The sequence below is a fragment of the Gardnerella sp. KA01001 genome, from assembly GCF_049244025.1.
Taxonomy (GTDB): Bacteria; Actinomycetota; Actinomycetes; order Actinomycetales; family Bifidobacteriaceae; genus Bifidobacterium; species Bifidobacterium swidsinskii.
In genome coordinates this window covers 1613602-1671272 of sequence record NZ_CP058366.1, presented here as the reverse complement: position 1 = coordinate 1671272, position 57671 = coordinate 1613602, and the positions used below count along the sequence as shown (strand labels likewise).

The 57671-nt window shown below is 42.9% G+C and carries 37 protein-coding genes, 5 tRNA genes and 1 pseudogene (2 of these 43 only partly in view); 32 read left to right on the top strand and 11 right to left on the bottom strand.

The features are described from left to right. From HXT59_RS06860 to ileS, 12 genes and pseudogenes are all read left to right on the top strand, one after another. Nucleotides 1-1068: the 3' portion of a SpaH/EbpB family LPXTG-anchored major pilin gene (locus tag HXT59_RS06860; protein ID WP_421784324.1), read on the top strand. The gene continues 564 nt to the left of window position 1, outside the view; only the last 1068 of its 1632 coding nucleotides appear in the window; the start codon falls outside the window, past its left edge; it ends in the stop codon at nucleotides 1066-1068. A 668-nt stretch (nucleotides 1069-1736) separates the two neighbouring features. Then, nucleotides 1737-2882: a class C sortase gene (locus HXT59_RS06855; protein WP_421784323.1), complete on the top strand. Its 1146-nt coding sequence runs from the start codon at nucleotides 1737-1739 to the stop codon at nucleotides 2880-2882. Between the two features lie 1055 nt (nucleotides 2883-3937). Beyond that, the gene (locus HXT59_RS06850; RefSeq protein WP_421784322.1) at nucleotides 3938-10024 is read left to right on the top strand and encodes a S8 family serine peptidase; all 6087 of its coding nucleotides are present in this window, start codon (nucleotides 3938-3940) and stop codon (nucleotides 10022-10024) included. Nucleotides 10025-10465: 441 nt separating this feature from the next. Further along, a complete protein-coding gene (locus HXT59_RS06845; protein WP_102155368.1) occupies nucleotides 10466-11224 on the top strand; it encodes an Abi family protein in 759 nt (252 codons plus the stop codon). Nucleotides 11225-11944: 720 nt separating this feature from the next. Next, complete coding sequence (locus tag HXT59_RS06840) at nucleotides 11945-17572, top strand: S8 family serine peptidase (RefSeq protein ID WP_421784321.1); 5628 nt, start codon at nucleotides 11945-11947, stop codon at nucleotides 17570-17572. A gap of 122 nt (nucleotides 17573-17694) precedes the next feature. Beyond that, nucleotides 17695-18807 (top strand): annotated as a pseudogene (locus HXT59_RS06835) (class C sortase). Nucleotides 18808-18895: 88 nt separating this feature from the next. Further along, a tRNA-Lys gene (locus tag HXT59_RS06830) sits at nucleotides 18896-18969 on the top strand. A 120-nt stretch (nucleotides 18970-19089) separates the two neighbouring features. Next, complete coding sequence (gene xseA / locus HXT59_RS06825; RefSeq protein ID WP_041160555.1) at nucleotides 19090-20505, top strand: exodeoxyribonuclease VII large subunit; 1416 nt, start codon at nucleotides 19090-19092, stop codon at nucleotides 20503-20505. Between the two features lie 48 nt (nucleotides 20506-20553). Then, nucleotides 20554-20874: an exodeoxyribonuclease VII small subunit gene (locus tag HXT59_RS06820; protein ID WP_004110585.1), complete on the top strand. Its 321-nt coding sequence runs from the start codon at nucleotides 20554-20556 to the stop codon at nucleotides 20872-20874. 43 nt (nucleotides 20875-20917) lie between these two features. After that, a tRNA-Arg gene (locus HXT59_RS06815) sits at nucleotides 20918-20990 on the top strand. Nucleotides 20991-21150: 160 nt separating this feature from the next. After that, complete coding sequence (locus HXT59_RS06810; protein WP_219705410.1) at nucleotides 21151-22275, top strand: Abi family protein; 1125 nt, start codon at nucleotides 21151-21153, stop codon at nucleotides 22273-22275. A gap of 346 nt (nucleotides 22276-22621) precedes the next feature. Beyond that, nucleotides 22622-26032, top strand: a complete 3411-nt coding sequence (gene ileS, locus HXT59_RS06805) for a mupirocin-resistant isoleucine--tRNA ligase (protein WP_064622013.1) — start codon at nucleotides 22622-22624, stop codon at nucleotides 26030-26032. Nucleotides 26033-26121: 89 nt separating this feature from the next. Here ileS and HXT59_RS06800 read toward each other — a convergent pair whose 3' ends face one another. After that, nucleotides 26122-26325 carry a hypothetical protein gene (locus HXT59_RS06800; RefSeq protein ID WP_033888599.1) on the bottom strand — a complete coding sequence of 68 codons (204 nt, stop codon included), beginning with the start codon at nucleotides 26323-26325 and terminating at the stop codon, nucleotides 26122-26124. Then, the gene (locus tag HXT59_RS06795) at nucleotides 26303-26578 is read right to left on the bottom strand and encodes a BrnT family toxin (RefSeq protein WP_004110572.1); all 276 of its coding nucleotides are present in this window, start codon (nucleotides 26576-26578) and stop codon (nucleotides 26303-26305) included. Before HXT59_RS06795 ends, HXT59_RS06800 begins: the two co-directional genes overlap by 23 nt. Before the next feature lie 512 nt (nucleotides 26579-27090). Here HXT59_RS06795 and HXT59_RS06790 point away from each other — a divergent pair. The 5 genes from HXT59_RS06790 to murI all read left to right on the top strand — a co-directional run bounded on the left by HXT59_RS06790 (nucleotide 27091) and on the right by murI (nucleotide 33597). Next, nucleotides 27091-28020, top strand: coding sequence for an ABC transporter permease (locus HXT59_RS06790; protein WP_004110570.1), 930 nt, complete (start codon nucleotides 27091-27093; stop codon nucleotides 28018-28020). Further along, nucleotides 28017-29213 (top strand): ABC transporter permease, encoded by a 1197-nt coding sequence (locus tag HXT59_RS06785; RefSeq protein WP_012913938.1) that lies wholly within the window; start codon nucleotides 28017-28019, stop codon nucleotides 29211-29213. The genes HXT59_RS06790 and HXT59_RS06785 overlap by 4 nt, the downstream gene beginning before the upstream one ends. Before the next feature lie 173 nt (nucleotides 29214-29386). Continuing rightward, nucleotides 29387-31096, top strand: coding sequence for an ABC transporter substrate-binding protein (locus HXT59_RS06780; RefSeq protein WP_421784320.1), 1710 nt, complete (start codon nucleotides 29387-29389; stop codon nucleotides 31094-31096). A gap of 6 nt (nucleotides 31097-31102) precedes the next feature. After that, entirely contained in the window at nucleotides 31103-32764 is a 1662-nt protein-coding gene (gene nikE / locus HXT59_RS06775; protein ID WP_102703406.1) for a nickel ABC transporter ATP-binding protein NikE, read from the top strand. 62 nt (nucleotides 32765-32826) lie between these two features. After that, entirely contained in the window at nucleotides 32827-33597 is a 771-nt protein-coding gene (gene murI / locus HXT59_RS06770; RefSeq protein WP_012913941.1) for a glutamate racemase, read from the top strand. 40 nt (nucleotides 33598-33637) lie between these two features. On the opposite strand, the gene HXT59_RS06765 is transcribed toward murI, so the two are convergent. Beyond that, entirely contained in the window at nucleotides 33638-34288 is a 651-nt protein-coding gene (locus HXT59_RS06765) for a vitamin K epoxide reductase family protein (RefSeq protein WP_004110557.1), read from the bottom strand. A 175-nt stretch (nucleotides 34289-34463) separates the two neighbouring features. Between HXT59_RS06765 and HXT59_RS06760 the strand changes: the two genes are divergently transcribed. Then, on the top strand, nucleotides 34464-35321 hold the full coding sequence (locus HXT59_RS06760; protein ID WP_102703408.1) for a PHP domain-containing protein: 858 nt from the start codon (nucleotides 34464-34466) through the stop codon (nucleotides 35319-35321). Nucleotides 35322-35482: 161 nt separating this feature from the next. Here the strand turns inward: HXT59_RS06760 and HXT59_RS06755 are convergent, their stop codons facing one another. Together HXT59_RS06755 and HXT59_RS06750 are read right to left on the bottom strand one after the other, a co-directional pair. Then, the gene (locus tag HXT59_RS06755) at nucleotides 35483-35701 is read right to left on the bottom strand and encodes a DUF3107 domain-containing protein (RefSeq protein WP_004105154.1); all 219 of its coding nucleotides are present in this window, start codon (nucleotides 35699-35701) and stop codon (nucleotides 35483-35485) included. A gap of 63 nt (nucleotides 35702-35764) precedes the next feature. Beyond that, nucleotides 35765-37495: a phosphotransferase gene (locus tag HXT59_RS06750; protein WP_421784343.1), complete on the bottom strand. Its 1731-nt coding sequence runs from the start codon at nucleotides 37493-37495 to the stop codon at nucleotides 35765-35767. A gap of 155 nt (nucleotides 37496-37650) precedes the next feature. Here HXT59_RS06750 and HXT59_RS06745 point away from each other — a divergent pair, with 155 nt between their 5' ends. After that, on the top strand, nucleotides 37651-39198 hold the full coding sequence (locus HXT59_RS06745; RefSeq protein ID WP_421784319.1) for an ATP-dependent helicase: 1548 nt from the start codon (nucleotides 37651-37653) through the stop codon (nucleotides 39196-39198). A gap of 154 nt (nucleotides 39199-39352) precedes the next feature. Here HXT59_RS06745 and HXT59_RS06740 read toward each other — a convergent pair whose 3' ends face one another. Beyond that, nucleotides 39353-41113, bottom strand: coding sequence for a zinc-dependent metalloprotease (locus tag HXT59_RS06740; RefSeq protein WP_288231274.1), 1761 nt, complete (start codon nucleotides 41111-41113; stop codon nucleotides 39353-39355). A 260-nt stretch (nucleotides 41114-41373) separates the two neighbouring features. Here HXT59_RS06740 and HXT59_RS06735 point away from each other — a divergent pair, with 260 nt between their 5' ends. Then, nucleotides 41374-42261: a YlbL family protein gene (locus HXT59_RS06735; RefSeq protein WP_248893177.1), complete on the top strand. Its 888-nt coding sequence runs from the start codon at nucleotides 41374-41376 to the stop codon at nucleotides 42259-42261. Between the two features lie 44 nt (nucleotides 42262-42305). Here HXT59_RS06735 and HXT59_RS06730 read toward each other — a convergent pair. Next, nucleotides 42306-42379: transfer RNA gene (locus HXT59_RS06730), tRNA-Val, on the bottom strand. Nucleotides 42380-42497: 118 nt separating this feature from the next. Here HXT59_RS06730 and HXT59_RS06725 point away from each other — a divergent pair. From HXT59_RS06725 to HXT59_RS06715, 3 genes are read left to right on the top strand one after another with little or no spacing between them, the layout of a single operon-like run. Further along, nucleotides 42498-44021 carry a DivIVA domain-containing protein gene (locus tag HXT59_RS06725; RefSeq protein ID WP_248893179.1) on the top strand — a complete coding sequence of 508 codons (1524 nt, stop codon included), beginning with the start codon at nucleotides 42498-42500 and terminating at the stop codon, nucleotides 44019-44021. Between the two features lie 31 nt (nucleotides 44022-44052). Beyond that, nucleotides 44053-44799 carry a DNA repair protein RecO gene (gene recO / locus HXT59_RS06720; RefSeq protein WP_004110538.1) on the top strand — a complete coding sequence of 249 codons (747 nt, stop codon included), beginning with the start codon at nucleotides 44053-44055 and terminating at the stop codon, nucleotides 44797-44799. A gap of 2 nt (nucleotides 44800-44801) precedes the next feature. Then, nucleotides 44802-45596 carry an isoprenyl transferase gene (locus HXT59_RS06715; protein WP_116431863.1) on the top strand — a complete coding sequence of 265 codons (795 nt, stop codon included), beginning with the start codon at nucleotides 44802-44804 and terminating at the stop codon, nucleotides 45594-45596. 17 nt (nucleotides 45597-45613) lie between these two features. Here the strand turns inward: HXT59_RS06715 and HXT59_RS06710 are convergent, their stop codons facing one another. Next, a complete protein-coding gene (locus tag HXT59_RS06710) occupies nucleotides 45614-46846 on the bottom strand; it encodes a M20 family metallopeptidase (protein WP_076002689.1) in 1233 nt (410 codons plus the stop codon). A gap of 74 nt (nucleotides 46847-46920) precedes the next feature. Beyond that, entirely contained in the window at nucleotides 46921-47286 is a 366-nt protein-coding gene (locus tag HXT59_RS06705) for an MTH1187 family thiamine-binding protein (RefSeq protein WP_012913950.1), read from the bottom strand. Between the two features lie 180 nt (nucleotides 47287-47466). On the opposite strand from HXT59_RS06705, the gene HXT59_RS06700 reads away from it, so the two are divergent. From HXT59_RS06700 to HXT59_RS06665, 8 genes are all read left to right on the top strand, one after another. Continuing rightward, complete coding sequence (locus HXT59_RS06700) at nucleotides 47467-48987, top strand: glycine--tRNA ligase (protein ID WP_004105144.1); 1521 nt, start codon at nucleotides 47467-47469, stop codon at nucleotides 48985-48987. A gap of 84 nt (nucleotides 48988-49071) precedes the next feature. Then, entirely contained in the window at nucleotides 49072-50226 is a 1155-nt protein-coding gene (gene dusB, locus HXT59_RS06695) for a tRNA dihydrouridine synthase DusB (RefSeq protein ID WP_012913951.1), read from the top strand. Nucleotides 50227-50428: 202 nt separating this feature from the next. Next, a complete protein-coding gene (ftsZ, locus tag HXT59_RS06690; RefSeq protein ID WP_012913952.1) occupies nucleotides 50429-51643 on the top strand; it encodes a cell division protein FtsZ in 1215 nt (404 codons plus the stop codon). A gap of 24 nt (nucleotides 51644-51667) precedes the next feature. Next, on the top strand, nucleotides 51668-52126 hold the full coding sequence (locus HXT59_RS06685) for a cell division protein SepF (protein WP_004105139.1): 459 nt from the start codon (nucleotides 51668-51670) through the stop codon (nucleotides 52124-52126). A gap of 158 nt (nucleotides 52127-52284) precedes the next feature. Next, nucleotides 52285-53103 carry a tRNA (guanosine(46)-N7)-methyltransferase TrmB gene (gene trmB, locus HXT59_RS06680; protein ID WP_421784318.1) on the top strand — a complete coding sequence of 273 codons (819 nt, stop codon included), beginning with the start codon at nucleotides 52285-52287 and terminating at the stop codon, nucleotides 53101-53103. A gap of 107 nt (nucleotides 53104-53210) precedes the next feature. After that, a tRNA-Glu gene (locus tag HXT59_RS06675) sits at nucleotides 53211-53282 on the top strand. A gap of 296 nt (nucleotides 53283-53578) precedes the next feature. After that, a complete protein-coding gene (locus tag HXT59_RS06670; protein WP_064621671.1) occupies nucleotides 53579-54259 on the top strand; it encodes an ECF transporter S component in 681 nt (226 codons plus the stop codon). Nucleotides 54260-54372: 113 nt separating this feature from the next. After that, a tRNA-Ile gene (locus HXT59_RS06665) sits at nucleotides 54373-54446 on the top strand. Between the two features lie 80 nt (nucleotides 54447-54526). On the opposite strand, the gene HXT59_RS06660 is transcribed toward HXT59_RS06665, so the two are convergent. Further along, nucleotides 54527-55429, bottom strand: coding sequence for a carbohydrate kinase family protein (locus HXT59_RS06660; protein ID WP_076002691.1), 903 nt, complete (start codon nucleotides 55427-55429; stop codon nucleotides 54527-54529). Nucleotides 55430-55714: 285 nt separating this feature from the next. Continuing rightward, nucleotides 55715-57310 carry an aminopeptidase P family protein gene (locus HXT59_RS06655; protein WP_076002692.1) on the bottom strand — a complete coding sequence of 532 codons (1596 nt, stop codon included), beginning with the start codon at nucleotides 57308-57310 and terminating at the stop codon, nucleotides 55715-55717. A 278-nt stretch (nucleotides 57311-57588) separates the two neighbouring features. Between HXT59_RS06655 and HXT59_RS06650 the strand changes: the two genes are divergently transcribed. Beyond that, nucleotides 57589-57671, top strand: partial view of a bifunctional folylpolyglutamate synthase/dihydrofolate synthase gene (locus tag HXT59_RS06650; RefSeq protein WP_012913956.1) — the 5' portion only. The gene runs 1375 nt beyond the window's last position; the window shows 83 of its 1458 coding nt (coding positions 1-83); it begins with the start codon at nucleotides 57589-57591; its stop codon lies off the right edge, out of view.

Below are 57671 nucleotides of genomic sequence, written 5' to 3'. Positions count from 1 at the left end.
ACTGCAAAACCGAAGAACCAGAGCCTTGCTGGTAAGATTAAGAAGACTCTTGTTCATGGAGACAATGAAACATCATTCGTGGGTAATGGCGATACCATGACCTACAAGATTTCTGCTGCTGTGACTAGTAATACCGATACAGAACGTTCGAAGTGGACTAAGGATGATTTGAAGGGATACACTGTATTCGATCAGGCTCCTAAGAATGTATTCACTAGCTATGAACCTTCGACAGTTGTTAAGTCTGTAAAAGTGATTTACAAAGTTGGTGAGCAGAATAAATCTGATGATTTGCTTGCTAACTCCGTTAAAGAAGTTGATGCAAAGGACCAACAGCGTATTAAGGTTTCTTTCAATGAACCTGGATTAACAACAATCGCAAATGCAGCTAAAGCTGATCCTGATGCAAAAGTAGAAATTGAATTTGCGTTCACTATTAAGGATCCTACGAAAGTCGATGAAACGAGTTTCACCAATAAGTCTGGTTTTATTCCGGGACAGGGCAAGAATAAGCCAGTTCCAACTCCAGAAGTTCCAGACGATCCAGGCTCTAAAGTTGATTCTAAATATGGATTCTTACAAGTAAACAAGTACGATGGTACTGATTCCAGTAAGAATACGAAGGTTAAAGACGCCAAGTTCAAGCTTTTCGCTAAGAAGAATGATGCTGATAAGTGTGCTGCCGATACTAAAGCAACAGAATGTGCGAATGCTTCAAAGGTTGGTGAACTCACTACTATTGAAGGTGGTAAGTTTGCCAATCCTGTAAAAGTTGTTATCGATGATTCAACTCATCCATTCTACCTCGTGGAAACTGAAGCACCAGCTAATTATGAGCGTGACCGTCAAGTTCACATAGTCAAAGTTTCCGAATCATCTACAAGTACTGCCCCTACAACTATTGATGTTGCTAACGTCCCGACTAAGGATCACAACTGGTTCAACCTTCCAAAGACCGGTGCTGCAGGCGTGATCATCTTCGCGTTGGCTGGCATGTGCTTGGTTGCTGTTGGTATGTTCATCTTCTTGCGCAACCGCAAGAAGGATGAAGAGCAGCAGGCTGCCTGATTTGGGTTTTGATGCTCGCTGTTAGGTGAGTGTCTTGTGGGGTGCAGGGATTTATACTTCCTGCGCCCCACCCAATTAATAGCTAAAAATAACTAAATAATAAACTAATTCATTAGAGTTCTGCCGACGTTGTTTCTGTAGCTTTGCAGTATTGCTTTGCAAACGGCGATTACTTATTGCTTAGTGAACTTTAGCAGTATTGCTCTGCAGACGTTGAGTATTTATTGCTTAAAGAACACTAGCGTCATTGCTGCTGCACACACTACACCAGAAACCTCAACCTACGAACCCACCCGCAGCTTAATTTCGATACTCTAGTTGCACTTAGTAAACCACGCACTTTACGTAACAAACTTAACGAGTCTATGAGTTTTGTGTTGTGGTCTAATGTGGTAGAGTCTCAAAAGTTTTCGGGCAGAGCAATAAAAGAGGACTGAGGAAGCAACATTCTTTTAAGAACAAAGCAGACAGTAAAACCTTTAACAGTTAAAGCGACGAAGGACGGGAGTTGCGATGCTGAAAACTTTCGAGGCTCATTAGTCCGTTTGCAGAAAACACCAGTCAAAACTCATAGACGATACGTAAGAATATCGCAAACAAAATCGCAAATAAACTAAACCACATAACTTAACCAATTTAAGCCTATTAAACTCACGAAACGAGGAAGCATGAAATTAAACGATGCTGTTGCTAAAGTATATGCTTTCCTCAACAAAATCTCCCTGAATATCCCCATCGTAAGTAAGCTTCTCAAAAACCAAACAAACGCAACCCAAACTAACGAAACCAACTTAACCGAATCAAACGCAACCGAAAATAACGCAATCGAAAATAACGCAACTCAAACCCACGCAACCGAAGCAAAATCCGCCGAAAGTAATCAAAAATCTAAGCAAAAAACCAATCAAAAATCTAAGCTCCGCCGCATCGTCGAGCCAATCGCATTCGTGTTGGCAGGCATTTTGTGTTTCAGTTACCCTGTTGTTTCAACGCTTTGGAATAATCGCGTGTCGAAGGAGATTTCTAACGCGTACGACAAGTATAACCACGATCAGGCTGGTGACGTGCGCCGCGCTCACATTCGCGCCGCGAAGCTTTACAATAAAACTCGCAAAAATATGCTTACCACGGATCCGTATGGTCCGGATGGGCAAAAAGACATAACTAACACGCCTGAATACAAGCGTTATCTTAAGGCGCTTGAGGAGCCTATGGGCATTATCGGCATCGTAAAAATTCCGAAAATTGGTGTAAAACTTCCTATTTATCACGGCAGTTCGCAGGAAGTTTTAGCGCACGGCGCTGGTCATTTGTACGGCACAGATTTGCCGGTTGGTGGCAAGAACCGCCACACAGTTATTACCGCGCACACGGGTCTTGCGGATGCAACCATGTTCGATGATTTGGTGAATTTAAAGAAGGGCGACTACTTCTACCTCGACGTGCAAGGCGAAACTTTACGATACAAAGTGTTCCGCATCAGCGTGGTTGAGCCACACGATATTAGTTTGTTGCAGCGCGAAAAGGGGCGCGACTTGGCGACTCTGCTAACGTGTACCCCGTATGGTGTGAACTCGCATAGGCTTTTGGTGACGGGGTATCGTGTGCTGCCGGACCCTGTGAAGCCGCCGGATGACCACGTGCAATGGCCGCTTTGGATGACGCTATTCGTGGTTGCAATGGCGTTCTCATTGATTGTTTTGTCCATGATGATTGCTGCTGCAACGTCTAAGCGAGGGCGACAGCTCGACATTCGCGGCAAGCATTTGCTGATTCTTTCGCGCAAAATGCTGCGTAAGTTGCGTCGCGAGTAACGCGACGACTGTGCGGTGAGCGTTGTGACTGCGCGCGCTAAATCGCAGCGCTAAAGCAGGTCGTTACTAACGCAGTCACTAATCTGTACCAGTAACAAAAAACGGCAGAAACTTTACGCGCGTGTAAAGAAAAAGTCGGTTACGCGCGAAAAAACGGCAGAAACTTTACAACCGCGCGCAGTTTATGCTGCTTCCCAACTAGATTCCGGCAGAAACTTTACGCGCGCGCTGTGCTGCGCTCAAGCAGGTCGTCAGCGCACACCAGTCACAACCTAGTTTCTAAAGCACAGCCATACTAACCTGCCCTGCCTTCGTCAATCGAGACGAAGGCAGACCTCGCTTGCGTTGAAAGCATACTGTGCTTTCAACTCTGAGCAAGCTCGGCGCTCCGAGTTGCTTTCGCGCGCTAAATCGCAGCGCTCAAGCATGTCGTCGCGCCTGCGTTTGGAGAGCAAAAGTAGCGCCAACCCTCCAAACGTGAGATAACACTCGCGCGAGCGTAAAATTTAGGTCATTTACACCTATCGTCGGTTGGCTGAAAAATTTACGGTTTATATTGTGCAATGCACCAACATTAGTTGGTAAATCAGCAATATTTTTTTAAAAAACATTGTCAAAATGCAAGGTTGTTGAAAAATTCTGTAAATTATATGTTAACTACAGATTTTTTACATGTTACTTGTGGAAAGGTGTTTGCGAGAAAATGGCGTAATTTAGCCATTTTCCTATTCTAAATACAATTTTCTCAAATTTTATTTGCTAAATTAACAAGTTAAAAAAATTTTTTCTCTTTAAACAAGTGCTAGAGTATATGAAAAATATTTTGTTGCACTTGCAAAAATGCATCATTATTTGCTGTTTGCATGGGGGGGGGGTATGCCTCTTATGCGATATTTAGCGGAAATGATTCAAACCAGCGTAACAAAAATATTTACACCCGTATGAAAGATTTTGGCAGTCAGTATGAAATGTTTTGGCAGCTGGCATGAGTTTGTTATAGCTAGAACCGAAATTTTTCCGGGATAACAACCACCATTTTGAAGGAGAGTATGTTTATGAAGTTCAAACGAACGTCATATCTGACTCGTTTAGCAGCATTAGGCGTGGCTGCGGCGACGCTTATGGTACCGCTTGGGCAAGTTCCTGCGGCATTTGCAAAAAATGATAATGAAACTAAAAAAGATGGGAATGCACTTGTCTCTAAGATGCTTGATTCATCTTTAAAAGCTAATAGTGAGATTAAGTCTATAGAAGATTTACGCCATGTTAATCCAACTCTTGCTAAAGCTTTTGAGGATTACAGTAAAAAAGATCAATTTAATAAAAATTCAAATGCTCAAGTAACTGTTGTTGTTACGTTGAAAAATTATCGTTCGCAACTCACGGATGCTGACGAAAAAGCCAACATTCATGAGCAGAATGTTTTAATTAACCGCGTAAAGTCAAAGTACAATATGACGGTTCGTCGCCAAGTTGGTTATTTAATGAGTGCTTTTGAAGCTACTCTCCCTGAAAAACACGTTCAAGATTTGAAACGTGAGCCAGGTGTAGTTTCTGTCGCAAAAGAACGTTTATATCATCCAATGGAAAATTATGCTCGCGATTTACAAGGCGTGCAGACGGTGTTTAAAAAGCATCACCTCGATGGAACCGGAATGCTTGTTTCTATTATCGATACGGGCATCGATCCAAATCATCAAGATATGAAGCTTGACGATTCAGCAAAAAAGAATCTTCGCTTGAAGCCAACTGGTAAAGGAAATACAACAGATAAAGTTCCTGCAGGTTACAATTACGCTGATGAAAATACTAATTTCACAGACGCTAATGGTGAACAGCACGGTATGCACGTTGCCGGTATTGTGGCTGCTAACGGCGATGAAAATGGTGCTCCAGCATCTGAACATCATCGTGTTGATGGCATAGCTCCAAACGCTCAGCTGCTCGCTATGAAAGTCTTCTCAAATGTGCCAGGTTCGCATGGTGCTCGTGATGTTGATATTGTTGCTGCAATCGAAGATTCTGTAAAGCTCGGCGCAGACGTTATTAACATGTCTCTTGGCTCAGATAACGGTTTCGGTGGAACGTCAAGTGCTACTAGTGTCGCGTTAAAGAAGGCTCGCGAAGCTGGTGTGCTTCCAGTTATTTCTGCAGGAAACTCCGGCTTGAACTTCTCTGAAAGCGGTGGCATAGATGATAGTTTAGGCAAGTGGGATGATGCAACTCTCGGCTCGCCATCTTCTTATCCTTCTGCTTTCAGCGTTGCTTCTGTAGAAAATTCCAACATTACTCAGCAGTCTGCAAATTGGGTTGGAAAAGATGGCAAGTCACATACTTTGCCGTACAGCTATTCTATTGGTTCTTTAACAGATGCACTATCTCAGCATGAACTTGTGGATGCTAAAAAAGCTACTAAAGCTGATGTTAAAGATCTTGATCTTACCGGTAAATATGCTCTTGTAGAACGTGGTGGAATCAGTTTTACTGAAAAGTTTAATAATGCGATTTCTAAAGGTGCTAAAGGTGTGATTGTTTACAATCACGACAAAGATTCATCCTTATTCATAGGAATGGGCGGATTGGAGAAAATCAAAAATTGCTTTGGTGCATCTATTCCTCGTTCTTATGCATTGGAAATTAAAGCAGCATTAGATAAAGGTGAGAAAGTAAAGATAGCTTTCACTGAACAATTCGTTACTATCGCCAATCCGGATGATGGGAAGCCTTCTAGCTTTACTTCTTGGGGTCCAACTCCAGAATTTGATTTTAAACCTCAAATTGCTGGTATCGGTGGTAATGTTTGGTCTACGCAGAATGGAAATAAGTACACCAGCATGTCTGGTACTTCCATGGCTGCTCCAAACGTTTCCGGTCTTTCAGCGTTAGTGATGGAAAGCTATAAGAAGCGTTTCCCTGATCTTAAAAAGTCTGAAATGGCTACTCGTGTAAGCCAAGCATTAATGAATACAGCAAGTATTATTGGACATAAAGATTCTGCAGATAGTAGGAAAATTCCTTACGCTCCTCGTCGAATTGGCGCTGGTTTAGCTCAGGTCGATAAAGCTGTTGCTACTAACGTGATTGCAACAGTCAACGGCAATTCGTACGTTGCTCTTAAAAACGTGAATTCTAATCGCAACTTTACAGTTACTTTGCATAATTATGGTAAGACTCCAGTAAAATTTGCTGTCCCAGATCAGGATGTTGTAAATGAGTCTAATGAGGCCAATAAAGATACAGTAACCTCTATTAGTGATACTGAAACGTTGCAATCAAAAACGCGTGAAGTTACGGTAAAGCCTGACAAAACCGCTGATGTTAAGTTTACGTTAAGCCCAAATCGTTCTAAAGGCAATCATTATATTGAAGGTTGGGCGCGATTTGAATCGCTTACTGATACTCAGCCAGATGTTTCTGTGCCATATCTTGGCTTTGTTGGCGATTGGAACGATGAACCTATAATGGTAAAACCGGGAGAAAGCTATAGTGCAAGCCACAGTGATCTTACGACATCATTGCTTTCGGTAGCTGGTTTTATGGGTAAACTTCCGGTTAATAATGAAACGAAGCCTTATGTACTTGGCGAATTTTCACCTGCAAATAGAGATGGCTGGATGGATTATGTTGTTCCATCTATGGCTATATTCCGCGGTGCATCTGAAGTAAAATATTCTGTGTTGGATTCACATAATAAAACTAAGATTGTTCTTGGAACAGAACACAACGTGAATCGTTCTACTATTTCTAATGTTGGAGCAACCGATGGTTTAGCTGGAAATTTCGACGGGTCTGTGTGGAATCCAAAAACAAGTAGGTTTGACATTCTTCCTGATGGATGGTACACGTATCGTATTCAAGCTCGCTTAGGAGATAAGTTTGATTGGCAAACTTATGACATGAAGGTAGCAATCGATAATCATGGACCTAAAGTCACAGTATCTGATCGTGATGCTAACGGCAATGTGAAGATTGTTATTAGTGATGAGTTAAGCCCTGATCCTGGCGTACCAACTATTCATCTTCCTGGTGTAAAGGATGCCTTGAACTATGGTGATGAAGACACTCAATGCCCGTTGAATGAAGCAACTCGTACGCGAGTGTGCAAGACTATTCACATTGGTAATGAAGCTCAATACATAGATGTGCTTGTTCGAGACAATGCTATGAATTCAACTGAGGTTAAAAAGGTATTCGACACATATGCTGTGAAGAAACCGGATGGTTCAGAAGAATCTAAGAAGAACAAGAAGTTTATTATTCCAAATGAACAAAAACTTACTTCTCAACAAATTAAAGCTAATGCTCTAGAAGAAAGTAAGACCGACCCAGATATTAATGGTAAGTTCTATCTTGAGGGATATCTCACTAAAGATGTTGCTTCTATAAAAGCTTATGTGACTCCTGAAGGCGGTAAAAAGCAGGAAGTCAAATTAGCTAAAAAGCGCAAGGGTGAGAATACTTTCTATGCGTTTGTGCCACTGAAAAATGGTGAAAATACTGTGATGCTTAAAGCTTTTGATAGTAAGGGTGACCGTATTGGCAATAAGAAACTTGTTTTAAAGTTTAATGCACAAACACCTAAGATTACTGTTGATGGTCTTGACAACAAGGGTAATTTGCCTGTAGCTGCAGATGGTAAAGTAACTGTTGCTGGTAAAGTAACTGATACTCCTGGAGATACTGTAAAGCTAAAGCTTACTTATCAAAAGGCTGCTGACAACACTACTCCAGCTAATGCAGTTGCTGATTCTGTGAACAATCATGCTTCTGGTTCTGCCTCTGAATCTACTACTAAAGCTGTTTCTGGTGCTAATACAACTTCAGCAGCGAATATTAATGCAAATGTGAAGCAAGCAGATATAGCTGCAGCTAGTAAAGAAACTGAAGAAGTAGTAACTGTTGGTAAAGACGGTAGCTTCAAAACAGTTATTACTCCTGCCGCTAAAGCTGTTATGGTAACTCTTGTAGCTACTGATTCTGCTGAAAACACTACAACTATAGGTTTGGCTCTCGCTGGTCGTTCAACTCCTACGCCTAAACCTGCAGCTGCAACAAAAGATTTCATGCTTACTAATGCTGGCTCTATGGGTTCTTATGCGTGGTTAATTCATAAGAAGAATAATGGTCCAGACGTTATTGGCACTGATTACTTTGTTGCTCAAGGTGATGTGAGTTCCAAAGTGACTAGCGTGGTGTTTACTCCAGCTTCGCGTTTTGATGCTACAACTAAGAATCTTGTAACTCCAAACCCATTGCGTGCTGAAATTAAGAACGGAAAGTTTAGTGTAAAGCTTCCAATGCATCCGGGTATAAATGATTTCCGCTTGCAGGTGAACACTAAATCAACTGACGAAGATGCTGATGAAGACGATGAAACGAATGTAATCGATACTCCTGCAGCATTCTACTTCGACATTACGCCTCCAACAGCACATTTCGATACTCCAAAACTGTATGGTCACACGTTGTTCACTAATCGTGACACAGTGACTTTCAGTGGAAATGTATCAGATGATGCTTTCGGTCAAAGTTTGCGAATTAATAATGATTCTGTAGGTGATTTCTACACTTTGGACACGAATGGTAAAGAAACAACTCGTCGCCAATTCTCAACTGACATTCAAGTAGACAATGGTGATAAGTTGCTGCTGCACTTAAGTGATCAGGTTGAATCTCATTTACTTGGTGTGATTCCAGTTGTTCTTGATGAAGTTGATCCTACTGTTAAAGCAGGTTTGGTTGAAGGCGAAGAAATCACTGATGGTCACGAAATTACTGTTAAAGCAGAAGATGATAATTTGAAGTCTTTGCGCGTTATGGTTGATGGTCATCCAGTAGCGTATACGGAAAATTATCTTCCAACTACAGCAGTAGAGGACACATTAGTGGATGTTTCTAAGGTTAACGATAATCCAACTCCAGATAAGCCAAGTTCTACAACATTAACGTTGAAGATTCCTACTAAGAAGTTGGTTGATGGTACTCACACTATCACTATTGAGGCGACCGATTTTGCTGGTAATACAGCAAGTGACGCAAGTAATAATGCAAATGGAGCTACTGCATATACATTCACGGTGAAGAATGGTGTGAAGCCTGGTGAGAATCCAACGAAGCCAAGTAATTCAGGAACCAAGGATGAGTCAACTCAAACTGATTCTGCACCAATTCCTCCTGCTTCTACAAAAAAGATCCAAAAGTCTCTTGCTGGATTAGAAACCAAGAATGTCACAGCTGGAAAGGAAGTAAAGATTTATGTTTCTGGACAGCCTGAAGCTGTGAAGAAAGCCAAATCCGGTGATCGCATGTATGCGTTCATTTACTCTGATCCTAAGGATCTTAAGGGTGAAGATGGTCATGAATATGTGACAGTGCATACTGATGAAAACGGTAAGTACTATTTCAAGGCTTTGATTCCTAGCGGATATTCAGGTAAGCACACAATCTTACTTATGGATGCAAATGGTAACCAGATTGCTTCTGGAGAGGTATCTGTATCTTCCTCTGCTTCTTCTGATAGTGGCAGCCAAACTGGTTCTGATAATAAGAATAATCAGAACCAGAGTGGTAGCGGTAATGCTGGTAATACTGGTAATACTGGTAATAGCGAAGGTGGAAGCACGGGTCACGGTAACGGTAGTGGCAACAACGGTGGCAGCACTAGCGGTAATGCAAGCGGTAATACTAGCGGTAATACTAGCGGTAATGCCAGCGGTGATACCAACAATAATAGCCGCGGTGGTAATCATGGCGGTAGCCACAGCTCTAACCACGGCGGTAATCATGGTGGAAAATCCTTTACTACTGGAGGTAATTCCAGTAATAATTCGGAGTCGTCCTCAAAGGATGATGCGGATTCTACTAATGCGGGCGCATCCGCTGCATCCGGCGATGCCGCTGCCAATGGCAACGCAAGTTCTTCCAATGGCAACGCAGGTGCTGCATCTGGCAACGCTGCTGCAAAGCAGAAGGCTGCTGAAAAGGAGCAGGCTGACGCTAAGTCTGCCGCCAAGAAGATGACTTCTGATTTGGCGATGACTGGTAGCAGTGTGATTGGCATGGTTGTGACGTTTATGGTATTGCTTGCAAGCGGTGCTGTAACGTTTAAAACTCGCCGCCATCATACGCACACAAGCAAGTAAATAAACAAAATAAGTAAATAACATAAATAAACAAAGAGCACTTTTCATCTTCTAGTAAGATGGGAGTGCTCTTTTTGTATGTAATATATTTTGGAGAATAATCCATAGTTTGTTTTACATATTAATTTGCTTCATCATTCATTCACGTGGATACTCGTTCGCTCTCCAAATGCGAGACAAGTTCCCCGTATTTGGAGCAAAACACAACCTAAAACCCTCCAAATGTGAGAAACTTTCCTCGCTTTTGGAGTACCACACAAACCTACGTTTAGTAAACCCACCATCCAAAAACAACTGAGCTCTTGTTCTAAACAAACAAGAGCTCAATGAAATCACGTGTAGGAGCAACCTACACAGGTAAATTAGAGTCTACCACATCCCCTTAGAATTTGCGTTTGTCATGTTATATTTCGTGGCGAATGTCAAACTAAATGTGCAATAATGTACAATATTTTCATGTCTGCTAATACATTTTTTACTTTGCAAGAAGCGCAACAATTTTGTGGCGTGGCTAGATTTAATCGTTATATGCGCGATGCAAATAATGATTTAGGTACAGCTATGCTTATATGCAAATCGAATCATGAATTAGCAGGAATATTGCATGAGCAGATTGGATACGTAGAAATATGCGTGCGTAATTCAATTGATTTAGAACTTCGTAAACTTGCGTTGAAAGAAAAGCAAAATGAGGAATGGACCAATCCTCTGTATACGCCAGATTTGGTTAAAGATTTGATTGAAAATCAAATCAAGCAAGCGAGAGAAATTGCAGTTCACTCGCATGATGGTAGAAGCGTAAATCATGATGACATTTTATCTAAACTCATGTGGGGAACATGGGTAAAGCTTGTTGGATCTTCGGAAACAAAAAATAGCAATCGCATTCAACAAAAACTTTGGAAAGATGCTGTAGGCAATGCGTTTCCATTTGTGAACTGTTCAAAAATGAATAAAGAGTACGATGAGGATAGAAGAATAATAGCAAAAAATCTTATTTATATTAAAGAGATTAGGAATAAAGCAGCTCATTTTGATAATTTATATAACATAGCTAGGGGAAAGAGGAATCTTACGAACGCACTGTTTACGCTACTTCATGCGGTTAATAAGTCGTTTACAACTGGATGGATTGATCCCTCAAAAATACGTAAAGCTGCTAATAAATATTTGGAACTGATGATTGGTGTTGATGATTAATACTGATGATTGGTGTTGATGAAGTAAACGGTATGAAAGCAAATGCGTAAGTTGCGCGAACTGCCTGCCTGAGCGCGCGCAATGCTGCGCTCAAGCAAGTCGTCGCGCCCGTGTTTGGAGGTCTTTGGTGGGTTTTTGCTCAAATCGAGGTAACGCTCTCACCGTGTAAAGTTTCGGTCAGTTGCGCATATCGTCGGTTGGCTGAAAAATTTACGGTTTATATTGCGCAACGCACTAACATTTGTTGGTAAACAGCAATATTTTTTTAAAAAACATTGTCAAAATGCAAGGTTGTTGAAAAATTCTGTAAATTATATGTTAACTACAGATTTTTTACATGTTACTTGTGGAAAAGTGTTTGCGAGGAAATGGCGTAATTTAGCCATTTCTCTATTCGAGATATAATTTTTTCAAATTTTATTTGTGAAATTAATAAGTTAAAAAAATTTTTTCTCTTTAAACAAGTGCTAGAGTATATGAAAAATATTTTGTTGCACTTGCAAAAATACACCATTATTTGCTGTTTGCATGGGGGGGGGGTATATCTCTTATGCGATATTTAGCGGAAACGATTCAAACTAGCGTAACAAAAATATTTACACCCGCATGAAAAATTTTGGCAGCCAGTATGAAAGATTTTGGCAGCTGGCATGAGTTTGTGATAGCTAGAACCGAAATTTTTCCGGGATAACAACCACCATTTTGAAGGAGAGTATGTTTATGAAGTTCAAACGAACGTCATATCTGACTCGTTTAGCAGCATTAAGTGTGGCTTCGGCGACGCTTATGGTGCCGCTTGGTACAGCAAATGCTAAAGACAATAGTGCTGAGAACAATAATCTCGCACAAGTTGTAAATCAAAAGAATAAGAATAATAAAACAACCAAGTATCTTGATCCTAAGATTGTCAGCAGAATAGTTAATAATCCATTTAATAGGACTGGTTCTTCTAATAAGCCTGTAACTGTTATTGTTACTTTGAAGAAACAGCCAAAACTTCCTTCGAAACAATCTGAAAACAGTAATAAAGCTGACCAGAATCGTCTTATTGGAAAATGGTCTTCAAAATATGGCATGACAGTACGTCGCCAATTTGGTTACCTGATGAATGGTTTTGAAGCAACGTTACCAGCTAACAAAGTTGCGGCTTTACGCCACGAACACGAGGTAGCTTCCGTTGCAAAAGAACGTTTGTATTACCCTCTTGAAAATTATGCTCGCGGTTTGCAGGGTGTGAATGAAGAATTTAAGAAGCGTGGACTTGATGGAACCGGAATGCTTGTGGCTATTATCGATACGGGCATAGATCCAAGTCACCATGATATGAAGCTTGATTTCAAAGCTGAAAAAGCTCGTAAGATTAAGAACACATTCCCATCTAATGGTGTAAAGTTCACTAATAAAGTTCCTGCGGGCTGGAATTATGCTGATGAAAACTACACTATTACAGATAGTGGTGCAGAGCAGCATGGCATGCACGTAGCTGGTATTGTGGCAGCTAATGGTGATGATGAGAATAAGCCAGCTGATAAAAACGGTCATATTAACGGCATTGCTCCAAATGCTCAGCTACTTGCAATGAAAGTATTTTCAAATAAGCCGGGAGCGCACGGAGCTCGTGATGCTGATATAGTTGCCGCAATTGAGGATTCTGTAAAGCTTCATGCAGACGTTATTAACATGTCTCTCGGCTCAGATAACGGTTTTGGTGGAGCTTCTAACGCTACATCTCTCGCTTTAAAGAAGGCTCGCGAAGCTGGTGTGCTTCCAGTTATTTCTGCAGGAAACTCCGGTTTAAGCTTCTCTACATCTGGAGGAACTAATGATGCATTAGGAAAGTGGGATGATGCAACTCTTGGTTCACCATCTTCTTATCCTTCTGCTTTCAGTGTTGCTTCTGTAGAAAATTCTTATATTATTCAAACCGCTGGTTCATATACAGATAAAGCTAATAAGACAACTGAGATTCCTTACTCTATAGCCTCAGGAAAAGCTGATGGTAAAGAACATGAGATTGTGAATATCGGTCTTGGTAAAAAAGATGAAGTTAAAGATTTGAATCTTCACGGAAAGTACGCTTTAGTTGAACGTGGCGTAATAGCATTTAGTGAAAAATTCCAGAATGCTATTGATAAGGGTGCTGATGGTGTAATCGTTTATAACAAAGCTGGCGATTCAGCACAGTTCCTTGGCATGGCTGGAGTTGATAAGTTCACATGCTTTGGAGCATCAATTCGTCGTGAAGATGCTTTAAAGATTGTTGATGCACTCAAAGCTAACGCAAGTAGTACAGTTAAGGTTTCCTTCTCTGATAAGACAATGGGCATTGCAAATCCTGATAAGTTGCATCCTTCTAGCTTTACTTCTTGGGGTCCAACGCCAGAACTTGATTTTAAGCCTCATATTGCTGGCATCGGCGGTAACGTGTGGTCTACTCAGAACAACAACAAGTACACTAATATGTCTGGTACTTCTATGGCTGCTCCAAACGTTTCCGGTCTTTCAGCTTTGGTGATGGAAAGCTATATGAGGCGTTTCCCTAAGCTTTCTCCAAAAGATCGTGCTACTCGTGTTGAACAAGCCTTGATGAATACGGCTGAGATTCTCAATAATTCCAGCAATGTACCATTTGCTCCTCGTCAAATCGGCGCTGGCTTAGCTCAGGTTGATAAAGCTGTTGCTACTAACGTGATTGCAACAGTCAATGGCAATTCGTACGTGGCTCTACGCCAGGTTAATGGAGATCGTAAGTTCACTGTTAAACTGCATAATTATGGAGATAAGGCTGTAACTTATGAAGTTCCTAAACAAAATGTTGTTAATGAATCTAATAATGCTGGTGAAGAAACTACTACCTCTATTAGCTCAGAAACATTAGCTTCTTCGACTAATACAGTTACAGTAGATCCTAAGTCAGAAAAGGAAGTAGAGTTTACATTAACTCCAGACGTGACTCGCGACCATTATGTTGAAGGTTGGGCGCGTTTTACTTCAAAGACTTCTGGGGAACCAGATTTGGCTGTTCCATATCTTGGCTTTGTTGGCAATTGGGATAAGGAACCAATTCTTGTAAAGCCTGGTGAAGAGTATCTTCAAAATACAATTAATATGACTACTTCGCTTATTGCCGAAAGTTATTTTGGTGATGTGCAAGTTAATGATGAAGCTCCTGGTCATTTAGAATTTTCTCCAAATGGTGATGAGTTATTCGATAAGATACGACCATCATTAGCATTATTCCGTAATGCAAGTTTAATACAGTATTCTGTTTTGGATAATTCTGGTAAGACTGTTGCAGAAGTAGGAGAGGAACATGACGTTTCTCGTTCTAATTTCTCAGAATTATTACGTGATCCAAGAGCATTAAATAGTTCTATTGATTTTGATGGAACTATTTATGATAAGACATCTACTGATATTGCGCATTGGAATAAGAAACTTCCTGATGGCAAATATATTTATCGAGTAAAAGCTTGCTTGACTAAGGATATGTGCCAAACGACTGATATGCATTTTAACCTTGATACTAAAGCTCCAACCGTTACAATTAGTGAACCTGATAATGATGGTAAAATCACCATTACAGCTCATGATGAGTTAAGTGAAACGTTGAGTGATCCAGGTGTAAAAGTTAATGGTAACAGTGATTATGTCAAGGTTAATGATAATGACTGCAGTGAAACTCATGACGCAAATGGCTATACTCGCACTTGCAAAGTTAATGTAGGTAAGGATGCTTATTACGTCAATGTCAGTTTGCATGATGGCGGTTTCAATGAAACCAATACTTCCAAAGTGTTTAAGGGATTTGCTAATAAAAAGATTCTCATAAATAATGAGGTTAATTTTAAGAATATTGGCATTAAGGATGTCACTGCTAAAAAAGATAACGGTGTTGATAAATATAGCATCGAAATCTCTGGACGTGTTGCTGATGGTTGCAAGGATGTGAAAGCTTATGTTCAATCAGGAACCGAAGCAGAAGAAGAATTAGCTGTTAAGACAGATGATTCTGAATTTAGCTTTACTGCCCCTATTAAACAAGGTGCTAATACAATAAAAGTTAAAGCAAAAGGTTCTGATGGTAAAGAAGTAGTTGAAACTCTTGCAACTAATTTCGACGGAAAAGCACCAATAATTAAACTAACTAATGCAGATAGTAATGGGAATGTAACAATTGACCAAACTGGTGTAGTAGAAGTTAAAGGTGAAGTTAAGGACGATACTACTCCAAAGCAGAATCTCACATTTACTGTCAAGTATAGTAAAGATGAGGTTGTTGGTGGTGAAGTCCAGACTGAACAAGTGGAAGAGCCTGTAAATGTTGCTACTGATGGCTCATTTACTGTAAAAGTTATTCCATCTGCTAGTACATATTCAGTTACCTTGGTTGCTAATGATGGAGTTAACACAGCTACTCAGAATGTAGGTTTCGCTAATCGCGTTATGCCAACAAAGACAGAGCCAAAGCTTTATAATATTTCACTGAGTAATGCTAACAGCTTAGGATCATACAACTGGATTGTTCCTGGAAATAGTGGTACTTCGCTCGATTCATTTAATGCAAACGGCAAAGTAAGTAATAAAGCTACAGAAATACTATTTACAAAAGCTAATCGAGTTAAAGATGATGGTTCGGGGTATGAGGACTTTGATCCTATAGCTGCAACAATCACTAAGTCCACTAATGCAAATGCTGATTCCACATTCACGGTAACTCTGCCAATGCATCCTGGAATAAATGACTTTAGGATGATTGTTAAAGAGGGAAGTGATGTGGTATTAGACACTCCAGTTGCTTTCTATTTCGACAGACAGGCTCCAGAAGTAATGTTTAGTACTCCAAAGTTGTATGGCGGCAGAATATTCACTAATAATGACACTGTGAAATTCAAGGGTGTTATTAGTGATGATTTTGCTGGCTATACTCTTAAGATTAATAATCTTATTGCTTCAGACAACTTCAGTACTGATTCTAAAGGCAAAGAAACTAATGCTCAGAGCTTCGATAGAGATGTTGAAGTTAAAAATGGAGAGTTTGTGTTAATCCAAGCCATCGATCAGATGTCTAGTGCACTGTATGGTCGTGCTCCTGTTGTTGTTGATAAGGATGCTCCTTCTGTGACACTTGGAATAAAGGACAATGATCATGTTGAAGCAAATCGTAAGATTTCTGTAACAGCTAAAGATGATCATTTGAAGTTATTGCGAGTGAAGATTGATGGTAAAGAAGTAAATCATGCAAGTAATGGTCTTAAAGAAACGGATATTAAGCTGAGTAAGAATAATCCTTATGATGCTACTTTTGCTGATCTGAAAGATCTGAAGGATCCGCTGAAGGTAGATGTTGATTTCAATTCACTTTCTGCCGGAAAGCACTTAATCACAGTTGAAGCTGTTGATTATGCTAGTAACGTTGCAACGAAGAATACTTCCGCAGAATTCGTCGTTGAAAAGAAGTCGAATGATGGTCATGGGAACGATCATGGTTCCTCCTCTGTAACTGTCAATCCTCCTTCCGCCTCAACTCCAGCACCTAAAGCTCCTGAATCTACCGCAAAGCTAGATCAGTCGCTTAAGGGAATCCTTGTTGCTGGTGAACATATGAATAATGTTGTTCGTGCTGGTAAGAGCAATCCTGTGAAGTTGTATTTCGCTGGCATGGATGCTCCTGCTAAGGGTGATGCTGGCTCTAAGTCTCACAAGACTAAGGTCTCTTCTGCCACGAGCGAGTTCATCAAGGAACTTAAGAAAAACAAGGTTGCTTACGCTTATGCTTACATGTATTCTTCGCCTGTGTTATTGAAGGGCGCAGATGGATCTAAGTATGTGAAAGTAACTTTGGATAAGAATGGTCAACCTCAGTTTAATGTTGTGATTCCAGCTGGCTACTTCGGTAAGCATACGATTGTTTTGCTTAACGACAAAGGTGAGCAGCTTGCTTGGGCTAACGTGTGGGTTGTTCCTGAGAATGCTACAGCGTTCGATGAAACAGATGCAGAGATTAACCTGAAGTATTCGGAGCTTCATTCTGGTACTGGATTCGGCAACGGATTAGGTGCTGGTTCTGGATTTGGCACATTTACTGACACTACTTACGTTGGTACAGACGGAAATGCCTCCAGTGGAAGTGGCAACGCAGGTGCTGCATCCGGCAACGCTGCTGCAAAGCAGAAGGCTGCTGAAAAGGAGCAGGCTGCCGCTAAGTCTGCCGCCAAGAAGATGACTTCTGACTTGGCGATGACTGGTAGCAGTGTGATTGGCATGGTTGTGACGTTTATGGTGTTGCTTGCAAGCGGTGCTGTAACGTTTAAAACTCGCCGCCGTCATGCGCACGCAAGCAATTAAATAAACAAAATAAGTAAATAAACAAAAAAAGTAAATAAACAAAAATAAATAAACAAAGAGCACTTTCATCCTTTAGTAAGGTGGGAGTGCTCTTTGCTCCTTGTTTATTTATTGGAGGAATTATGAAGTTGGCTGATTTTGCAGAGTCTGCTCGCGCGCTATTTAAGCGGCTGACTCGTATGCGCGCTAATAAGTCCTCCAAAAGTGCGGAATCTTCCGCAAGCTCTGGAATCGCTGCATCTTCCGAAAATACTGAATCTGCGCAGTCTGCGCAGTCTACGCAGTCTTCGTAATCTTCATCATCACAAGAGCAATCTTCCCCAAAACCAATGTCCACACTTCGCAAGCTGGCTGAGCCGATTGCGCTTGTTACTATTGGCATTTTGTGTTTCAGCTATCCTGTGGTTTCTACTTTGGTCAACAACCATGCTGCCAAAGAACTCTCAATCGAGTACGATAAATTAAATAAGGAAAAGCCTAAAGAAAATCGCGCGGAAATTTTGTGAAAAGCGCGTGAATACAACGCTCGCCACAAGGCGATTATTAGCGCGGACCCGTATAACGGCAATAACGACTACATGGACACTCCCGAATATAAAGAGTACGAAAAAGTGCTTAGTGAGCCGATGGGGATTATGGGCATTGTGAAAATACCGAAAATTGACGTGAGGCTGCCGATTTACCATGGAACTACTCAAGATACTCTCGCGATGGGAGCGGGGCATTTGTACGGCACGGATTTGCCGGTGGGCGGCAAAAGCAGGCACACGGTTGTGACGGCGCATACGGGTATGCCGGATGCCACAATGTTCGACGATTTAAACACGCTGAAAAAAGGCGATTACTTCTATTTTGATGTGCAAGGCAAGACTCTTCGGTACAGAGTGTTTCGCATAAATGTGGTGGAGCCGAACGATATTCGTTTGCTGCGGCGTGAGAAGGGGCGCGACTTGGCGACGCTGATTACGTGTACCCCGTATGGAATTAACACGCACAGGCTGCTCGTGACGGGGTATCGTGTGTTGCCGGATCCTGCTAACGTGCCGGGCGACCATATGCAGTGGTCGTTGTGGATGACGTTGTTTGTGATATCGATGGTGATGTCTGCGGTGTTGATGGCGATGATGCTGATTGCGTCGTTGCGAAAGAAGAATGGTGTGAGTAGTGTGCAAGGCAGGCATTTGCTGGCGGTTTCGCGCAAAATCTTGCGTAAGTTGCGCAAACGACCTGCCTGAGCGCAGCAATGCGACACGCCGGCTTGCGTGCAAGCTCATTCTGAGTATAGTAGTTACTCGGTTCGCGAAACGAGCCAAGATAACCAACGCCCCTTTAGCTCAGTTGGTTAGAGCAGCTGACTCTTAATCAGCGTGTCCAGGGTTCGAATCCCTGAGGGGGCACAAGCGAAACCCAAGCTTCACTGCTTGGGTTTTTTCGTATCTAATCTCTCCGTCACGCATATGCAGCAGCGCGCGTTTGTCCTTCTTTGCGGTCAAGCTGGAAACATGACCTCGTCAAATATGATGCCGCAATTATTCCAGGATGATGCCCAGCTTGAACAGCCGCAACCGTCGCAACAACCGCTGCTAAATTTAGCACAGTCGCAGTCGCAACAAGTTCAGTCGCAGCTGCAATCACTTACGCCGCAGCAAGCTCAGCCGCGACAGCTCCCTCTAAAAGCCGCCGACACGACTGCCGAAAATCCATGGCCTGTTGCCGTTTTAAGCCAAAAGTTCCACAGTGCAGTAGAACGCTGGCCAGCCGCGTGGATTGAGGGTCAAATCGTCGAAATTAACATGCGCCGCGCTTCTTCCGGTTACATCACCCTTCGCGACAGTAATGAAGAAGTGTCGATTTCCGTAATGGGCTTCAGCAATTTCGTGCAGCAGGCGCGCGAACTTCGCCAGGGTGACCGCGTAGTCGTTCACGGCAAGGCGGATATTTGGGTAAAAGCCACGCGTTTGAGCTTCGTTGCAGACGAAATCCGCCGCGTCGGTGCCGGTGACTTAAAAGCGCAAATTGACGAGTTGCGAAAAAAGCTTAAGGGCGAGGGCTTATTTGACGCTGAAAATAAGGTTCCGCTGCCGGAATTTCCTAAGTGTGTCGGTCTCGTGTGCGCTCCTCAAGCGCGCGCGGAGGGCGATGTTATTACGAACGTGAATTTGCGCTGGCCTGTTACGCGCTTCAAAGTTATTCACGCGCACGTGCAGGGCGTGCAGTGCCCGGCGGATATTATTGCCGCAATTAAGCAGCTCGACGCGGATCCAGAAGTTGACGTTATTATCGTTGCTCGCGGCGGTGGAAGCTTTGAAGATTTGATTGGTTTTTCAGATGAGGGTGTGGTTCGCGCTACTGCTGCGTGCGTGACGCCGATTGTGTCTGCAATTGGTCACGAGGACGATTGGACGCTGATTGATTTGGCTGCAGACATGCGCGCTTCGACTCCTACGGATGCTGCAAAGCGCGTGGTTCCAGACGTACGCGAGCAGTGGCAGCTTATTGATAACGCGTTGCAAACTATGCGCATGCGAATTTCTGCGCGCGTAGACAATGAGATTCGTCTCGTTGAAGGTTATGCGAATCGCCCGAGCCTTACGCGCCCGAGCACTATGCTTGAGCCGCACGAGCGTTTGGTTGAGCAGGCTGTTGAGCGAATGCGTCACGGTTTGGTGCGACTTCTTGACGACGCGAGTTTGACTGTTGAGAAGGCTCACGCGAGCTTGACTGCGCTAAGTCCGCAATCGACTTTGAATCGCGGGTACGCTGTTGTGCAGCTCAGTGGTGGGCGAGTGCTTGACGATGCGGCTTTAGCGAAAGTTGGCGACGATATGACAGTTACGCTTAAAAGTGGCGTGGTTCTTGGCAAGGTGACTGGAACAAAGTCAGCTGTTACTAAGTCTGCTTTCATAAAGCCAAGTAAAAAGTCAAGTAAGTAATTTTTTAGATATTTTAGATATTTATTTAGATACAACGAAAGGTTAGATATGAGTGAGAAAGTAACGAAAAAAGCGGAAGAATCAGCAGAAAACACAGAATTTGCAAGCACACTTACGAAAGAAGAGCGCGCTGCGATTGAGACGATGCCGTACGAAGAGGCTCGCGAAAAGCTGGTTCAGGCGGTTCAAGCGTTGGAAGCTGGCGGTTTGACACTAGATCAGTCCATGCGTCAGTGGGAGATTGGCGAGGCGCTGGCAAAGCGCGCGCAGGGTTTGCTTGCCACGGTTCGCGCTAAGTTGGACGCGGCACAAGCGGAACAATCGGCGACGGCGGCTACGGCTGGCACGCAGTCTAATCTTGAGGATTAAGCGCGCCGCAGTGACACGCCATAGTGTATAATTGCCATTTGTTGCCTCGGTAGCTCAGTGGATAGAGCACCACTCTCCTAAAGTGGGTGTCGTCAGTTCGATTCTGATCCGGGGCACTTTTATGTGTGGACGTTGTGCAGTTTATATTTGTGCAATGGTGTTGTGTGCTGTATAATTCGCCTATTTTTTGTTGACAAATATTAGTTTCTTTCGTATAATTGAGTAGTGGTGAAGCCAGGCAGTGTCTGGTTCGCGAAGAGCCAATCAAGCGATTGATTGGCTCTTCGTGCATCTAATAGCGGGGGATTGGTGGGGATGATGGTGATTTATAAACCTTTTACTACTATCAGACAACAAATAGAATTACTTAAGTCTAGAGGAGTAGTGTTTCCTGATGAGATTAAAGCTATGGAAATACTTGAAAGAGAAGGTTACTATAGCGTTGTAAATGGATATAAAAATCCATTTCTTGAGTCAAAAAATTCGAATAAATATGTTCAAGGAACAAAGTTTGAACACATTTATTATCTTTTTAAATTTGATCGTGAACTTCGCAGTGTTATCTTTGCAGCTACAACTAGAGCAGAAGCATTGTTAAGGTCATCATGTTCATATTGCTTTAGCCAAATGCACGGTAATGAAGTTAATGCTTACCTTAATGAAACTAACTATGAAGATCCAAAGGAATCAGGTGGTTTAATTAAAGCATTTAATCGAATTATAGAAAATAATAAGTCAAATAATCAAAAATTAAATATAGGAAAAGAGTACATACGACATTGTATCAATAATCACGATGGGCAAGTTCCATTATGGGTTTTATCTAATGATTTGACTTTCGGACAGATGTTCTGGTTTTACAAAGCGCAAACTAAATGCGTTAGAGGTTTGGTTGCTAAAAAATATACTGAACTTTATAATTCTTCACACTGTTCTCAAAAAGATATTACGTCAATAAAAATTGATTCTATTTATAGAAGAATTAAAGAGTTCAGAAATATTTGTGCGCATGATGAACGTTTGTATTGTGCTAGACCGCATAGTGATAATGCAACAGTCTTTCAGCTTATTAAAGATTTCGACATATTATTAGAAACTAGCTATTATCTAGAGTTTTTAGAGAAGATTGAAAAATTACTTGTTGCGCTTTGCGATAAAGTTCCAAATTGCTCTAAAAATGTTATTGAATGCATTGGAATGTCTAGTATTGATGAATTTTATGATTGGAAAAATAAAATTAAAGAAAATATTATCTTGAATAGTAACTTGTCTGTTCCAAACGAGGCAACGCTTAAGGCTATGAATCACGCTAATCAAATTATGAATGGCAAAATTTCTGACGATGGCATTGCTTTTAGCAATGCTAATGAAGCTAAGGCATTTTTGGATAATATGTCATGAAAATGTCATGAAAATTATTCGCGAGTCGCGAAATTATTCCTAATGTTAGGGGATAGTGTTAGATTATTTCTAACTTAAGCGATGATCCGTTATCGGCGGGGAGTTTTCGGAAGAACGGCGAGGATTCGTAAGGTTTTCGCTTATTAGAACCGACGGGGTTGGCCCGCACAGCCAAACACGAGAGGCTATGGGAATAGTTCGATTGCGTTGCATATTTGTGTTACGCACTTGCGTTATGCATTGCGATACACGTTACGTAATCATCTTATAGCAAGCGAGGTGGTACCGCGGCAGTAACTGTCGTCCTCGCAGGGAAATATTCACCCTGTTGAGCGAGGAGAGCACAGTGAGCGAATCCACTAATCCAGCAGCAAACGCGTCCGAAAATACGTCCGCAAATCACGTATACCCAAAGGTAAGTGTTTCAGCATCAACGCAAGAAAACTCCGGCGCGCAAGTTGCACCAAATCCTTCCTTCCCAAAGCTTGAAGAATCAGTTCTCCAATACTGGGATGCAAACAACACTTTCCGCAAGTCAATCGAATACCGTCCGTCCGGCAAGGGTAGTCAAAACGAGTTCGTGTTCTTCGACGGACCTCCATTCGCAAACGGTCTTCCTCACTACGGCCACCTGCTCACAGGCTACGCAAAAGACGTCGTTCCGCGCTATCAGACTATGCGCGGTCGCAAAGTAAACCGCGTTTTTGGTTGGGATACTCACGGTCTTCCTGCAGAGTTGGAAGCGCAGAAGGAACTCGGCATCGAGTCGGTTGAGCAAATCGAAAAAATGGGCATCGCAAAGTTTAACGATGCTTGCCGTGCCAGCGTTTTGAAGTACACAAACGAGTGGCAAAACTACGTGCATCGTCAGGCTCGCTGGGTTGATTTCGAGCGCGGTTACAAAACGCTGAACATTCCATACATGGAATCCGTAATGTGGGCTTTTAAGCAGCTTTATGATAAGGGCTTGGCTTACAAGGGTTACCGCGTGCTTCCGTACTGCCCGAAGGACCAAACTCCACTTTCAGCCCACGAGCTTCGCATGGACGCGGATGTGTACCAGAATCGTCAGGATACTACCGTTTCCGTTGCCGTTAAGCTTCGCGACGAAGCCGACGCTTACGCAGTATTCTGGACCACTACTCCTTGGACTGTGCCAACCAATTTCGCAATCGTAGTTGGCGCAGACATCGACTACGTGGAAGTTCGCCCAACTGAAGGCAAGTTCGCAGGTAAAAAGTTCTACATCGGTAAGCCTTTGCTCGGCTCCTACACTAAGGAACTTGGCGAAAATTACGAAGTTGTGCGCGAACTTAAGGGTGCTGAGATGGCTGGTTGGCGCTACTACCCAGTGTTCCCATACTTTGCAAGCGATTCTGCGCTCGCAGAGGGTGGCACTCCTGGTCCTAACGCTTTTACGATTTTCACTGCAGATTATGTTGACACCGCTGAAGGTACTGGTCTCGTTCACCAGGCTCCTTACGGCGAGGACGATATGAACACGCTTAACGCGCACGAAATTCGCAGCGTTGACGTGCTCGACGCAGGTTGCAAGTTTACAAGCGACTGCCCAGATTACGAAGGCTTGTACGTTTTCGACGCGAACTTGCCAATTTTGCGTAACTTGCGTGCAGGAGACGGTCCGCTTGCTCAAATGCCGGAAGATCAGCGCGCGTTGTTATTCCAAGAAAAAAGCTACGTGCACAGCTATCCTCATTGCTGGCGTTGCGCAACTCCGCTTATTTATAAGCCTGTTTCTAGCTGGTTTGTGTCTGTTACGAAGATTAAGAAGCGCTTGCTTGAGCTTAATCAGGAGATTAATTGGATTCCTGGAAACGTTAAGGACGGCCAGTTTGGTAAGTGGCTTTCTAACGCGCGTGACTGGTCGATTAGCCGTAACCGCTTCTGGGGTTCGCCAATTCCAGTGTGGGTGAGTGACGATCCAAAGTATCCTCGTGTAGACGTGTACGGTTCGTTGGAAGAGCTTAAGGCTGATTTTGGCGACTATCCGCGCGATGACGACGGCAATGTGAATATGCACCGCCCGTATATCGATCGCCTTACTCGTCCAAATCCAGACGATCCTACTGGAAAGTCGCAAATGCATCGTATTACGGATGTTCTCGACTGTTGGTTTGAGTCTGGTTCCATGCCTTTCGCGCAGTTCCATTATCCGTTTGAAAATAAGGAATTCTTCGAAGAGCACTTCCCATGCGACTACATCGTTGAATATATTGGTCAGACTCGTGGCTGGTTCTACACGCTTCACATTATGGCTACGGCTCTATTCGACCGCCCAGCTTATAAGAACGTGATTTGCCACGGCATCGTGCTTGGTTCCGACGGCCAGAAGATGAGTAAGCATTTGCGCAATTACCCGGATGTGAACGGCGTTTTCAACGAGTACGGCTCGGACGCAATGCGCTGGTTCCTCATGTCTTCGCCAATTTTGCGCGGTGGCAATTTGATTGTGACTGCAGACGGCATTAGGGATACGGTTCGTCAGGTTATGCTTCCAGTTTGGAGCTCGTACTACTTCTTCACTTTGTATGCGAATGCTGCAAACGGTGGTAAGGGTTATGACGCTCGTCGCCTTCGCGCGGATGAGGTTGCAGGACTTTGCAACATGGATCGTTATTTGCTTGCTCGCACGCGTTTGCTTGTTGAGCGCGTAGAAAAGTGCTTGAACGAGTTTGCGATTAGCGATGCTTGCGCAGCAGTTGGCGATTTTATTGACGTGCTTACGAATTGGTATATTCGCGGCAGTCGTGACCGCTTCTGGAATGAAGACGAGACTGCTTTCAACACGCTTTACACTGTGTTGGAAGTGTTCATGCGCACGATTGCTCCTCTTGCTCCTATGGAAGCTGAGGCTGTTTGGCGCGGTCTTACCGGTGGCGAATCCGTGCATTTGGCTGATTGGCCTTATTTGGTGGAGCCTGAAACTCTTTCAGACGGTGAGAAGAACCCTAAGGCTGGAACAGTCACTGAGCTTGGTGCTGTTCTTGCTCATGACGATGCTTTGGTTGCTGCTATGGATAAGGTTCGCGAGGTTGTGTCTTCTGCGCTTTCGTTGCGTAAGGCGGAACAGTTGCGCGTACGCCAGCCATTGGCAAACTTGACGGTTGTTGCAGAAAATACTGCTGCTGTTGAGCCTTACGAGCAGGTTCTTGAGCGCGAGCTTAACGTGAAGAATGTTACATTCTGCACTTTGGAAGACGCAAGCAACCACGGTTTGAAGATTGTTCACGAGCTTAAGGTGAATGCGCGCGCGGCTGGTCCTCGTTTGGGCAAGCAAGTGCAGTTTGCTATTAAGTCTTCTAAGAGTGGCGATTGGCGAGTTGACGAGTCTGGCGCTCCTGTTGTTCAGACTCCAAACGGCGAAGTTGCGCTTGTTGAGGGCGAATATGAGCTTGTAAATCGCGTTGAGTCTTCGGATGCTCAAGCGGCTGCGAATACTGCTTCTGCTGCAATGCCAACTGGCGGTTTCGTTATGCTCGACACTGCTTTGACTAGCGATTTGCTTGCTGAAGGTTACGCTCGCGACGCTATTCGCGCTGTTCAGGATGCCCGTAAGGAGAACGGTTTGGATATTAGTGACCGAATCGCTTTGACTTTGAGCGTGCCAGCTTCGGACGTTGTTAAAGTTGAGCAGTTCCGCGATTTGATTGCGGAGGAGACTTTGGCTACGAGCTTCGAGGTTGTTGAGGCTGATTCTAGCGCAACTGAGCTTAGCGTAACTCTTAAGCGTGCGTAAAACACAACTAACAGCTAATTAACTAAACAAAACGTGCCGGTGTATTTCAATACGTCGGCACGTTTTGTTTTACTTCTAGTTTTATTTGACTACCGTGTTGTAGCTACTCTAAAGAATTTCATTATTCTCAATATCCATCCAGGCATAATAAAAGTGACGTGCTTTTGTTCGTTCGAGTGGTTCTCTATAATTGGATGCTCCAAATCAAAGTACTCAAGTACGTCTTCGCCGTTATCGAATTTTCTATCAATTTCTTTTCCGCTTATCTCTTTACTTTTTGTGGTGTTTTTCATAATATTGTTCCTCCTTCTTTCGTGATCTTCTTACAGAAATAATACGAATTCGATTATTTCTTTTTGTTATTACTGCAGTCCAATGTTTGCTGTCTATCTTTCCAAAAACTAAGTAGCGAGAGTCATCATTGCCTGAATTTTTGGATTTGATTTCAGTTATTTCATTATTCCAAAGTATTTGAGCTTTTTTGAAACTGATACCATGTTTAGCTAAATTTTTTAAGCTCTTTGCAGGATCGTACTCAAAATTCATACTCACCTTCTATCGTCTATTTTAACGTAAAATAGCATCAATTGAAACTATTTTTAATGATTGTTGTTTTGTATTAAGTATCGTAAATGCTTTAAGTCGGCTTTCCTAGATTTTTTTACGCATTGTGGTTAAAGGCTATTTATAGAAGCAAGCGCTACCGCATTGAGCTTGCTTGAAGCGCACAATGCAGCTTCAAGCAAGAGCAGTTAATTAACATTTTTTGGATTGTTGGTCGTCAGATTACGCTTTCTTAAGAGAATAAAGAAAGCGTAATCGAGTGCGCGCCGACGCTGAAAGCACACTGTGCTTTCAGCATTGAGTCGGTGCTACCGCATTGGGTCTCTTTTCGCGCTACGCTTAATCGAAAAGCGAGTCAATGTGACACCCCGTTTTCTATGGGTTCCTATAGTGTCGATAAGACAACAATACAAATTTTTACTCGATTTGTGTTTTGCGTTAATTTATATTGCATGATATTCAAAAAGAAAGTGCAGGTGACGAAATGAGTAAAGATGAGAAGGGTCGGTGTATTTCGTTCACGCTATAAGCGTGATTCATCTAGCGTCACCGTTCCTACTGGAAATAATTCTGGCATTATTATCGGAAGTATAATTATTGCAATTTTTGTGATTTTGGCAATTTTTGCCGATGCTTTTACTGCAATCACTGGCAATAATCCTTATGATGAGCATCCAGAATATTTAGATTTTAATTCTGTTCCAACAGGTTTTGGTGGCATTAATTTCCAGCATTGGTTTGGTCTTACGCCACTTCGTGGTCTTGATATTTTTGCAATTGTGGCTCATGGCGCGCGCGTATCTCTTGGAATTGGCGTCGCTTCTACCATAATATCGCTATTTCTTGGCATCGTAATCGGCATGATTGCAGGGTATTTCAGTGGTTTTGCAGATGCTTTGCTTTCGCGCACAATGGACGTGTTCTTCGGTTTCCCGTTCCTGATTTTTGCGATTGCTTTGTCTGCTGTTGTGCCGCAAGATTTTCCGCGTCCGCTTCTACTAATACTTGTTTTAGGATTTTTTGGTTGGCCAAGTATTGCGCGTTTAGTTCGCGCTCAAACTCTTACGCTTAAATCTCGCAATTTTGCAGTTGCATCTCGCGTAATGGGAGCCGGTACGTGGCATGTTCTTCGTGAACAAATAATGCCAAATATGATGCCGTTGTTGCTTGTGAATGTAACGTTCCTTATTCCTGGACGAATTGGAGCTGAAGCTGCGTTGTCTTTCCTTGGCGTTGGTATGAATCCGCCTTCGCCTTCGTGGGGTCGCGCTATTGCGGAAGCTGTGCAGTGGGTTTTAGTTGACCCATGGTATTTACTTTTCCCTGGAACTGCACTGTTCTTGCTAACTTTCGGTTTTAATCTTGTTGGTGACGGTTTGGCCAGTGCTCTTCAGCCTCGCGCTAAAAAGGCGGCGACGGCATGAGATATAAGGAAAATATTAGTAATAGCGATACAAAAAATAGTAATAGCAGTACGAAAAATATCAGCAATAAGCAGAATGTAAATAATACGCAGAAGAAAAATATGCAACAAAATATTAGTAATAACAGCAATAATGAATCCGCAAAAAACTCGCGAATTATTAGCAAAACCGTAGATTTTCTTACGTTTTTAATAAAGCGTTCAGCAAGCGCGGTACTTGTTTTAACACTGATTGCAGTTGTATTATTCCTTATTTTCTTTATGCTCCCAGCGAATCCTGCGCAACTAGCTTGCGGAAAGCCGTGCACTCCTGAGCGTTTGGCTCGAGTTTCCGCATTTATGGGCACGGACGCGCCGTGGTATGAGCAGCTTGGAAACTATATTCGTGGGATATTTTTTGGACGAGAATTTGGAACTAATTCTGCATCCTCAGGAATTTCAGCCGCTGGTGCCGCAATTATCTGCTCGTCTCCATGCTTAGGCTGGTCCTTCACGCTTAACGAACCAGTCACAGATCTTATTATGAGCCGTTTTGCTGTGACAGCTTCTTTGGCGATTGGCGCTGCATTACTTTGGGTAATTATTGGTGTAGTAACCGGAGTGATTTCTGCTTCTAAAGAAGGATCGCTTTTTGATCGTGCATTTAGAGCGCTTTCTTCAGTGGGGATTTCGTCCCCTGCTTACCTGATTGGTATGCTTGCAATACTTGCTTTTGCAGTATATCTGCCAATTTTCCCTACAGGCGGTTATGTGAATTTTTCGGATGATCCTTTAGGTTGGCTGCAGCATTTGCTACTTCCGTGGATTGTTTTGGCACTTCTTAACGCTGCTTATTATACGCGACTTACTCGTGCTCATATGCTTGACGAGTTGCAACAGGATTATATGCGCACTGCCTTGGCTAAGGGTATGCCGCGAACGAAAGTTATAACTCGTCACGCTCTGCCTAACGTAATGCTTCCTGTGCTAACAATGTTTGGCTTGGATCTAGGCGGTTTGCTTGGCGGTGCTGTGATTACTGAGAGAGTTTTCTCTATGCAAGGTTTGGGTTCGCTACTTCTTGATTCTGTTAAAAATCTTGATTTGCAAGTGCTGGTTGGTGTGACGCTTTTTGCGGCTGCGCTTGTGATTGTTGCGAATCTTATTGTTGACATCTGTTATCGTTTCATCGATCCTCGTGCCGCAGTCTGTTAGTGCCTTTCGAGTGAAATTGTTAGTGGGCGAGGACTAAGCGCTTGCGTTTGCTTGATGCTGCTCGTGTCAGCTCGCTCACTTTTTCTCAAGTTCAAAAATGTTAAATAGCTTATGCGCGAGTTTTAAAGAATTAAATTTTAAATAGAAAAGATTAAAGAAATAAGGGGATTATTATGTTCATTTTCAAAAATAATACGGCTTCAAAGAAAATTCTTGCTTCAACAGCAGCTTTTTCACTACTTACAATTTCACTACTTTCGCTTTCAGCTTGCACAAATTACAACTCTGGGAAAACCAGTATTACGAACGCTTCCGTGCTAAATTCTAATCCTAAAAAAGGCGGAACTTTTACAATATTTACGTCAAATACGAATATGAATTTCGATCCAGCTCGCAGTCAGGGTTTGCCAATTACGTCAAATAATTTCATCTTCCGCGCACTTACTACGTGGAAAGTAAGTCCGGATTCAAGCGAGCAAACGCGCGTAGTTCCAGATTTGGCAACGGATACTGGCACAACAAGTGACGGCGGAAAAACTTGGAAATACACTCTTAAAAAGGGTGTTAAGTATGAAGATGGAACCGAAATCACTTCGCACGATATTAAATTTGGTATTGAGCGCTCGTTTGCAGATTCGTTAAGCGGTGGTTTTGGATATCACAAAACTCTTCTTGTTGGAGCTGAAAACTATAGAGGACCATTCGACGGAAAGTCGCTTGATTCGATTGAAACTCCAGATAATCAAACGATTATTTTCCATTTGAAAGCACCTTTTGCAGATTGGCCGTGGGTGACATCTTTGGCTGCATTTGTGCCAGTTCCAACTAGTTCAGGCGATGCTCAGATATATAGTAAAAGGCCGAAATCTTCAGGACCATACAGGATTGTGCAGAACGAAGTTGGAAAGCAAGTTGTAATGCAACGCAATAAGTATTGGGATTCCAAGCTTGACAGTACTCGCACAGCTTCTGCAGATGAAATTGTGTGGAAACTTGGTTCAGACACTACTGTTTCAGCTCAGTCTATGATTCAAGGAAATACGGATACAAAAGCCGCATTTTTGGCTGATTTTGTGCCGCCTGCTCAGCTTGCACAAGCTCAAGCGCATCCTCAATCTCGCAAGTTGCTAACTACTAGTAGTGATGGTGCTCTTGAATATTTGGCTATGAATACGCGCAGAATAACGGATATCAATGTTCGAAAAGCGATTCAGTATGCTGTTGATAAGCAGTCGTATCGAACTGCGAAGGGCGGCGAAATTGCTGGAGGTTTTGCTACTACGCTTATTACGCCTGGTATTTCTGGTCGAAAGCAGTTTAATTTGTATTCTGAAGATCCTCGAGGGAACGTTGAGAAAGCTAAACAACTGTTGAAAAAATCAGGTAAAACCGATATTAAGTTGATTCTGATTGCTCGTCCGGATCAAACGCAAGTGGCATCTTCTGTGCAATCAAGTTTAAAGCGAGCTGGTATTAAAGTGACGATTAAAACTGTTGACGCAGTAAACTTTACGGATGCAATTACGTCAAATTCCGGAGATTACGATTTGGCTTTGGCTTCGTGGCAGCCTGATTTTCCTTCTGCTTTTGCGAATTTGGGACCGCTTTTTGATTCTTCGCAAATTGGCGGCGGTAACTGGAATATTTCTCGTTATTCGAATCCTAAAGTAGATGCTTTAATTCGCGAAGCTGTGCAAACTGTTGACGAGAATTCGGCTCATAAACTGTGGCAAAAGGCGGATCACGCTATTATGGAAGATTCTCCTGTTGTTCCGCTTATTTACTCGCATAATACGTTTATTCATGGAAGCGGTGTTGAGAATTTCTACATCGGAAGTTTTCCTGCTTACCCTAATTATGCAGCTGTGTCTTTGAATAGGTGATTGAAGATGACGAATTTGGATGCGCAAGCTTTGGATAATAAAGATTTGGATGCGCGTAAAAGAATTGTTATAAGTGTTGAAGATTTGTCGGTTTCGATTGACGGTAGGCAAATTACACGCAATGTTTCTATGCGATTGCGTGCTGGAATGGTTTCTGCGTTAGTAGGCGAGTCCGGTTCTGGAAAGTCACTTACTGCGCTGGCTCTTATGGGATTGCTCGATAATAATGCGCGTGTTGAAGGGAATGCGGCACTTCTTAACGCTTCGGATGCTAACGAATCTTTTATAAATTTGCTTAGCGAAGATGCCTCTTATGAGCATATTCGCGGTGGTATGATTGGCATGATTTTTCAGGAGCCGTCCAGTGCGTTTAATCCTGTGAAAACAATTGGCAAGCAAATAGAAGAAGCGCTAATATATCATCCTGAAAAAGCAGGAAAGCTTAGCCAAAGAGAGCGTAAGAAGCGTGTGATTTCGCAGCTTCTCGAGGTTGAGTTGAGTGATGCTGAGCGCGTGTATCGTTCTTATCCGCATGAGCTTTCTGGCGGCCAACTCCAGCGTGCGATGATTGCTATGGCTTTAATAAATCGTCCACAAGTTTTGATTGCAGACGAGCCTACAACAGCACTCGACATCACCACGCAACGAGATATTTTACGTCTTATACGTAATTTGTCGGAGAAATTACAGCTTGCTGTATTAATTATTACGCACGATATGAGTGTTGTGCGCGCGCTCGCAGATGAAATGTATGTAATGCAAGGCGGGAATATTGTGGAATCTGGCGAAGTTCAGCATATTTTTGCGAATCCTAAGCACGAATATACGCGCACTTTGCTAGATTCTGTTCCTAAATTTGATATGCAATATGCTTCAAGTGGTGATTCTTATGAAAGTATAGAAGAAGTAGCAAAAGCAATTGCTAAGAATATTGCTAAGAATATTTCTGAATCTCCAGGATCTGAATCTCCAGTAGTTGAAGTTCAAGGCGTAAGTGTGAAGTATTCGCATGCTCGTTTTAGCAAAAATTCAAATAAGCTTGCTCTCGCTAATGCAAACTTGCGCATTAACTCTGGCTCTACACTAGCTTTAGTCGGGGAGTCTGGAGCTGGGAAAACCACTATTGCAAAGCTTATTTCTGGGCAAATCAAACCAAATTCAGGATTAGTGCTACTTAATGGAGAAAACTTAAACAGATTAAACAATAAAGCTCGCCGCCAAGCATTATCGCGAATTGGATACGTTTTTCAAGATTCAGGTTCCGCACTAAATCCGCGTAAAACCATTGGCTGGAGTATTGCAGAACCATTACTTTTACACACGAATCTTGATGCCAATGAGCGTTTAGAGCGCGTTGAAGAAATGCTTAATCAAGTACAACTGCCAGTTGAATTCGCAAGCCGTTTTCCTCACGAGCTTTCCGGAGGTCAAAGACAGCGCGTAGGTATTGCGCGAGCGTTGATTTTGCAGCCTTCTCTGCTTATTGTGGATGAGCCAACTTCTGCGCTTGACGTAACAGTGCAACGTTGTGTACTTAACTTATTGCATGATTTGCAACAAAAATACCGTTACGCATGCTTGTTTATTACTCATGATGTTGGCGTTGTGCAAGAAGTTGCTAGCGAAGTTGCCATAATTAGAAATGGCAGCGTTCAATATATTTCGTAGTATGTTTTCCTAGTATGTTGACACTCGCCATTACGATAGTAAGCGTTTTTAGGAGGTAGTTTATGGCATCGTCGGCAGCAATTGGCGTTTTTGATTCTGGGCTTGGAGGCATTTCCGTGGCTCGTCAGTTGCATGCTGCTCTGCCGCATGAGCGAATTATTTATTTCGGCGACTCTGCAAACGCGCCATACGGCATTAAAACGCCTGAAGAAGTTAAAAAGTTAAGCTTTGCAATCGTCGAGCATTTTGTTCGTTTAAATGTAAAAGCTGTTGTAATTGCTTGTAATACTGCCACTTCCGCAGCTGTGAACGATTTGCGCGCGCATTACAATATACCTATCATAGGTATGGAGCCGGCGCTTAAATTAGCTTGTGATTTAGGTAAAGGTGAGCCTCAGCGCGTAATCGTAGCTGCAACTCCGCTTACTCTTCGCGAGCGCAAGTTTGCGGATTTGCTGCAACGTTTTTCGCAAAATAACACGATTTTTTCGCAGCCTTGTCCTGATTTAGTGCGTATTGTTGAGCGTGGGGAGCTTAATAATCGTGATGTAGTTTTTGCTGCTCTTCACAAGTATTTCGACGAGTATGATTTAGACAGTATCGATTCGGTTGTGCTGGGCTGCACTCATTTTGTGTTTTATAGGGATTATTTCCGCGAGTTTTTGCCTGCGCGCACGAATATTGTTGACGGCAACGAAGGAACTATTAATCATTTGCGCAAAATATTGGAACTTAATAATGAGCTTGCAAGCGATTCTCAAGAAGGCAGCATAACTCTTACTAATTCGGATACAAGCTTGCGCATGCAGCAACTTGCGAAGAGCTTGTGCTGAAAGACTTGCGTTAAGATTTTGCGTTAAAAATCGCTCTTATTCAGCCAAAAAATACTTTAGAATATTGGCACAAAATCAAAGTAAGCAATGCCGCAACCCAAAGCACATCTATTAGCAAGTCGTATCGCAAACGGTAATAGCTTTCAACCAAGCTAAAACGCTTAACAAGCAACTTTTGCGAACTTACGCTTGCGTGAGTCAAAGATATAAATTGCATTGTTGTGGAGAACATAAGCACAATGCACCACGGGCACAACGCGTGAATTACGAACATAGATTGCGAAAACAGCCAGTAAGCATAGACAAGAGCGCATAACCCACCAAGCCAAGTGCAGATTGCGAACCATCGCGGCACGCGTACGCGAATCATTCCAATAACTGCGAGCGTTACGAATACGCTTTCTGCAGCAATTCCAAAGAATGCGTTTGGGAAGCTTAATTCGCCAAATTTCACAATTTCTGCCTGCCAAGTTTGTGCAACTCTAGAGCAGGACACAACGCTGTTAAAATCGCAGCTGAGCAGTTTTTTAGGTGCGCGCGCTAAAGCAAGGGTTTCAGCAGAAAGTATAAGCGAAGTTACGAGTGCTACTGCAGAGAAAAATAGCATAATGCCATACGTCCATGCTGCAGAGTGCCTCCATCCGCTAAGTGTTGTTTCATAGTTTTCTTTAGCGGCGTCAGTTTGCTTCATTGCTGCTCCTAAAAGTTACTAATTGCGAATGATGTGAATAATAATAAATAATAGCAAATAATTATGTGTGCATATTCATTTCTCGTTACATGGCACAGTTTACGATGATTATATGACCGCAATAAGCAACAACCAACGTGAAGCATCAAATCATGCTAGCGATAGCAACTCCAGCATGATGAGTTTTGCGCGCGAACGCTGGGATTTGCACTGTCATACTGTTTATTCAGACGGTACTGCAACTCCAGAAGATTTAATTACGCAAGCTAAAATCGTTGGTTTGCAAGGTGTTGCTATTACTGATCACGACACAACTGCAGGATGGCATGATTTTCAAGAGGCTGCTAAAGCTTCGAATATGCCAGTATTATTTGGTTCGGAGATTACTGCGCAAGACTCAGGCGTGTTTGTGCACATGCTCGCATACCAGTACAATCCGAAAAATAGCATGATTGTGAGCATGTTTGAGCTTACTAGGAAGCGTCGTTTTGATCGCACAAAGCGTATGGTTGAATGTATGTCGCGCGATTTTCCAATTACTTGGAATGACGTTTTGGCTCAAGCGAAGCTCGGTGACTTAACTACGATCGGGCGGCCGCATATCGCTGATGCTTTAGTAAAAGCTGGCGTGTATAAAACGCGTTCTGAAGCTTTTGCTGGGCCTATTTCTCCGTGCAGCCCGTACTATATACCAACTCCTTCTCCAAATGTTCGTGAAGTTATTGAGGCTGTTAAAGATGCTGGAGGGGTTGTTGTTATTGCGCATCCTGCCGACCCTACGCGTAACCGCGTGCTTCTTTCGGATAATCAAATTATATCGTTTGCTAAAGCTGGTCTTGACGGTTTAGAAGTGTATCATCGCGGAAATTCTAAAGCACAGCGTGAAAGACTGCTTTCTTTAGCGAGTAAGTGCGATTTGCTTGTGACGGGCGGCTCGGATTGGCATGGCTACGGTAAGCCAAATCGTTTGGGCGAAGAAACAACAAGCCGCGAAGTAGTATCGGAAATACTCTTGCGCGGCTATAAGCTCTAAAACTCTTTATTTATGTTGCTGTAAAGTTTTTGCCGTTTTTTCGCGCGTAGCCGGCTTTTTCTTTACGCAGCTGCACAGTTTCTGCCGTTTTATCGACTTAATCCGACCAAAACTTTACACACGTGTAAAGTTTCTGCCGCTCTTAGCGGAATTTCGTTATTTTAGTTGAGTGCTCCGAAGCCTACTGAATGCTTTGGCGTATCGCCGATGAGTGCGTAAGACAGCGACGAAGCTGAGACCATAATAGTGCGCCCATTTACGTCCGTAAACTCAAGCATATCTTTGGAATCGTTAATCACTTTGCGCACTTCTTCTGCGCTTTGGTTGGTTTCAAAATCGATGGAATCAGAAACGTTTTTTACTCCTAAAACAACTCGCATACATACTCCTTTTGCTTTTTACGCTATTTATCGTTTTAATTAGTATTTAGTATTTTATTTATCTTAGTCTAAGTCTGCTTGTGCGTCGCGCATTGCTCGTTCTTCACGCTCTAGCAGAGGGATGATTACGGTTTCTGGTTTATCGTCATTTTTTTGCGTATTTCTTTCTGTATCTTCAGAAAGTTTTGAGTCCGAAGAAGTCTCGTTTGCGCTATCAACCTTAATGTCACGCTCAACTATAACTTCATCCTTAACCTCAGAATCATTGTTGTTCTTGGCGTCCTTAGCTTCCTCATTGCTACCAGCGTTACTAACGTTTTCATGCTCAGCACTAGCATTGCTATCGGCAGATTTACTCATTGCAGTTTGCACAATAGTTTCTGCGGTTTCGTGTACTGTTTGAGTTTTTACATGAGTAATTACTTGAGTTGCTGTGTCGTCAGCGAGTTGTGCTGCTTTTTCAGCCTCCTCAGCGTTAGCTGCGTGTGTGCCAGCATATTGAACTTTGCGCTCATGAGTATCGTCGCTTATAGTTTTGTTGCTATCGTAAGTCTCGTCTTGAGTGTTATTTAATTCAGTATTTCTTTCTGAAGTAATGTCTCGCTCATGAGTTTCGTCGCTATTTCCAGTGTTTAGTTGGTTTTCAGTAGAATTATTCTTAGAAATTTGGCGACTTTGCGTATTGTCATTTTCAAGAAGCGTTCCAACTGTAATAGTCGAGACGGGATTTCCTGCAGCACGACCAGTTTTAGCAGTTTGTGCATTGCTAATACGACTAAGCTCGTGCGCTAAACGCTCAACTTGAGCCTTAAAACGCATAATACTAGTGTTATCTGCACGTTGCAAAGCTTGAACAAAATCGCCAACTTGTTCCATTTGCAGCCACAAGTTTGCGCGAAGCATAATCAAACTATCTAAACGAGAACCCATAATTCTACCGTATGCAGAAAGCACTGCGTTTCGGCGCTGCTCGTTAAGTTTTGCAAAAATCCAAGCCAAATCGCGCGCAGGATCGTTAATTTGCATTCTTTGCCAATTTGTCACAGCAGTAATTGTTGAGCCAGCAAACAAAATGTCGCCATCCATAAAACCGCCGTGTACTGGGCAAGTTTCAAATGACCACAATCCTTCAGTTTCCAACACTCTTGACCAACTGTCAGTAATTTCGGTTGGAATATGACCGGCTTGACGAAGTCTTTTAATCCAACCGGTTAACTGTGCGCGAATTTGACCAGTAGTAAAAGCAGAGTATTTTCCGCGCGTTACGAAAGTAGGGCGCAGGCGATGAATAGCGCCGATTGCAGTTCCAACATTTGCGCAATCGTCAGTAGTAAGAAGACGCAAGTCGCGAGCGCTACCTTCAAGATGTTCGCAAATAAGCACAGTGTCTTCATCGTTGTTGTTGGCAATAATGCTTGATATTCGTATAGATTGCTGTTGTGTAGATTGTTGTTGTACGTATTGTTGAGTGCCAGCAACTGTAGAATTTCCATCGGTTACATTATTTGCAACGTTTCCAGCGTTGTTATTAGCATCTTCGCGTTTTCCTGGCATAAACGTGAGCATAGTGTCGTAAGCGAATCCCAAAGCTGCCAAATCTTTACTGTGCTCAAGAGTCCATGCTGCACGAGCCCGGTCATGCAAACGCTTGCGACCTTTACTATCCGCACTGATAAAAACGTCGTAAAGCTTACCGGAAATATCTTGCACAACGGCGTGAGAAATTCCAGCCGCGGTATCAGTGGCATTAACTTGCTCACTTTGGCGCGTTCCTGCAAACTGTACTTCGGGCATGGCTGCAGATGCCAGTGCTGCCAACTTGAATCTACTGAGTTGTGTCACACTCCCACAGTAATACAAAGCACCGAAATTTTGCCAATTTTTTGTAAGTTATACACATATTTTTATTCTTGTTGCGTAAGTGTTGTTATTGCTGCAACAATAGAATTATGAATTCTTCACCAGAACCTTCGCAAGTGACTTCTAAAACTTCTCAAGTGACTTCTCCAGAAGCACTTTTAGACGGGTTGGATAATTCGCAACGCGAAGCTGCTACCGCACTAGAAGGGCCAGTGCGCATTATAGCTTGTGCAGGAGCTGGTAAAACGCGCACTATTACGCGCAGAATTGCGTATGCTTGCGCTACTGGTAAGTGGGATCCTGAAAGAGTTTTGGCAGTTACTTTTTCTGTAAAAGCAGCTGCGGAAATGAGATCGCGTATTGAGGCTCTTGGTGTAAGTAATGTTGGATGCGTCTCAACATTTCATTCTGCGGCTTTGCAACACATTCGCAGCGTGTGGAACGACGTCTGTTCAGCACAATTTCCATCAATTATGAATGATTCTCAGCAAATCATAGCTTCTGCGCTTAAGCGTTATCCGGATTTTGCGGATATGACTTTGTTGCAAACTCGCGATATTTTGGCAGAAATTAATTGGGCGAAAGTTTCGCTTATTGCGCCTGACGATTACTTGCGTGTGTGCGCTTCTACGCACCGTTTGCCTCCTGCAGGTTTAGAGCCGCAGCAATTTGTCGATATATATGAAGCTTACGAAACCGAAAAAAATGCGCATAATTGCATCGATTTTAACGATATTCTTCTACTTTGCTGCCATATTTTACGAAATTTTCCGGAAGCTGCAAACCGTATTAAGCAATCAATCGGATGGATCACAGTTGACGAATATCAGGATGTGTCTCCTTTACAGCACGAATTGTTGCGATTATGGATGGGGCAGAACCGCGATATTTGCGTAGTGGGCGATCCTGCGCAAACAATCTACTCGTTTGCAGGTGCGAATAGTTACTATTTGCTTTCATTTCCGCAAGAATTTGCTCCTCTTGGAGCAGATATTAGTTTGAATACCGACTACCGCTCCACAGAACGCATAGTAGGTCTTGCTAATAGAGTGCTTGCGGCTTCTGCGCATAAAAAGGATTACGTAAAAGTTAAGGCGGCAACAAAAGGCGGCGTTCGTGTTAGCCAGCAAGTTTTTGCAACCGATGTTGAAGAAGCTTTGGGCGTAGTTGAGCAAATTGCAAAACTTGTAAAAAGCGGCGTTGCACATCTTGGGGAGTGCGCAATACTAACGAGAACCAATGCTCAACAGCAAGTAGTTTGTAAAGCGTTAAAAGCAGCAAAACTTCCGTATCGCGTGAGAAAAGACGTGGGGTGGCAGCGAAATGTTTTAGAGGATGCGCAAAGCTACGGTTCTCAAGGTATTTCTGACATTTTTGCATCTTCTAATATTTCAACTGTTACTGTTTCAACTATTCATGCTGTTAAAGGTTTAGAGTTTGCGCATGTTTACGTAATTGGCTGCTCTGAAGGGCTTATTCCTTTTGGCTCTACGGCTGATGACAGTGCTTTGGAAGAAGAGCGCAGACTTATGTACGTTGCAATAACTCGCGCAGAAAAGACTTTGCATCTTTCTTACGCTTCTAGAAAAGACAGTGGAACTGGCATGAATCGCGTGCCTAGCCGCTTTCTGGCTTAATCTCGCGGCATAAATTTTACGCTCGTGTAAAGTTTTGGTCGTTTTTGGTTGAGACCGACCTTTTCTTTACACAGTTGCACAGTTTATGCCGTTTTGAGCGTTGATGTCGATTATTCAGCTGGATTGTTATTGAATCAGGAGTTTTACAAGAGTTTTATTCGCCGTCAGCATCAGTTTCGTCGGAATTGCCGGATTCGTTGCCAGCTTCGTTACCGGATTCGTCGCCGGATTCGTCGTCAGTTTCGTTACCGGTTTCGCTGTTTTGCTTCTTTTGGCGTGCATCCTCTTCCAAAAGCTTGCTAAGTTCAGCATCCCAATCATTTGTGCCTAAATCGTCTTCTGTTAATTTTTCAAAAGATTTTTCGATAGGCGCATTTTCGATAGCGTTATCAGTATTTTTGTTACTTTCGTAACTGTCTGCACTTTCGTGACTTTCGCTAGTTTCGCTAGTTTTTTCAGTTGCTTCGCTAGTTTGGTTAGACTGAGTTTCTATTGCATTTTTTGCAGCAGTTTTCGTTGCATCCTCCGCATCGATTTCTTTCGTAACTTCGTCACCTGCGTTACCAGCTTTACTTTCATTACCAGCGTCTTTCGCAACTTCGCTAGCTTCCGGCAAAGTTGGCAACAAATCTGGATGACTCCACAAGCTATCTCGCTCTTCAATACCGCGCTCGCGAGTCAACTTTTCCCACAATTGCGATGCCTCGCGCATACGGCGAGGGCGCAAATGCAAACCAAGTAACGATTCAAACGTCACTTCTGCAGGTCCTCCTGCAGCTCGCTCGCGACGCATCATCTCTCGCAACTGCTCAATGTGCACAATATGAGCCATTCCAGACTGCCATGTAACACAATCAACCCAACCTTCAACAAGTGCAAGCAAAGTTTCCAAACTATGCAAAGCTTGACACTGCTCTTCAGAATCATTGCTGCCAATATTTTGCAAATTAACAGCTCCTGAAATTGCTTCCGGATTCATTGTTTCCACGTCGCGAAGCTGTTCTTCCATAGCCTCTAAATCAATGCTTATTCCGTTTGCGTACTTAATAATCAGCGCTTCAAATCGTGGCATAAGCCATGGCACGGATGCAAATAATCTTGCGTGTGCAGCTTCTCGCAAAGCCAAATAATTCATGACTTCTGTAATATCCAATTCCCACACTTTTGCATACTCAATGCAATTATATGGAATTAATCCGCCTGCAGGATTTTGTAAAAGCGCAAGACCTTGATCAAAACTGCCGTGCACTTCGTGTGAAAGTGCTCCAGCTGCTTGACCTAGTTGCATAGCAAACGAAGTGTTTCCAAGCAGTTTCATGAGTTGCGCTGGATTATTCATTCCTTCAGGCAGTGGAATTGGCACAACTCCTGCAAATAATCCTTTTACTTCAGCATCATCCACATCGCGGAATCGCTCTTCAATAACAGAAGTGAGTGCTTCGTTTACTGATTTTGCAACAGGATTAGCGAATTTAACCCAAGCTTCCAGCGTTTTTTCTACCCAATCAGCTCTAGACAATACTTCTGGCGTTCCAGGAGCAGGATTGAAATTGCACGTTATATCTAGCCACAAGTTCGCTTGGCTTAAAGATCTTCGTGTGGCATCTGCTACGTCTGCATTTACATTTCCTTGATCGCCATTAGCGTGCTGTAGAGCAATAGATTGCGCTAACTTGCGATTAATTGGCCCTTCTTCAAGTGTTGCTTCCATTTCGTATGGATTATTAAGACCGCCTGCACTAAAAGCTTGCATCATTCCGCGAACTTCGTCTGGTTTAGGAAGCTTATCTGGATTCTGATTTAAGAGTTGTTCGCGTAGCTCAAAAGGAAGCTGATCAAGTTGTTTCCATGCTTCTTCTCCTTGTATTGGCCCAAAGCATTCAATGAGCCATTGGTGAATTGCATCGTCATTCATGAGCGTATCCTTCTCGTGCCACGTGTTGCATAATTTACAGTTTTTATTTTTATACGTTTCGTACCTGCACGTATTTGTACGTATTTTATAAGTATTTATACGTATTTTACACGTCTTTATATGCGAGTTTAGCGCATCTTCTTAATAAAAATATTTCTTAATACAAATATTCTACTCGATAATATGGTTTTATGCGCTATAACTTGCGTGCAAATATATTTTAAAGCAAAACTATATAGGGCTTGTGTCATGATACAAGCATGTTTCGCTTTTCTACAGGTGCTAGTGTATTCCGTGCGTGTTTTAAATCCTTGCGCTCGCTGTCTCATGCTTTAGTTTTGTACATTACTTCGCATTCTTTGCGATATTTTGCAGGATTCTTTACAGTAATTGTTGCGATTTTTGCGTTGTCGCTTCCAAGTGCATACGTCGTAGAAGAGCCTGGTCCAACGCAGGATGTTTTAGGATCCCTATCAAATACTCCTGTGATTGATATGTCTGGTTCTCGAGTAAAAGAAAATCATGATACTGGTAAATTATTGTTGATTACTGTCAATGTTTCTGGTGTTCCTGGATATGAGGTTTCAACATTTTATTCATTGATTTCATGGATGGATCCTCATAAAAGTTTGTTGCCTCGTGAAGCTATTGTGCCAGTAGGACAGAGCGCTGACGAGTATGAGAAGGAATCCACGAACGAGATGGATAATTCGCAAAATCTTGCTCAAAATGTTGCGTTGCAGTACGCGTCTAAGCATCTTGGAATTAAAAAAGAAGATGTAAAAGTTCGTTTACATATTGAAGATATTGGTGGACCGTCTGCCGGAATGATGTACACTCTAGGAATTCTTGACAAGCTTACTCCTGAACAAGAAACTGGTGGTAAGACGATAGCCGGAACTGGAACTATTGAAAAATCGCAAAAAATTGGTGCAATTGGTGGTATTCGTTTAAAGATGATTGCAGCTAAAAGAGATGGAGCTACTTGGTTCTTAGCGCCTTACGATAATTGCAATGAAGTTGTTGGGCATGTGCCACAAGGTTTGCGCGTTGTAAGTGTAAAAACATTGGATGATGCTTACAAAGCGTTAAAAGCTATTGGTTCTGGTCGTGGTGCAAATAAATTGCCAAGCTGCAATGTGAAATAAAACTATAAACCAAATAAAGCAGAAACCAAATAAAGAGCAGAAAGTGGGCGATGAGGGACTCGAACCCCCGACATCCACCGTGTAAAGGTGGCGCTCTAGCCAGCTGAGCTAATCGCCCGTTTGCAACAAATTAAAAACATACATGATGGTGTGTACGAATGCAACGTGTGGCGCGCGTCGTAACAATCGCGTACAGTATACTGAATAAGAACATGTGCTCAGGAGGTCGATATTCGATGGCTCAGAAACCTGATACCGCTCGTAATGCTTCAGCAATGGAGCGTGTGGGTAAGCGTAAGTTAGGATATAACGTCGCACAGGTGAATGCTTTTCTAGAGCGTGCTCACACTTTGTACGAAAGCGATGAAGCTCGACTTACGCAGAAAGATATTCAAGAGGTTTCTTTTGACTTGGAGCGTAATGGTTACATTATTGGTCAAGTTGATGCTGCGTTATCGCGTTTGGAACGTGCGGTAGTAGATAAGTGCACTGAGCAAGAATTGGCGCAATGCGGACGAGTTGCATGGAAAGCTCGTGTAGAAGTGCTTTATCGTAAACTTTTGCAACATGCTCAAAGAGATTATCGCGATCGTTTTGATCGTGGTTCTTCGCGTCACCCGTCTTATGCGCGTAAACAAGTGGATATTATGGTCGATCAAGCCTTAGATAAGATTGCTCTTATGCTTGGTCATGAGCTTGAGTGGGAAACGGACAAAGAAACATTACAAGATATTGATTCTGCTTATGTTTCTAATGTGATTTTTACGCAAAAAAACGGTAAGCACGGTTATGATGAGCGTCAAGTTGATTATTATTTAAACGCTTGTGTGCGTTTGCTTAGCAGCTTGGAATCTTTTGAGCGTGTAGAACAGTATGTTGATGCGGATAATAGTAGTTCCTCATACTCTCGAGCAGCATCTGAATCTTATTCTGCTCCTGCTTCTGTTTCACCTTCTATCTCGGCTTCCGTTCCACCTTCTGTTATTCCTGTAACTAAAGCTGAAGAGCCTGCTAAATCTTCAGAATCTACGGAATCTTATAACCATTCTGAAGAGCCTGTTCCATCATTTGCTCCTTCAATAAAGCCTGCATCTGATTTCAGTGCTGCTTCTGCAGCTTCTTCCGCTTCTGCCACTGCACCTTCTGCTTCTTCAATATTCAAACCTGTTGAGGATGCTGTGGATGATGAAGACACTGCGGATAGATTGTCTAAGATTGCACCTCGCTCAATACCTAGCGTGCCAAATCATGATAAACAAAGCATTTTTGCTCCTGTAGATTATGCTAATCAAGATTCTAATGATTCGTTTGAAGCGTTAAATAAGTCTGAGCGCGCAATATTTACACCTCATGCTGCTGCAAGTAAGCCTTCTAATGTTCTTAACGATACTGATAGCAATGACGAGCTTTTGCAAAGCGCTACAGTAATGCGAAACTCTTCTGAATCTTCTGTGCTACCTCCTTCTTTCACTCCTGCAGCTCGTAATCGCAATAATTCATCTGCACCTAAGCCTGTTGCGGCTCCTGCTCCTGATGAATCAATTCCATCATTTGCTCCTCAAGATTCTGCACAGCATTCCTCGCAGCATTCTTCGCTTAATATTCCGGAGTTGCATGTTTCTAATTTGCAGTCGAGTAAGCCATTGAGTTTAGATATTCCAGATTTGTCATTCCCAATTATTGGTCATATTGATGAATCTACTAATTTCGGTAGCTCTTCTCAAGGCGACGACGATTCGGAAAATAACGATCGTAATTAATCTAACTATTAAAAAAGATATAGTTTGATTTATGCCATTGTATCGCGATGAAGCTGTTGTGCTTCGTACTTTTCCTTTAGGTGAAGCGGATAGGATTGTTGTGCTTCTTACTAAGCGGCATGGCAAAGTTCGTGCTGTTGCAAAGGGAGTTCGTAGGCTTAAATCACGTTTTGGTGGTCGTCTTGAGCCGCTTATGCGTGTTGATTTGCTTCTTGCACAAGGTAAATCTTTGGATGTAGTCTCGCAGGCTGTTTCTATTGCTGCTTATGCTGGTGAAATTTGTGCAGATTATACGTCCTATGAGTATGCAAACGTCATGCTTGAAGTTGTGGATTTGCTTGTTTCTAACGAATATACAGATGAATACAGGCGTGAATATCAAGATACGCTAGGGCAGTATCGTCTACTTACTGCGGCTTTACTTTCATTGTCCAAGCATAAGCATTCTCCTGATGCTATTGGCGTGTCGTATATATTGCGAGCATTGTCATTAGCTGGGTGGTCTCCGCGACTACAAGCTTGTGTTGTATGTGGGAAAAATGAAGATTTGTGCTATTTTTCGCCTTGCGCAGGTGGAATGATGTGTGCAAGTGATCACACTCCGGATTCAATAGTTTGTGCTAATTCGACGCGTTTGCAATTGTGTGCGCTTGCGCAAGGAAACTGGTCTGTTCTTGACGGAGTGTCGGTTGATTCTTCTACTATGCGATGCGTTCAGCAATGGGCTGAATATTATCTTGAGCGACCTATTCGTTCGATGGGGTTGTTACATTCGTAAGTATGGCTTTTGAAAACGTGGATTATAAGTCGCTTGATATTCCAGCGGCTCCTTTTAGTGACCCTTCTCGCATACCAGATTTTCCTAAGGGCAAAGTGCCTCGTCATGTCGGTGTGATTATGGACGGAAACGGACGCTGGGCAAAAGAGCGCGGAATGATTCGAACCGAAGGTCACAAAGCTGCAGAACCGGTAGTTTTTGACGTTATTGCAGGAGCTATAGAAGCAGGAGTTCGTTACTTAAGCTTATACACTTTTTCTACCGAAAATTGGAAGCGATCTCCACAAGAAGTGCGCTTTTTAATGGGATTTTCTAGGGAAATTATCCATAGGCGAGTTGCGCAAATGAACGAGTGGGGAGTGCGAGTTCGTTGGGCAGGAAGGCGCCCTCGTTTGTGGAAGTCTGTTATTGACGAGTTGGAAAAAGCGCAAGAAATCACCAAAAATAATAAAACTATTGACGTTGTTTTTTGCATAAATTACGGCGGTCGTGCAGAAATTGCGGATGCTTGCGCGCAAATCGCGAAAGAAATTCAAAATGGCAAAATTAAAGGCGATCGTGTAAGTGAAAAAATGATTGCTGAGCACTTGTATAATCCGGATATTCCAGATTGCGATTTGGTGATTCGCACTTCCGGCGAGCAGCGCACTAGCAACTTTTTGCCTTGGCAAGCATCCTACGCGGAACTTGATTTTGTGCCGGAACTATTCCCGGATTACGGCCGCGAAGCGCTGTGGAGGTCGATTGACCGCTATGCGCATCGCGACCGCAGGTTTGGTGGCGTAAAAAACGCCTAGTATCTCACTAAGATTTGTTACTTTTCGCTAGTGAGCCAAGCGCAAGCTGCCACAACTGCAGCTTCTAATCCGCGATTAAGAGTGGGCTGCAAATCTGGGGCGAATGCCGGATTGTGATTTCCAGGAGCATTCTGCATATCCGCAAAACCACCTAAGCCCCAGTAAGCGTAAGGAGTTTTAAAAGCGTTCGCGACTATAGAAAAATCTTCCGAAGCAGAAGCGCGCGAAATATCTACAGAATCTTCTCCAAAGTATTCATCAAAAGCTTTACGCACGCGCAAAGACGCATTCTGATCATTATTTGTAAGCGGATAGCAATCATAATACGTAAACTCTGGTTCTTTAGGACATCTTGCAAGCTCGCACTCTCCACGCACAATTCGTTCAATAGCATTGTGCACAAATTTTTGAGTATCTTCGCTATAAGTTCTTGTGTTAATTAAAAGCTCGGCATCATCAGGAATAATATTCGACTTACTTCCTGCATTAAGCGCGCCAACTGTAACAATTGCGTAATCTTTAGCTGCAAGTTCGCGAGAAACAATCGTCTGCAATTTAAGCACAATTGACGAAGCAACAACCACCGGGTCAACGCTCAACTCAGGCATAGAACCATGCGAACCTTTACCAAAAATGTGCACGCGAATCGAAGCTGCAGTAGTTAAGAACGCGCCCGAACGAATACCGACTGTTCCTGCAGGAATAGCACCCAACACATGCTGACCAAGGTAAACGTCAGGCTTTGCAATCATGCTCATAATGTCATTTTCCACCAAGTCTTTTGCGCCTTGAGCTGTTTCTTCTCCAGGCTGAAAAACGCCAATATACGTTCCTTTCCAAGCATCTTTATGCTCATTAAAAGCCTTCAAGGCACCAAGTAGGCTGGAAATATGAAAATCGTGACCGCAAGCGTGTGAAACTCCAACCGTTTTGCCATTTTCGTCTTGCGCACTAACTGTTGAAGTGTAATCTTTTCCTGAATTTTCTTTAATTGGAAGCGCATCGATATCCGCTCTCATAGCAACAACAGGACCTTCGCCGTTTTTAATCTCTGCCACAACGCCTGTTTTTCCAACTCGCTTTGTTTCAATCCCAGCTTCGCTAAGAATATCAATAATTGTTTGAGCTGTATGATCTTCTTTCATTGACAGTTCAGGATGTTGATGAAAGTATTTGTATTGTTTTTCTCGTTCTCTTTGGGTTTCATCTAAATCGGATAATATTTTCTGAACTGCCGTAAGTTGCAGCATAAATTCCTGCTTTCTTTTGTTTTATTATAACTTTTTCGAGTTTTGAGATTATTTGAGATTATTTGATTTCAGTTTTATTCTTCTTTATTTCGTTCGTCGAGAATCTTATCTACAAGCGCACTTTTTGCGTCAATTTGATTGCTAAAACCAGGGCGAATATCTAATTTTAGTATTACTCCAGTACGGTATCCTTTACTAACTAAAGTCATCGTAGCATCTTTCACAACGCGCATAACGTCATCAAATTCGCCCTCAATATTCGTAAACATTGCGTTAGTTTCGTTCTTTAATCCAGAATCGCGAATTACTTGTACGGCATCTGCCACGTACTCGCTCAACTCGTCTCCGACTCCGCTTGGAGCAATGCACAACGCCGCGACCGTGTTAGTTCTGTGCTCGTTCATGTGGTCGTTTGTATTCTCGTTATTATTTTCACTCATAGTAACAATCCCTTTAAAATCGTAATCTTACGCAAATCTAGCAAAACAAGACAACGCCAAATAATGCGTCAACAAACCTATAAATTTGCATTACTTTAACAATTTTACAAGCGTCACAGGGTTTTTCTATAATAGCAACGTTTTCACCCGAATTTTCTAGTTTTTACGAAAAGGTGTATTGTGGCTGTTTCAAAGCTTGATGAAGTCGTTTCCTTGGCTAAGCGTCGAGGATTTGTGTTCCCAGCCGGCGAAATTTACGGTGGCACGCGTTCTGCGTGGGATTATGGCCCACTCGGTGTTGCGTTGAAAGATAATATCAAGCGCGAATGGTGGCGCTACATGGTGACCACGCGTGGAGATGTTGTTGGTGTGGATACTTCCGTTATTCTGCCTTCACAGGTGTGGGTTGCTTCCGGTCACGTTTCCGTGTTTAACGATCCTTTGATTGAGTGCTTGAATTGCCATAAGCGTCATCGTGCAGATAAGTTGGAAGAGTCTTATGCTGAAAAGCATGGCGATAAAATGCCAGAAAATGGCTTAAAAGACATTGCTTGCCCAGATTGCGGTACTCGCGGAAACTGGACTGAGCCACGCGACTTCAACATGATGCTTCGCACTCATTTAGGACCGGTTGAAGACGAAAATAGCTTGCATTATTTGCGTCCAGAAACAGCTCAGGGCATTTTCGTTGATTTTAAGAATGTCATGACTTCTACTCGTCAAAAGCCACCTTTCGGTATTGCAAATATTGGTAAGTCTTTCCGCAACGAAATTACGCCTGGAAACTTCATCTTCCGCACTCGCGAGTTTGAGCAGATGGAAATGGAATTCTTCGTAGAGCCTGGAACCGACGAAGCTTGGCACCAGTATTGGATTGACACTCGCGTGCGTTGGTATGTTGATTTGGGTGTGAAGCCAGAAAACTTGCGCATGTATGAGCATCCTAAGGAGAAGCTCAGCCACTATTCCAAGCGCACTGTCGATATTGAATACAAATTCGGCTTCCAAGGTTCGGATTGGGGAGAGCTTGAGGGTATTGCAAACCGTACTGACTACGATTTGTCTGCTCATGCTAAGCATTCCGGCGAGGATTTGAGCTACTTTAACCAGGCTACTGGCGAAAAGTATGTGCCTTATGTTATTGAGCCTGCGGCTGGTCTTACGCGCTCGCTTATGGCATTCTTGGTTGATGCTTACGACGTTGACGAAGCTCCAAACACTAAGGGCGGAGTTGACAAGCGCACTGTTCTTCGACTTGATCCTCGTTTGGCTCCTGTTAAAGCTGCAGTTTTGCCTTTGAGCAAGAAGCCAGAATTGCAAGCTGTTGCTCAAGATTTGGCTGCAGATTTGCGTCAGCATGATTGGGTTATCGATTACGATGAGGCTGGAGCTATTGGTCGCCGCTATCGTCGTGAGGACGAAATTGGTACTCCTTTGTGCGTAACAGTCGACTTCGATACTTTGGAAGATCATGCTGTTACAATTCGCGAGCGCGACACCATGCAACAAGAGCGCGTTTCTTTGGACAAGGTTGCAGATTACGTTGCTAGCCGAATTAACGAAAAGCGCGTTAAGTATCCGCAAGGTCCTGTTGAAATCGTTGGTACTCGTGCAGCCGACGGTGCTACGGATATTGCTAAAGAAGCTGGCGAAGACGAGTCTAAGCCTGTACAAATCGCTACTGCTGGCGGATTGTACTAATACGCGTTTGAGTAGTGCTTAAGCGAGTAGTGCTTAAGCACTAATAAGCAAAATTATTATTATAGTGAACGGAGTTAAAGCAATATGAATTTTTCTATAAAACCAGTAGATTTAGGGAAAGTTCATATTGCAACTCCTGTTGTTTTATCTCCAATGGCTGGGATCACTAACTGGCCGTTTCGCGTAATTTGCCGCGAATTTGGTCCGGACGGGCTTTACGTAGCAGAAATGATTACAGCGCGAGCTCTAGTTGCACGAAATCCAAAAGCACTTAGACTTTGCCGTTTTGCGCCTAGCGAAAAAGTGCGCTCTTTGCAGCTTTATGGTGTAAATCCTTCTATTGTAGAACAAGCTACTCGAATTGTTGTCGACGAAAACATGGCTGATCACGTTGACTTAAACTTCGGCTGTCCAGTTCCAAAAGTGACGCGACGTGGCGGCGGTTCTGCTCTTCCTTGGAAAACTGATTTGTTGCAAGAAATTTTGCATCGCGTTGTTTCTGTTTGCGAACCTGCAGGAATCCCTGTTACGGCTAAATTCCGTGTTGGTATTGACGAGAATCATGAAACTTTTATTCAAGCTGGTCATATTGCGCAAGAAGAAGGATGCGCTGCTGTAACTTTGCATGCTCGCACAACTGCAGAATATTACGGTGGTCATTCAGACTGGCAGCGTATTGGTGAGCTTGTAGAGACGCTTGATATTCCGGTTTTTGGCAATGGTGATATTTGGGGTGCGGAAGATGCGCTCGCAATGTTTAAAGAAACTGGCTGCGCTGGCGTTGCTATCGGTCGAGGATGCCAGGGTCGCCCATGGTTGTTTGCTGATATTCGCAATGCTTGCGAAGGTAGCGATAATCGTGTTAATCCTACTTTGGCGGAAGTGGGATCAGTTATTTTGCGCCACTTAAATCTTTTAGTTGAGTTTTATGATGGCGACGAGCGTATGGCTGTTCACGACTTGCGTAAGCATATTGCTTGGTATTTAAAGGGCTTTCCTGTTGGTGGTGGCACTCGTAAAGCGTTTATGGAGTGCGAGTCGATTGAGGATGTTCAACGTAATCTCGATATGCTTGATGGTTCTCTTTGTTTGCCAAAAAAGGTGTTAGACACGCCGCGTGGACGAGTTAGATTTGCTAAAAAAGTTCATTTGCCGTATGGGTGGTTAGATTCTCGTACAACTAGTCACGAAGAGCGAGAGGCGTTATTTGGTGACGATCCAATGGATGCAAGTTACTAGTATTTTCTAGGGCTTTCGTCATTTTTTTGCACTGATTATTTCGATAATGTTCTATTAAAATCACCTTGTGCTCATATTTGCATATAGCACGGTGTATTATCAAAGCAGTGACATTTTTTCAGTTTATTGTGAAAACGTCGTCAGTATCGAGCGTTTTACGCTAAAATATTGTGTAAACGTGCGTGAGTGACAGGAGATAACGGTGAGCGAGATTGCCCAGACTGACAATTTCAACGACAAAACCATCATCAAGGTAGTCGGCGTCGGTGGTGCCGGCGGTAACGCCGTCAATCGGATGATCAGCGAGGGTCTACAGAATGTAGAGTTTGTGGCCATTAATACTGACGCTAAAGATTTACTGCGTTCTGATGCTGATGTAAAGATTTCATTATCTGATGCTTCGAGCCGAGGCTTGGGTGCTGGTGCTGATCCTGAAAAGGGTGCTAAGGCTGCGCAGGATCATCAATCAGACATTGAAGAGGCACTTAAGGGTGCTGACATGGTGTTTGTTACCTGCGGTGAAGGCGGCGGCACGGGTACTGGTGCAAGCCCAATTGTGGCTCGTGCAGCTCATCAGCAAGGTGCTTTGACTATTGCTGTTGTTACACGTCCATTCGGTTTTGAAGGACCGCAACGTGCTGCATCTGCAAAACTTGGTATCGAGAATCTTCGCAAAGAAGTTGACGCGTTGATTGTTATTCCAAACGATCGTCTTTTGGAAATTTCTGATCGTACTATTGGAATTATTGAAGCATTTAAGACGGCAGATACTGCGTTGCTCGCAGGTGTGCAAGGCATTACTGATTTAATTACCATGAATTCTTACATTCATGTTGATTTCTCTGATGTTACAGCTGTTCTTCGCGGAGCAGGTACCGCACTGTTCGGTATTGGTGCTGCAAAAGGCGAGGATCGTGCAACTCAGGCAGCTGAAATTGCTATTAGCTCCCCATTGCTGGAAGAAAGCATTGAGGGTGCTCACGGTGCTTTGATTAATATCGCAGGTCCAAGTGATTTGAAGCTTCAGGAAGCTTCTGCTGCAACTGAACTTGTTCGTAAAGCTATTCATCCAGAAGCTCAAATTATTTGGGGTCTTTCCCTCGATGATTCTTACGGCGATGAGGTTCGAGTTACGGTTATTGCTGCTGGATTTGATGCTCATCCTAAGGCGGAGGAGTCCTCGGCTAAAGCTGGTCAGTTTGTTGATATGCAAGCAGATGTTAAGCCTGTAGCTCCTGCACAGTCTACCTCATCTTTCAAAGAGGAAGCTCAAGCTGCTCCACAAGTAGAACAACCTGCTTCTATGCCTTCTATGTTTGAGCCTGCGATGAATCATCAGCAATATTCTCCTGCGGCAGCTCCTGTACAGCAGCCTGCTGAACCTGACGAATTAGATATTCCTGATTTTCTGCGTTAAGCGTAACGAGAGGAGGGTTGCTTCATGGCTGGCTTTATGAAGAACGTGATGTCATACGTTGGTATGGCAGATGTGCCTGAGGATGATGATTATGCTGAATCTGATGTTCAAGAAACGTCATTCGATAATGATCGCTCGGTAACTCCTGCTGTGTCGCAACATGGTAATGATTTGCGTGGTGGTTCTGCTCGTGCGAATGCTAGTCGTATGAGTCGTATTACTACAATTCATCCTAAGTCTTACGATGATGCGCAAATGGTGGGTCGTGCTTTGCGTGACGGTGTTCCAGTGGTTTTAAACCTTACTGGTGTAACTGAATCGGTTGCGTATCGTATTGTTGATTTTTCTGCTGGAGTTGTATTTGGTGTTCGCGGTTCTATTGAGCGTGTGACTCCTAGGGTATTTTTGCTAAGCCCGGCACAAGTGAATATCAAAGTGGAGGATGCTCCGAACGACAATACTGCGCGTGACTTGTTCTCCTAAAATTGTATTTGCTAAAGAATTAATTGAGCAGCGTTTGTTTAACAACTTTCGCTGCTTTTTTATACTTTTTGGTAGCATAAAAGCGATGTGTACGAGCATGACTAAAATCATGCGAATTTAAACTAAAGGCATGTAACCCAAATAACGAAAGTAATCTCATGAGCACTGAAAATGAAAACGAAAACACTATGCAAGCCAAGCAACGCACTGTATTGTCGTTTGTGCGTCGTTCTGGGCGCTTAGATGCGCGTTTACAGCACGCTCAGGAGCGTTATGCAAATCAGTACCTGCTAGACGTTACTGAAGCACCTGGCTCATTTAGATTGCGCGAAAATTTGAACATTACGCATGATTGGATTAGCGATAAGTGGGGGAATGACAATCCGCTTATTGTTGAAATTGGTTCCGGACAAGGCGAAAACATTGTTGCCGCAGCTGAACGTTTGCCGGAAACTAACTTTTTAGCGCTTGAAGTTTATGATCCAGGCGTTGCTCACACAATGCTTCTTGCTGGAAAGCAAGGTTTGACTAATCTTCGTATTGCACAAATTAACGCTCCTGATTTCTTCGCTGCGTGCGACTGCGGAGTTTTAGAAGAAGTTTGGACTTTCTTCCCGGATCCATGGCCTAAAATGCGCCACCATAAGCGTCGTATTGTGCAGCCAGAGCTTGTCTCTACAATACACCAGGCATTGCGTAGAGGGGGTGCGTGGCGCATTGCTACAGATATTGAGGATTACGCTTTGCATGTGCATGAGATTATGGATTCTCGCGAAGATTTTGCAAATATTGGCGAATTAAGCGCAAGTCTTCCAATTGAGCATGTAGGGAAAGGTACAGCTGATACTGCAGCAGCTCTTCCGCACGCAGATTTTAGCGAGTCTGAGCGCTTTGCTGGTCGAGTTCTTACGAATTTTGAGCGCAAAGGCTTGGAGGCTGGTCGCACGATTCACGACTTCACCTACATAGCACAATAATGCTCTGCCGCCGCTGTTCTCGTAGCTTTGCAGTTGTACTTAGTCTCAACACGCCGTGAGTTGCGTACTGCTCTTTTGAGTGTTAATATCATATGGTTTGGTTCGAAGCCCCCTTCGTCTAACGGTTAGGACACCAGACTTTCAATCTGACAACAAGAGTTCGACTCTCTTAGGGGGTACAAATTACAACGCCGCTGGGTTTTCAGCGGCGTTTTTCGTTTTTTGTATTTCTGATGTTCGTATTTCTATTTTTGCTGCTTACCCTATTTTTCGTATTTTGCGCAGCAATTAGTTTTTCATATATTTTTTCTATAAATCGATATAAGATCTGACAATGTATTAAATATCACAAAAGGTATGTTGTGCTTTTTAGAGGTGATACACTTTCTCATTGGTACTTCTGCCCGGGCTGCGTAGGTCAGGAAGTATTCAATTCAGTAATTTACAATGCGCAGCAGCTTAAAAAGGATTTCCTATGAGCGATATTTTCAATACAAATAATAATGGGTTAGAATCATCTAATTGTGTAACGGATCAAGTGGATAGTAATGCTGCTTCTAGTATTAATAGGGTTGTGAGCATGCGTTGGCGTGTTGCAGATATTGCATTAGGTGCTGCTCTTGCTGCTGTTTTTGGCGTTATCTTGTATGGCTATGGCTTGGTGTTTATTCCTTTGATTCGTACTTTGAATGCAGCTGTTCTTCCTGGTTTTGCAAGCATCACGCATGGTGTTTGGTATTTGTCTGGAACTCTTGCAGTTTTGCTTATTCGTAAGCCAGGTTCTGCAGTGTATGTAAATGTTGTTGCAGCATTTGTACAGGTGCTACTTGGAACTCCGTTTAATATGCGAGATACGCTTATTTCCGCACTTTTACAGGGTGTGTTTGCGGAGATTCCGTTCTTAATTTTCCGTTTGCGAAAGTTTAATTTGACTTTGAGTGCTCTTTCTGGTTTGCTTGTGGCTTTTGAGTATGGTGTGTTCTTAAGCTTCACTAAGTATCAGGCCAAAGCTCCTACTTATATTACGATTCATATGATTACAGAGCTTATTAGTGGATTGTTGCTTTCTGGAGTGCTTGTGTGGTTTGTGTATTTGGCTTTGCGCAAAACTGGTGCTCTTGATAACTTCGCATCTGGACGCTCTGACCGAGCTTGAAATCATCGGGATTTCAAGCTCAGTAATCCTAAGCAAGGTCAAAAATTCGACTCACTGAGTTGGCGACGTTTATGGGTATGTGCTAATCTAGTCGTTGCTAACTTTGTTAGCGTGGGGCTTTAGCTCAGTCGGTTAGAGCAGCGGACTCATAATCCGTCGGTCCAGGGTTCAAGCCCCTGAGGCCCCACAAGATATTAATAATGCCACTTCATTATGATTTATGAAGTGGCATTTTTGCATCTTATAATTTAAATTTTATTTTTTGTTTTATTTGTTATTTTCTGCCATTGACAAGTAATCTGGTATTTGTTTTGGATACTTAGGCCATGCTCCTTCTTGAGTGCACACAAATGCTGCAGTATTAACAGCTGCGCGATGCGCCTCTTGCAAGCTTTCTCCCTTAAGAATATGCGCTGCAAATGTTCCTGAGAACGAGTCTCCAGCACCAACTGTGTCAAGAACTTCAACGTGTGGAGTTGGGATAGTTGAGCTTTCTCCAGTGCTAGTAGTAATCGTGCTAAAAGTAGAGCCGCCTGTAAGAATCACATAATCTAGTCCGTAACGAGCTTGGAACCACTTGCAAGCTTCCTCGTCTGAAGTGTCGCGAATATTGAACATATCGCGTAATAAGAATAGTTCCGAATCGTTAAGCTTAAATACTGTTGCTTCTTGAAGTAATGTGTCAATAAGATCCTTAGAGTAGTGATCGCTTCTAATGTTAATATCGAAGAACTTCATTGCTCCAGGCTTAGTATGCTTTAACAATTGCAAAATTGTGTCGTGAGTTTCTTGAGAACGTAAGCTTAGAGTGCCAAAGCATACTGCATCTGCTCGTTCTACTAAATCAATGAGTTCTCGAGTGTAAAGAATATGATCCCATGCTATATTTCGCAGAATAGCGTACTCTGGTATTCCATTTTTTAGTGTTACTTCTACAGTGCTTGTTGGCCAAGCGTTGCGTTGAATAATTGAAGCGATGCCAGCTTTGTTCACTTTGTCAATCAGCTCATCGCCGAGTTGGTCTTGACCAACAGCGCTAATCATGCAACTTTGCGCTCCGTGACACTGTGCATGATATGCAAAATTTGCTGGTGCTCCGCCAACACGTTTTCCGTGTGGAAGCAAATCCCATAAAAGTTCGCCGAGTGAAAGAACAATTGGCTTAGTCATAATATTCCTTTCGCACGCGTCAGTGCAGCAAGTTTGTAGAGCTATACTTTTTACTAAATATCTTCTCGCTTCTTCAAAAGCATTTTGATGCAAATTTTGCTTGTAAAAATGCTATACAAACAATTATGGTGCGCCCTTTCGATAAGTAATATGCGCAATGCGTGTTACGTTTCTATAGAGCGCACCATAAGTGCTATATTGTGTACGTTTAACTTAGCTTATGCTGGCGTACTATATTATTATTATTCTTTTTTATTATATTTTTCTATTATTTTGATTTATTGCTTAATGCTGAAAAATATCACTTTTGTGAGCTTGTTCAGCCATCCATGCTTCTACATCATCGATTTGCTTTGGAATGTCAATAGAAAGCCACTCTGGACCGTTTTCAGTCATTAGTACATCATCTTCAATACGAATTCCAATTCCGCGCATTTCTTCAGGAAGCATCAAATCGTTAGCTGCAAAGTATAATCCTGGCTCAATAGTGAATATCATTCCTGGAGTAATTTTTGCGCCCTGATAAGACTCGTAGCGTGCTTGTGCGCAATCGTGCACATCCAAACCAAGATGATGAGCAACGCCGCAAGCGTGCCAACGACGATGTTGTTGACCTTCTGGCGAAAGTGATTCTTCAACGCTTACTTTCAAAATTCCCCATTCGTGCAAGTGTTCAGCTAGAACGCGCATGCAAGCATGGTGAATATCGGAGTAGGTTGCACCTGGCTTAGCAGCCTCAAAACCGGCTTGCTGAGCGTCAAGAACGCACTGGTAAAGCTTCTTTTGCAAGTCAGTGAATTTGCCGTTCGTTGGGAAAGTTCGTGTAATGTCAGCAGTGTAGAGGCTGTTAACTTCAACGCCGGCATCAATAAGTAGCAATTCTCCGCTGGAAACAACGCCAGTATTGCGCATCCAGTGCAAAATTGGCGCGTGCTTGCCGGAAGCAACAATCGTGTCGTAGCCAACTTCGTTGCCTTCTTCGCGAGCAACAGAATTAAAAGCACCCTCAATCATGCGCTCGGAATGCTCATGACCCAAAGCATTAGGCAAACGCGTAAGCATGCGGTCAAAACCAAGTTTTGTGGCGGCAATAGCTTTGCGCATTTCGCGAATTTCGTAGTCGTCCTTAAGCATTCGTGCTTCTGCAGCGAATTCGTGCAATTTGTCGTCTGCGCAAGTGTTTGCATCTTCATCAGTAAATCCACTTGCTTCTCGCATTGTTTCAACTTTTGCAGTAAGCTCAGGATCGGTTTCTCGAACAATTCGCACGCGAATGCCTTCACCATTAGCATCGTCGCTTACGTTCTTTGCAATAGCGTCATCAAGTTCTGCAATATCGCGCGTTTCAATGCCAGTCATTGCTTTAAGTTCTTTTAAGCCTGCGCGAGGACCAACCCAATATTCTCCGTAGTGAGGATCCTTGTAAAATGCTGAAGTGCTGTTATCTGCGCGTGGAGCTACAAAAAGCTCAGGTACATGCGTTTTTCCAGCCTTAGCTTCTTCGCTGTCTTCGCTGACTGGCTCCATAACAAGCACAGCACCAGCCTCATAGTCTTGACCTAAGCCAGTGTAGTAAGCAAATGTAGTGTCTGGACGGAAAGCATAATCGCAGTCGTTATTACGCACCTTTGGTTGTCCTGCAGGAATAACTAAACGTTCACCTGGGAAACGCTTTGAAAGAGCCTCTAAACGAGCTGGAATGTACTTGCTAGATTCAAGAGCTTTAACTTCTGGCTCCTGGTTATCCCAGTTATTCGTCATAAAATCTTTAAAAGAATCACTGTTTGGACGAAGTGAACGGTTATTTACGCGATCTTCTGCCTTTTGCGTGCCGTCAGCTTTTAGCTCTTCGCCGTGCTCAGTTGGCGTATATTCTGCCATTATGAGACTCCTTAATTTTTGCTTGTTAATTTTTGCTTGCGCAAATTATACAAATAGTAAATAAACAGTCAATAAACTAACATAGTCTTATTTAGTGTTTTATGCGAGTTTTTTAGTGCAAAATAGCAAGATTTTATACGCAATTTACAAAGTGCGTATAAAACGCTTTTGCTATGTGAATATTGTCACAACATATTTATATGCGTGTGTTGTTGGTATCAACTAATCTAGATTGTTGGAAAATGAGTAAGCGAGCGTAAAAATTAGGGGGAGTAGTTATGTCTATTGAAAATCCAAATCGCAATAATGAGCGAATTGTTGATATCGAACGCAATATTATGAGTCGAGCTCCAGAACACAA

Bases quoted from the DNA above. Each gene is read 5' to 3' on its own strand.
- HXT59_RS06855 (WP_421784323.1), top strand. From the start codon at position 1,737: ATGAAATTAAACGATGCTGTTGCTAAAGTATATGCTTTCCTCAACAAA.
- HXT59_RS06850 (WP_421784322.1), top strand. From the start codon at position 3,938: ATGAAGTTCAAACGAACGTCATATCTGACTCGTTTAGCAGCATTAGGC.
- HXT59_RS06845 (WP_102155368.1), top strand. From the start codon at position 10,466: ATGTACAATATTTTCATGTCTGCTAATACATTTTTTACTTTGCAAGAA.
- HXT59_RS06840 (WP_421784321.1), top strand. From the start codon at position 11,945: ATGAAGTTCAAACGAACGTCATATCTGACTCGTTTAGCAGCATTAAGT.
- xseA (WP_041160555.1), top strand. From the start codon at position 19,090: ATGATGCCGCAATTATTCCAGGATGATGCCCAGCTTGAACAGCCGCAA.
- HXT59_RS06820 (WP_004110585.1), top strand. From the start codon at position 20,554: ATGAGTGAGAAAGTAACGAAAAAAGCGGAAGAATCAGCAGAAAACACA.
- HXT59_RS06800 (WP_033888599.1), bottom strand. From the start codon at position 26,325: ATGAAAAACACCACAAAAAGTAAAGAGATAAGCGGAAAAGAAATTGAT.
- HXT59_RS06795 (WP_004110572.1), bottom strand. From the start codon at position 26,578: ATGAATTTTGAGTACGATCCTGCAAAGAGCTTAAAAAATTTAGCTAAA.
- HXT59_RS06790 (WP_004110570.1), top strand. From the start codon at position 27,091: ATGAGAAGGGTCGGTGTATTTCGTTCACGCTATAAGCGTGATTCATCT.
- HXT59_RS06785 (WP_012913938.1), top strand. From the start codon at position 28,017: ATGAGATATAAGGAAAATATTAGTAATAGCGATACAAAAAATAGTAAT.
- HXT59_RS06780 (WP_421784320.1), top strand. From the start codon at position 29,387: ATGTTCATTTTCAAAAATAATACGGCTTCAAAGAAAATTCTTGCTTCA.
- nikE (WP_102703406.1), top strand. From the start codon at position 31,103: ATGACGAATTTGGATGCGCAAGCTTTGGATAATAAAGATTTGGATGCG.
- murI (WP_012913941.1), top strand. From the start codon at position 32,827: ATGGCATCGTCGGCAGCAATTGGCGTTTTTGATTCTGGGCTTGGAGGC.
- HXT59_RS06765 (WP_004110557.1), bottom strand. From the start codon at position 34,288: ATGAAGCAAACTGACGCCGCTAAAGAAAACTATGAAACAACACTTAGC.
- HXT59_RS06760 (WP_102703408.1), top strand. From the start codon at position 34,464: ATGATGAGTTTTGCGCGCGAACGCTGGGATTTGCACTGTCATACTGTT.
- HXT59_RS06755 (WP_004105154.1), bottom strand. From the start codon at position 35,701: ATGCGAGTTGTTTTAGGAGTAAAAAACGTTTCTGATTCCATCGATTTT.
- HXT59_RS06750 (WP_421784343.1), bottom strand. From the start codon at position 37,495: ATGCCCGAAGTACAGTTTGCAGGAACGCGCCAAAGTGAGCAAGTTAAT.
- HXT59_RS06745 (WP_421784319.1), top strand. From the start codon at position 37,651: ATGAATTCTTCACCAGAACCTTCGCAAGTGACTTCTAAAACTTCTCAA.
- HXT59_RS06740 (WP_288231274.1), bottom strand. From the start codon at position 41,113: ATGAATGACGATGCAATTCACCAATGGCTCATTGAATGCTTTGGGCCA.
- HXT59_RS06735 (WP_248893177.1), top strand. From the start codon at position 41,374: ATGTTTCGCTTTTCTACAGGTGCTAGTGTATTCCGTGCGTGTTTTAAA.
- HXT59_RS06725 (WP_248893179.1), top strand. From the start codon at position 42,498: ATGGCTCAGAAACCTGATACCGCTCGTAATGCTTCAGCAATGGAGCGT.
- recO (WP_004110538.1), top strand. From the start codon at position 44,053: ATGCCATTGTATCGCGATGAAGCTGTTGTGCTTCGTACTTTTCCTTTA.
- HXT59_RS06715 (WP_116431863.1), top strand. From the start codon at position 44,802: ATGGCTTTTGAAAACGTGGATTATAAGTCGCTTGATATTCCAGCGGCT.
- HXT59_RS06710 (WP_076002689.1), bottom strand. From the start codon at position 46,846: ATGCTGCAACTTACGGCAGTTCAGAAAATATTATCCGATTTAGATGAA.
- HXT59_RS06705 (WP_012913950.1), bottom strand. From the start codon at position 47,286: ATGAGTGAAAATAATAACGAGAATACAAACGACCACATGAACGAGCAC.
- dusB (WP_012913951.1), top strand. From the start codon at position 49,072: ATGAATTTTTCTATAAAACCAGTAGATTTAGGGAAAGTTCATATTGCA.
- HXT59_RS06685 (WP_004105139.1), top strand. From the start codon at position 51,668: ATGGCTGGCTTTATGAAGAACGTGATGTCATACGTTGGTATGGCAGAT.
- trmB (WP_421784318.1), top strand. From the start codon at position 52,285: ATGAGCACTGAAAATGAAAACGAAAACACTATGCAAGCCAAGCAACGC.
- HXT59_RS06670 (WP_064621671.1), top strand. From the start codon at position 53,579: ATGAGCGATATTTTCAATACAAATAATAATGGGTTAGAATCATCTAAT.
- HXT59_RS06660 (WP_076002691.1), bottom strand. From the start codon at position 55,429: ATGACTAAGCCAATTGTTCTTTCACTCGGCGAACTTTTATGGGATTTG.
- HXT59_RS06655 (WP_076002692.1), bottom strand. From the start codon at position 57,310: ATGGCAGAATATACGCCAACTGAGCACGGCGAAGAGCTAAAAGCTGAC.